Raw genomic sequence first — 56,302 nt, forward strand, 5'->3', positions numbered from 1 at the left:
TCGGGCCCGAAGCCGAAGGTGCGGTAGCACCAGTTGAGCAGGTTGTGCACGGGCCGGTGGGTGACCTCGACGCCCTTGGGCTTTCCGGTGCTGCCGGAGGTGAAGATGATGTACGCCGTGTCGTCCGGCCCGGCGACCGGCTCCGGGTTTCCCTCGGCGACGGGGTGTGGTGGCTCCTGCTCACCGGCCACCTCGACGAGTTCGACACCGGCCGGGAGAGCCAGGGGTTCGGTGTCCGATGTGGTCAACACGAGGTGCGCCCCGGTGTCGGCGAGCATGCCGGCGACGCGTTCGGCGGGTGACGGGTGTTCGAGCGGCAGGTAGGCCCCGCCCGCCTTGAGCACACCGAAGACCGCGGCGATCATGATCGGGCCACGGCGGATGCCGATGCCGACCACGGTCTGCGGGCCGACGCCGCGCTCCTTGAGGTCCCAGGCGATCCGGTTCGCCCGCTCGTTCAGCTCACCGTAGGTCATGGTTCCGCCGGCCCAGCGCAACGCGACCGCGTCCGGCCGCCGCTCGGCCTGCTCCTCGAACAGCAGGTGCAGCGGCCCGGGACACGGGAAGTCGCGAGCCGTGTCGTTCCACTCGACCAGAATCTTGTGGCGCTCGTCCGCGTCGAGCGGGCGGCCCGCGGCCGCGGGCGGTGTGGCCGTGCCGCCGTGCTCCCGCTCGCCGACGGCCGGCACGTCGACGGCGCCTACGGCGATCCCCGGATCGGCGACCGCCTGTTCCACCACCCGCACAAACCGCTCCGCGATCCCCTCCACCGTCGAGCGGTCCAAGAGGTCGGTCGCGTACTCGATCTCCCCCATCACCGACCCGTCTGACTCGTCCGGCGCCAGGTTGAAGAACAGGTCGAACTTCGCGGTGCCGGTCGGGATGGGCTCCATCGACACCGTCACACCGGGCATGTCCAGTTCCGGCGGCAGGTTGTTCTGCCACGCGAGCACCACCTGGAACAGCGGGTGGTGCGCGGCAGACCGCTCCGGGCGCAGCAACTCGAGCAGCCGCTCGAACGGAACGTCCTGGTTCTCGTACGCCGCGAGCGCCTTCTGACGAACCTGGTCCAGCACCGACTCGAACGACGACTCCGAGGACAACCGGACCCGCAGCACCCACGAGTTGACGAAGAAACCCACCAGATCGTTCAGCGCCTCATCCGTGCGCCCCGCGATCGGTGATCCGACCGTCACGTCGTCGCCGCTGCCCAACCGGTGCAGCAACACCACCAGCGCGGCCTGGAACACCATCGACACCGTCGCACCGTGAGCACGAGCCATCGCCTCGACCCGCGTCCGCATCTCGGTCGGGAGGCCGATCTCCACCGACCCGCCCCGGTGGCTCGCCACCGGGGGCCGTGGCCGGTCCAGCGGCAACGGCAACGGCTTCGACACCCCGGCGAGCTCCTCTCGCCAGTACGCCGCCTGGATCGACAGGAGGCTTTCCGGGTTCGCCAGGTCCCCCAGCTCCTCCCGCTGCCACAACGCGTAGTCCGCGTACTGCACCGGCAGTTCGGTCCAGTCCGGCTCACGACCGGCCGTCCGCGCCCGGTACGCCACGGACACGTCCCGCGCCAACGGCGCCAACGACCCGCCGTCACCGGCGATGTGGTGGATCACCAGCACCAGCAGGAACTCTTCGTCGCCGCTCTGGACGAGGCTTCCCCGCAGCGGTACGTCGTCCGACAGGTCGAACCAGCTGCTCGTGACCGAGGAGATCACACCGGGCACCCGATCAGGGGCCACCCGGCCCCAGTCCTTCCAGGGCAGCTCGACCTCGGCCGGGTCGAGGATGCGCTGGAACGGCTCGCCGTCCACCTCGCCGAACACCGTTCGCAGGACCTCGTGGCGCACCATCACGTCATGGAACGCGGTGCGCAGCGCGGCGGTGTCGAGCACTCCGGTGAACCGCAGGAGCAGCGGGATGTTGTACGTCGAGGACGGACCCGCGAACCGGTTGATGAACCAGATGCGACGCTGCGCGTACGACAGGGGAATCATTTTCTCGTTCACCTTTCGATCATTCTGCGCAACTGCTTTCGAGCAGGGGTCGACATTTCACTGCGGCGAAGGGCCGGCTCGGCGTGGGTCGGGGAGGTGGACGAGGTCCGGATCGGGATCTCCATGCCCGGCTCCGACCGAGACGTCGAAGGAGACCGAGGTCTTGTGCGGGCTGTCCCACCGGCCCAGACGTGCAGATCGTGTACGCCGGGCGTTCGACCTTGTTCGGTTGGTCCGGTGCGAATTCCCGCGCGAACTCCACAGCCTCTTGCGCGGTCGTAACGCCGCTCGCCCCATGCAGGCATCCCCCTTCCCCGCGAACGTGGTATCCAGATCACCGGGGCACTCGTCGCACCCAATCGTTGAGGCGACTTGAGGGATTGGCCACCTGGGTGAAAGAAGTTGGTCAGAGATAAGGGATCAAGAGATCACGAAGGAATTTGCGTGAAGCCTCGGCGCGCGGCAGCTTGGATCGGTTGGGCCGGACAACGACAGCACGCCGCCGGCACCATTGCATCCGCCCTGGCTGCCCGTACCCGAACGATGAACCAGCCCGGGTCCAGCGGGAGTTCCATCGCGGTCGTGGTGCCATGGGGCCACGTCGAGGGCGTCGAGGAGAGGCGGACCCGGCCGGCCCGGTGACCCGGGATCTGCTCGCCGGCCCGCACCAGTACAAGGCCCGTGGCGTTCCTGGTCGGTGACCGGCCGGGCCGCATGGCCGTGCGCGTCGGCACCTGGCTTCCCAGTGGCGGCCAGGTGGCCTCCGCACGGGCGAACTACGGCTCCGCCCGATCAACGAGATGCGGTCCGTGCAGGCCGCTGTCAGGTTCGGCGGCGCTCCCAGCCACATTGCACGCCCCCTGCCCTTTGTCAAGCCCCGAGAAGTAGTGGCATTACGCGCAATAGGGCGCCATGGCCCAATGAAGGAGTGAGGTCATACGGGAAGTGACCCGCCCGCACCGTCGGCATAGCCCGCCGGATCAGTGGACGCCTTTCCCCGCTCACACAGGAGGAGACTATGTTGGATCGAATCGATCTGGAGCGCATCGCGAAGCCGGCCGCCGCCGTCCGTCGGATGGTTGTTGTTCGCGCGCCTCCCCCGGGAACCGGGCGAGGAGAGTGGTTCGCCATCAGCCCCGAGGTCCGCGCAGACGGAACTTCCTCGGTGGCCGTTTGACACCGTCATGGCCACCTCGCACGCTGATGGGAGGTGGCCTATCCGCCCAAAGGGAGATCATCATGGCGATAAGCGACCGGAACCGCACTCGGTACCTCGTCGGCACATGTTGCGCCGTTGCGCTGCTCGCCGGAACGGTGGGCGTGGCGACCGCCGAGGCGGTGCCTCAGACCACGAAGGCCACGACGGAGTGGTCCCGCTCCGCACCGCTCGGGCCCTGCTCGGGCTACCACTACGACGACAGCCACAACCGCATCTGGGATCCGCCGGGCTGCACCCCGCCATGAGGTCGTCCATCAGAACGTGATCACCGACACGGAACTCGAGCCCCCATTGGCCACATAGACCTCACGCCCGTCCGGGGACACCGCCACTCCCGCCGGGCGGAACCCGATGGAGACGGGGCGGCCGACCGTGCGGTTCCTCGCGGTGTCGATCATCGACACGGAGCTCGAGTTGGAGTTGGCCACGTATGCGCGCTGTCCCTGCCGGGACGTCGCCACCCCCGCCGGCCGGGAGCCGACGGGAATGGGGCCGGCCACCGTGCGGGCCGTGGTGGTGTCGATCACCGACACCGAGTCGGAGCCCAGACTGGTCACGTAGACCCGGCGCCCGTCCGGCGACACCGCCACCCCCTCCGGAGTGCTGCCGACGCGGATGGGGCTGCCGACCGTGCGATCCGTGGCGCTGTCGATCACCGACACCGAGGCCGGCGCCGAGGCGGAGCCCAAGCTGGTCACGTAGACCCGGCGCCCGTCCGGGGACACCGCCACGCCCTGCGGGAAGCGGCCGACGGGGATGGGCCTGCCGACCGCGCGGTTCGTCGCGGTGTCGATCACCGACACCGAGCTCGAGCTGCCGTTGGTCACATAGACCCGGCGTCCGTCCGGCGACACCGCCACCCCCTCCGGAGTGTCACCGACGCGGATCGGGCTGCCGACCGTGCGGTTCCTCGTGGCATCGATCACCGACACCGAGCCCGCGGAGCTGTTGGTCACATAGACCCGGCGTCCATCCGGCGACACCGCCACCCCCTCCGGAGTGTCACCGACGGGGACGGGGCCGCCGACCGTGCGGTTCGTCGCGACGTCGATCACCGACACCGAGCGTGAGGCGAAGTTGGCCACGTAGGCCCGGCGCCCGTCCGGGGACACCGCCATGCCCTGCGGGGAGTCGCCGACCCGGATCGACAGCACGGATGTCGGTGCGGGTGGTCCCGCACTCGGGGAGCGGCATTGTGTCAGGTAGAGGCCACTGCCCCCGGCGGTCAGCGTCACCAGCACGGCCGCCACGAGGAGCCCGGTCCGCCGGCGTCCGGGCCTGGGCGGGCGGGGCCGCGGCCGGGCCTCGTCACCTTTGCGTGGCAACGGCCCCGGAGGCGGGCCGGTCGGTTCCTCCGGCTCGGCCGGCGGGGCGTACTCGGTCGTCGGGACGGCTTCCTGGGGACGCGACGAGTTGGAGACGGCAGGCCGCGCGGGCGGAATCAGCCGTGGGAGCGCCGACTGCCGCGAAAGGGCGGAGTGGGACCGCGTGGCGATGGAGGTGAGCTGCTGGGCGGCCTCGTCACCGTCCATCCTCTCCGCTGGGTCCTTGGACAGCAGGCCGAGGAGGACGGGGGTCAGCTCCGCTGCCCGGTGCGGAGGGGTGGGCGGCTGGAAGAGCAGGGCGCTCAGCGTTCCGAGAGAGGAATCGCGGTCGAAGGGTCCGGTTCCCTCGACCGCGAAATACAGGGTGGCGCCGAGTGAGAACAGGTCGGCGGCCGGGGTCGACTCCTCGCTGCGGGTTCGTTCCGGGGCCATGAAGCGCGGGGTTCCGAGAATCTCCGAGGAGGTGGTCAGCCGGGCCTCCCCGGAGTTCGGCTGCAGCGCGATGCCGTAGTCGGTCAGCAGCACCTGGCCGGCCTCAGTGGTGCAGGAGCGCTGCGGCCCGGGGTGGGTCAGCAGGATGTTGGCCGGTTTGACGTCCCGGTGCACGATGCCGAGCCGATGGCCCTCCAGCAGGGCGTCGAGTACTGCCAGCCCGATTCGGGCGACCTCGGCGGGCGGCAGTGGCCCCCACTCGTGCACCACCGCCTCCAGGTCCATGGCGCCGGGGACGAAGTCCATGACGATCCAGGGCAGACCGCCGTCCTCCACGATGTCGTGCACGCTGACGACGTGGGGGTGGTTGCGCAGCCGGGCGGCGTGCCGGGCTTCACAGCGGGCCCGCGCGATCCGGGTGCTCACCTCGCGTTCTGGGACGTCCGGCGGCAGGGCTATCTCCTTGAGCGCCACCTCGCACGCAAGTTCCTGGTCGTAGGCCAGCCACACCCGTCCCATGCCGCCGGCGCCCAGCCGGCGCAGGAGCCGGTAGCGCCCGGTGATCACGCGCCCGGCGGCCTCGTTCGCTCCGGTCATGGCTCCCCCTTCCTGGACGGGCCAGCAGGGGTCCTTGGCGAGCGGTGAAAAGGCCTCCCTCCACGTATCGCACATCCCGCAAGGGGCGGCAACTCGCCCATGGATCCGCACCCGTGACTCGATCAAGTCGCGTCGCCCGCTTTCCGCGGTCAGCCGGGGAAGGAGTCGTACGCGGCGCCGGGCCGGTTCCGTCCGAGGTGATCGATCAGGGCTGGGGCGAGCTTCGGGGAGAGGCCGCGGTCAGGCGGGCGCGTACTGCTCGGTGAGCAGCAGGGCGATGTCGTCGGCCCGGTAGGCGGAGCCGCGGGCGTTGTGCAGGAGCCGGTCGGCGAGTTCGTCCAGTGAGTCCGCGCGGGCGTGGGCCAGTGATGCTCGCAGGCGGTCGATCCCTACGTCGATGTCGGTTCCGGGTTCCTCGACCAGGCCGTCGGTGTAGAGGGCGAGGACGGATCGTGACGGGACGGCGATACGGGTCTGGGGGTAGGCGCTGGCAGGGTCCACGCCGAGGACTGGGCCGACGTCGAGGTCGAGGACGTCGGTCCTGCCGTCGGGGCGGCGGAGCAGGGGTGGGGGGTGGCCGGCGGTGACGGCGTGGGCCTGCCGGCTGTGCGGCTCGAGGTGGATGAAACAGCAGCTGGCCAGCAGGGGGGAGTCGAGGTCGATGAGGCTACGGTTGACGCCCGCCATCACGTCGCCGGGCGAGTGACCAGCGGCTGCGAAGGCCCTTACCGCGCAGCGCAGTTGGGCCATGGTGGCCGCGGCGGCGATGCTGTGCCCCTCCACGTCGCCGATGACGAGACAGACCCCGCTGTCGGTGGGGATGACGTCGTACCAGTCACCGCCGATGTCCATCTCGCTGGTGGCGGGAAGGTAGCGTGCGACGGTGCGTATGCCCGGGGCTGCCGGCAGGCGGTGCGGCAGGAGGGCCTGCTGCAGTCCATGCGCGACGGCGAACTCCGAGTCGTACAGCCGTGCTCGTTCCAGGGCCTGGGCGATCAGCCCCGCGAGTGCGGTCAGCACGCCGCGGTCCTTCTCGGTGAAGTGATGGATCTCGTCGAAGCCGAGGACGCAGGTGCCGACAGGGCGGCCGGAGGCGATCAGCGGCAGATACGCCCAGGAGCTCACCTGGCCCGTGGGGGTGCCCGGGTAGCCTCGTGCGAGGTCCTGCCGGGACTCGATGAAGAGCGGGGCACCGGACGTCAGGGCTTCTGTTCCGGGCAGGTGGGCGTTCAGCGGGACGCCCTGCAGCCAGTCGAGGAACTCTTCGTGGTGGCCGGTGTGGTGGAGCAGGTGCATCCTTCCCCGGCGGACCGTATAGATCGCCATCTGCTGGCCTGCGAAGGCCGGCAGGAGCTGGTCGGAGACGACTTCGCAGACGTGCCGTGTGGTGACTGCCTCGGTCAGCGCACTGCCGAGTTGCAGTACGTGATACATGACGCCCAGGCGCGCCGGGGCGGTCGCGGACGGCGAAGTGGCCGGGACGGGGGCGCCAGGGTCCGATGGCGGATGGGTGGTGGGGACCACTCGGCCGGTCACCCCGTCCGCCCGGGGGTGGAGGGAGAAGTCGAGCCACTGGCCGGGCGGTCGGCTCGCCAGGAAGGAGGACGGCGTCTGCGAGATCATCGCGGACCGGTGCCGGTACTCGACGCCGGGGTCGGACAGCCACGGCAGGACGTCCCACAGGCACCGGCCCAGTACCTCGTCGGCGGAGACGTCCAGCAGGTGCAGGGCGCTGTGGTTGGCGTAGGTGACCCGTCCGTCGGGGGCGAGGGAGAACAGCCCGTCCCGCAGCCGTTCGAGCGCGGCGACGGCCGCAGTACCGGCCCAGGCATCCACGACCGCACCGACCACGTGCATACGTGCGCGCGCGTCGTCGGCTTCGGGTACGCGGCCCCACAGCTCAACCGTGCGATACCCCTCGCCGCCGCCGCTGTGATCTCGTACGCGCACGCGTTGCGCGGTGATCCGGCCCCTGTCGGCCGCCTTCCCGGCACAGGCACGAAAGGCGGCACGATCACCGGGGTGGAGGCGCGAGGCAAGCGTTTCGGCGCGCCCGTCGAAGGCATCAGGGGCGAGACCGAAGATCCCGCAGAGCGTCTCGTCCACGGTCAGGGTGCCGGAGCCGAGGTCCCAGTCGAACAAGCCCACCCGCACGGCCGCCGCCGCCGAGGGAGCCGGGACCTCGACGGGAACCGTCCCCGGGGCGCATTCCACGGGATCACCGGTACGGGCACGGAGTGCGACCAGGCAGTCACCAAGCCGGCCGGCGACGCTCCGCAGATGGCGACGCTGGGCTTTGGACAGCCCTTCGCTGCCCGGAGACGCCGGCCATACGATCGCCAGTGATCCGAAGGGCTCCCCACCTGCGCGCACCGGCACCGAGCAGGAGCCGAAGGCATACGGCAGAGCCACCGCGAGCTGCGGATAGCGCCGCATCGTCTCCTCGGCGTTTGCCAGGTGGACCGTGCGCCCCGAGCTGTAGGCCACGGCAACCGGGATGAGACTGCTCACCGCGATGAAGCGCCAGCCACCCAGCAGGGAGGGCGGCACCCCGCACGCCGCGGCGAGCACGATCGACCGGCGGTCGCGGGAACGCAGGAAAACACTGGCCGCGTACGCGCTCGTTCCCCGGAGGGCATCCACGACGGCCGCAGCGAGCAGGTCCTCACGCTCCGCCGCCTCGCCGACGGTCATCCCGCACATGCATCCAGTATGCGCAGGTCAGCCCGCCGGCGCCCAAGCTGTGACCCAGCGGGGCGCATCGATCACAGGCGGCAGGGCGGCGGCCAAAGCCAGGGCGCGGGGTCAGAAGGCCACCGGGACCCGGCCGGCCCTGCCACACCGCGAGGCACTACCTTGGCCGGAACGCCGTAGCCGGCGGCGGCCGAGCGGGGCGTGAGCAGGAAGCGGGCCCCGACGAGCAGCGGCCAGCAGGTCGAGGACGACGCAAGGCCGTGTGGCGAGGGGCGACCCTGACGCGCTCCCGGCCTTGAGAGGCTGTGCCGATCAGCGACTCCTGCACGACCCGGCAGGCGGACCCGTCCGGCGTCGTCCGGTGCGGGAGCGGTTCCCCGGACGCACCCACCGGCGGCTCCCAGAGCCCCCGTGTGTGCCGCTGATACGGCATGCAGTGGGGCTCAGGTGGCGGGGGCTGAGTCGGGTTCAGCCGCCTGTGCCGGTCCCGGGGACGGCTCCGGCTCCGGCTCGGTCCTCCGGCGGCCGGGCGTGTGGTTGAAGAGCAGGTTGAGCAGGAAGGCGGCCACGGTCGAGCTGGTGATCGCGCTGCCGCCGATGATCTGCATCCAGGCCGGGAAGGCGTGGTAGATCGCCGGGGCCATCACGGGCAGCATGCCCACGCCGATGGAGACGGCGACGATCAGCAGGTTGCTGGTGCCCTCGAACTCCACCTTGCGCAGGGTGTTGATGCCGACGGCAGTGACGGTGGCGAACATGACCAGCCCGGCCGCGCCGACCACCGGACCCGGCAGCAGGGCGATGACCTCGCCGAGCTTTGGTACGAGTCCGAGCAGCACGAGGACGCCTCCGGCGACGGCAGCGACGTACCGGCTGCGGACCTTGGTCAGGCCGACCAGGCCGACGTTCTGGGCGAAGACGGTGTCCAGGAAGCCGTTCATGATGCCGCCGAAGATGCCGGAGACTCCGTCGGCGGCCAGGCCGCGGGCCAGTTCACGGCGGGACAGCGGCCGGCCGGTCATCTCGCCCACCGCGAGCATGTCGGCCGTGGACTCGGTGAACGTCACCAGCATCACCACGCACATGGAGACGACGGCGGCGACGGGGAACTCCGGGGCGCCGAAGTGGAAGGGCGAGGCGATACCGAGCCAGTCGGCGTCGCCGACCGCGGAGAAGTCCGTCAGTCCCATGGGAACGGCGACCAGCGTGCCGCCGATCAGGCCCAGCAGCACGCCGAGTTGGGAGAGGAATCCGCTGGTGAAGCGACTCACGAGCACGATGAACGCCACGATCCCGCCGGCCAGGGCGAGGTGCGAGGGCGCGGCGTAGTCCTTGGCGGTGGAGTCGAGGCCGGCGATCAGCCCGGCCGCCACACCGATCAGGGAGAGCCCGATGACGGTGATGACGGTGCCGCTGACCAGCGGCGGGAAGAAGCGCACCGCCCGGGCGAAGGGCACGGCGACGAGCAGCCCGAAGACACCGGCGGCGATCATCGACCCGTACACCGCCTGCATGCCGTATTCGCCGGCGATGAGGATCATCGGGGTCACGGCGGTGAAGGTGGCACCCGCGACGACCGGCAGCCGCACGCCCAGCAGCTTGCCGATGCCGAGTGCCTGAAGCAGCGTCACCAGGCCGGCCACCAGGAGGTCGGCGTTGATCAGCAGGCCGACGGTGGACGCGTCCAGCTTGGCAGCCGCCCCGAAGACCAGTGGGACGGTGACGCAGCCGGTGTACATGACCAGCACATGCTGCAAGCCGAGCAGACCCAGCCGGGCGGGCGGCAGGAACTCGTCGACGGGATGCCGGACGGTTCCTCCGGCGGCGGATTCGGGCGCGGGTGAAGCAGGGGCGTGTGACACGGGGGGCCTCCGGGACCGAGCGGGAATGGGGAAGGGAGAAGGAGAGCACGAATGGGGAAGCGAGAAGGAAGGAGACGGCGACGCTCAGAACGGCACCACGGAGACGGACAGCCGGTGGGGGGTTTCGAAGCCGTGCTGTCCCCTCGTCCACGTGGCCGAGTGCGATGCGACAGCACGCGAAACGGACGGCGTATACCGGGGATCAGATACGGTCAGGCAGCCGGAGGGGGAACGTCGAGGTCACGAGCGGCACACGGCACTCAGAACCCAGAGCCCTCACGGGCACGCGGCACGCCGTGCGCCACGCGACCGCGCGTCCACGCCGACTGGTGGACACGGCACCGGAGATCGGCGAGACGCCTGCGTACGAGCCTCATCACGCCACCTCCCTGATGTCCGGATTCCTGAGTGCCGGGGAGCGACAGTGACGCATGCCGTGACGCCGGCAGTCCGCTGTTGTCAACAGCCCGTTGCTCCGCATGGTGCCGAAGTGTCTCCGAATTCGGCAACCCCCCGGCGACCGCCGTTCTTCTCCGATCATCCGGATGAGGTTCGGCCACGGCGCCCGGTGGGGCCGGGCTGGGCCCGCGCCGGCCCGCGGCGCAACGGAGAGGACAGGAGGGCGTCCAGTTCGGGGTCCCCGGCGGGAAGGGCCGTTCCGTCGGGCAGTTCGACCTGGACGGTGCCGTCATCGGTCAACCGGCTGCGGCAGTCCAGTAGTTGTTGCCACTTTCTCGGGTGCTTGGTGCTCCCGACCGCTCCGGCGTCGTCGAGTACGGCGTGTGTCCGGTCTCCCGAGAGCCCTCGGTGAGTGACGGCCACGGACAGCAATGTCTCGCCGAGCATGGACTTCACCGGATACCGCGATATCGCAGCCACAGTCCCCATGGAGATCGATTATGCCGCTCCCACTCCCCCAGAGTCAGGACGATCACCGCCGCAATTCGCCTGGACCCCATGGTGAATGCCGGCAATGCAGTGGTCGCGGTCACCGAGTGGTGGCGCGGGCCCGCCGGCCGCACACACCGCTGTTGCGCCGTGTGCGCCGGGCGTGATCTCGGGTGCACGCGGCCGCCCATGGCCGGAATCCTCTTCCGGGCATCAGGCGGCCAGTCTTGTGGGGCCGGTCACCGACTCGCCTGGTGGGGCGGGTAGGAGGCCTGTCACAAGTCGGCAACGACCCGCGTCCGTCGCAACTGTGCCTGGCGGGAAATCGTCCGTCCCTGCGACAGAGATCGGCCCCGCACGGGCTGCAACCGCCAGAAGGGATCCACCGTGGCAACAACCAGGAAGACCTCCCGTCACAGACCCACCGCCGCTCTCCGTGCGGCCGTGGCGAGCGTGTCCGCCATCGCCGCCCTGGCGTTGACGCTCACGGCGTGCAACGGAGACGGCGACACCTCGGCACCCCCGGCCGGCGGCCATACGGCGACGGCCAAGCCGGATGCCGGCGGTTCGGGAGCCGGCTCCACCGAGGCCGCGACAAAGCCCACCGGCAAGCCGACGACCGCTGCGAGCGGCACCAAGCCGCCATCCTCCTCAGTCACTTCGGCCGCCACCGCCACCCCGGCGCCCGCCAAGCCGGCCGCCTCGAGTCCCACCGCCACGGCCGGCGGCTGCGATCACAAGATGCCCATCTCTCCCGACGAGATCGCGGTCTACCGCTACACCCCCGAGGGCGGTTCCCTGAACCTGATCGTGAAGTACGGCAACTGGGGTTGCGCTTCCGAGGATTCGGACGGCGCGCCGTTCGTGACCGTGGGCAAGGAGACATACATGCCCATGGACCAGGCCGCATACGTCACCGCCACCAACCCCGTCGTGGAAAGCGCGGAAAACCAGCACATCGGGGTGCAGGAATTCCTCGACTGGCTCGAAGCGCACCCCGACAGCGGGCTGGTCTTCAAGTACCACCTCGGGGGCGACGGGGCCATCGACCGCCTGGACGAGGTGTTCACCCCCTGAGCGGCATGCGGTGGCCTGCCGGTCACTGGTCGTCATGTCAGCGTGACTCGCAGGCACGGGTGGCGCCTGCTGGTGGTACGTGTTGACGACCAGTGCTGCGCGGCGGGCGCACTCCGGGACGGTCTGGAACCTCAACCCGGGATCGGCGTGCCCAGGAAGGTCCCGGAGGATTCGCAAGGACCTTGTTCACGAGTCGTGATCCTGGTTCGTCTTCCGCCTTGCGCGGACGACGGCTTGGTCGCCCCGCGGTCCGAACAGGTGCAGGATCTCCACAGCGCTCGCGTTCGCCGGACCGAACCAGTGCGGTTCTCTGGTGTCGAACTCGGCCACTTCGCCGGGGTGGAGGGTGCATTCCTGTTCTCCGAGGATGAGACGCAGCTCTCCGGCGAGGACGTAGAGCCACTCGTAGCCGTCGTGGGTCACCAGCTTCGGCTCGCGGGGAGCCAGTACGTGCTTGAACACCTGCACCCGGCCCGGGTACTGCGTCAGGGGCACGAGGATGCTGCCGTTGCCCTTGCGCAGGGGCGTGAGATGCACCCGGGGGTCACCGGTGGCCGGTGCGGCCACCAGCTGGTCGAGTGCGACGCGGTGTGCACGTGCAAGCGGGATGAGCAGGTCCAGGGTCGGGCGCCGCCTGCCTGACTCGAGTCGGGACAGCGTGCTCAACGAGATCCCGGTCGTGGCCGACAGCGCCTCCAGCGTGAGTCCTCGCTCCTGGCGCAGGGTGCGCAGCCGTGGCCCGATGCCGTCGAGTATCTGCTCGAGTTCTGTGTCCACGTGGTGCAGTGTGCGATCTTTTGCGGTCTTCGCAAATATGCTGGCCGGTGGCCGCCGGCCTGCCCGAGCCTTGCCGTCCAGGTACTCCCGGATGTGAGAGGCAGACCGTGACCGCGACGACGACTCACCCTGTTCGGCCCGTTCTGAGCGCGCGCAGGCGCTGGACGGTGCTGGCCGTCTGCTGCCTGAGCATGTTCCTGGTGGGTCTGGACACCACCATCGTCAACGTGGGCCTGCCCGCCATCGGGCACGGCCTGGGGGTCGGGACGCGCAGTCTCGAGTGGACCGTGGACGCGTACACCGTCGTCCTGGCCGGTCTGCTGATCTCCTCCGGTGCGCTGGCGGACCGCTTCGGACGCAGGCGGGTGTTCCAGTCCGGGTTGATCGTCTTCGGTGCGGCCTCGCTGGTCTGTGCGATGGCACCTTCGGCGGGCGCCCTGGTGGCGGCCCGTGCCGTTCAGGGCATCGGCGCGTCGATGCTCAGTCCTGTGGCTCTCGCGATCGTGGTGAACGCGATGCCCGATCCGAGGGAACGAGCGCAGGCGATCGGCGTCTGGGCGTCGGTGTTCGGGCTCAGCATGGCGGTGGGCCCGGTCACGGGCGGCGCTCTCGTCGCGGTGTTCGGCTGGCGGTCGCTGTTCTGGATCAACGCTCCGGTCATCGTGACGGCCCTGGTGCTCAGCGCGGTGTTCGTGCCCGAGTCCCGGGGGCCGCGGGCGCGGCGGCTCGATCTTCCGGGACAGGTCCTGCTGACCGGGGTCATCGGGGCCTGGGTCGGGGTCCTCATCGAGGGGCCGCACATCGGCTGGACGTCGCCTGCGGCGCTGGCCGCCTATGGGTTCGCCGCCGTGGCAACGGTCGGATTCGTGTGGACCGAGTCCCGCCGGCATGAGCCGCTGATGGATCTGCGACTGTTCCGGGCTCCGGTGTTCACCAGCGCGGTCCTGGGTGCGGTGGCGGTCTTCGCCGCCCTGAACGTGACGCTGTTGCTCAACACCCTCTACCTGCAGCACACCCGGGGTTTCACACCTCTGGCCGCCGGGGTGGCGACCCTGCCCATGGCTGTGGGAGCGACCGTCTGCGCACCCTGGTCCGGCCGTCTGGTCGGTCGCGTCGGACCGCGGCCGCCGCTGCTCCTGGCCGGCGGCTTCATCATGGCAGGCGGCCTCTGCCTGGTACGGCTCGACCGGCACACGAGCGTGCCTCTGCTCCTGCTCGCCTACCTGCTCATCGGCATCGGGTTCGGCTTCGCCAACGCGCCGATCACCAACACCGCGGTCAGCGGTCTGCCTCCCGCCCGGGCCGGTGTGGCCGGAGCGATCACGTCCACCGCACGACAGCTCGGCTCTGCACTCGGTATCGCCCTCGCCGGCGGCCTGGTCACGCATGCCGGCCCGGCGGAGCTCGCACACGCGTCCCGCCCGGGCTGGATCCTGGTCGCCGCCTGCGGACTCCTCCTGATCCTCACGGCCCATGCATCGCGGCCGAAGAAGTGACGTCGGACCTCGTGCAGCGTTCGACCGGGATCGGCGGTCGCCTGCCGGGCAGGTGGCGTGGTCGGAACACTGGCTCGATACGGCCGCTTTGACTCATCTTTGCGCCGGCGGACGCAACCCCGCCGTCCCGCAGACCTTCACAGAAGGTGACGTAACGTTCCTTCAACTCCGTACGGGGACAACCAGTGATCCATCACCACCGCAACTCCCTGCGCCTGACCGCCGTCGCCTTCATCGGGGCGAGTGCCGTCGCGCTCTCCACCACCTCGGCGTTCGCCAAGAGCGACGCCGAACTCACGGTCAGCGGTCACCACGCCCACGTGGGCGACACCGTGGCCGTGAAGGCAGCCGGCGGCAACGATGACGGACAGCCCACATCACTGTGCGCGCAGGAGCGTCAGGGCACGACGGGAGCCTGGCACACCCTGGCGTGCACGCCGGTGACGGTCGACCCGACCCCGCACCTGCGGCTGCGCGTGCGAGCCGTTCACCCGGGGACGATGCAGTTCCGGGCACTGCTGTCCGAGACCGACGCCAAGACGCACCGGCCTCGGCTGCTGTCCCGCAGCAGCACGGAAGGCGTCAGCGTCACCCGCTGAAACGGTGGCGTCCCGGGGCCCGGTGTGCGAAGGCGCAGCGGGCCCTGACCGTCCTGGCCACGTTCCAGGCAAAGTTTTTGGCATGTCCACTTCCGAGGTAAGCGGTCGCTTGCTATCAACTGATGGCCGGCTTTCCTGCCTCGGGAGGTTCCGTGAGACGCAGTCCCCTGCGCAGCGGAGCACCTCAACCCGACGAAGTCACGGACGCTCCCGGCGCCGCCGCCCGCATGTCGCGGTCCACCGGCAATCCACCTGAGCGAGGACTTCCAGACGTAAGGAGCTCCGATGCCCTCCGCTGTCCCCGAAACCCGTTCATGGAGCCGCAAGGCCTGCGCTCTCGCGGCCACCGCACTGCTGGGCCTGGCCTTGCCGTGGGCCTCGGCCACGCCCGGCCACGCCTCCACGGCCGAACCGGCGGCAGACACATCCGCGTTCAACCGTGTTCCCTTGAACCAGATCTCGGTGTCCGGACTGCACAACGCCTACGACAAGAGCAAGTCCAAGTCGATCACCAAGGGCCTCGACCTCGGCGCCCACCTGCTGGAAATCGACGCCTACAGCACGTTCGGCAACCCCGGCGGATGGATCGTCAGCCATTCTGATCCCTTGGCCAACGACAACAACTGCACCTACACCACCGGATCCGGAGTCTTCAAAACCACATGGGAGAACGGCAGCCTGAGAACCTGCCTGGACGACCTCAAAGCCTGGAGTGATGCGCACCCCGATCACGACCCCATCTACATCAAACTCGAGCTGAAATGGGGCTTCCGCTCCCGCGCGGCAATGGGGCCGGCCCAGCTGGACCAGCTGGTGGCAAAGCACCTCGGTTCCAACAACCTCTTCACACCCGCAGACATGCTCGGGACCACCTACCCCACCCTCGACGCCGCGGCGAAGGCCGGAGCCTGGCCCACCTGGAACCAGCTCCGTGGAAAATTCATCGTCTTCCCGATCACCGGCACCATAGAGAACAGGCTCGCCGGTTACGACCTCGACAACCTCTCCACCGAACAGGAATACGCCCAGCACCTGGCCGGTCTCGCGGCGGACGGCCGGCTCGACGAGGCCTCGATGTGGCCCGCCATGACCAAACCGAGCCCGAACGGCGACCCCCGCCTGATCTACGATGCCGCCCTGCGTCCATGGTTCGTCATCTTCGACACCCAAGCCACCCACTGGCTGAACGTCGGTTACGACATGTCGTGGTATTGCGGCAGCCACTACCTCACCGTCGAAGGCTCGGCCGAAAGCGTCACCCCCGCACTCGACGACACCAGCCCCGACCCCACCGCCGCCGCCCAACGTGTCCGGTATCTCGCCCAGCAGGGCCACTCCAGCGCCACCACCTTCGACTGGATGAACACACCCGGAGCATTCACTCTCTGGCCCCGTAACTGCTGACAGGCCATCCCGCACAGGCGCCGACCCGCCCCCGGGGAGAGGGCCCGCCGGCGGCGCAGGCCCGACAGGAAATGACGGCCACCCCGAGACCCGGCGGGTGACCCCACCGGCCGTGGCGAAGCGAGCGAGAAGAGGTGGACATCGATGGTGTCCGAACGGTGGCATGACCAGGTAGCAGACGATCACTGGCGGGAGACGAGCCGTCGCAACGCGCGCTCCGTACAGACCACCGTCGGATGGATCTTCTGGGACCCTGGGGCCGTGTCGCGGTTCGAGGCCCGTGGGCTCCCGGGGCCGCTCGGCTACATCGCTTCCCGTGGCGCGCCACTCGCGCCCGCCGGGGCCGAGGCTCTGACTGCCGCATTCGGCACCATCAGCTCGGTCGGAATCGCCATCACCTTCGACCTCTTGAAGGGGGACGCTGCCGCATTCCGCGAATTCTGGAACCTCCGGGACGAGGCAGTCGACGAGGGGCTGCACCGCTATGCGCCCGGCATCGTCGACCCGCTGGTCGAGATGGGCCCGGCGCTGTGGTCTGTGGTCGACCGCCTCCCCAGGCTGGGCCGGGTGCTGTTCGGTGCGACCGTGTCCATGCCTCGCCCCCGGAACCCCCTGCTTTCGGGCTGGCACGCGGTGAACGCGATCCGCGAATGGCGGGGGGACTCGCATTGGGCCCTGGTGGCCTCGGCCGGTCTGACGTCCTCGGAAGCATCGGTCCTCCACAACGAATGGCTGGGCTACGGAGGTGACTGGCTGAGCAAGTCCCGGGGGCAGACCGAGAAGGAGATCAACGACGGCTGGGAACTGCTGTCGCGGAAGAAACTCGCCGCAGGACACAGGCTCCTTCCTTCCGGTCTACGGCTGCGTCAGCATCTGGAGGATCTCACTGACGAGCTGACGGCCCTGCCCTGGCAGCTGCTCGGCGCGGATCTCTCAACGGAGTTCGCGGAGCGCCTCGAACCTCCTTGCGAACTGCTGCTCGCACGTGTGGACGAAACCGCCGGGCCGAACTACCAGCCTGCATCGCGGCTGCGGGAGCGATACCGGGGCCCCGAGGAGGGCGCGGGAACTGACGCTCCCTGACGGACATCACATATCCGCAGCAGGCCGTGATCGATACCGCGGAGCGTGTCCGGGCGGTGCGCCGAGCGAGCGGTGCCCGGTGCGTCAGGGCAACCCTCGGGCAGGTGAACACGAGGGTCGGACGGGCCCCGGGCAGCCAAGAGGCGTTTGACGGTTCTTCATCTCCCGTCAGCTGAAGGCCGCGAGAGCACGTCCTAATCTCCTAACGCCAGAACAGACGCGCCTGATCAGTAGACAACCTCCCACGCCGTGTCCGCCGCTCACACAGGAGGTCTACCGTGTCCTTGCTCTCCCGCATCAAGCGCTCCCACCGGACGCTCTCCCTGGCCGCTGCCCTCCCCGCCGCGCTGGTCGGGATGTGGGCCGCTGCCCCGGCTGCCCAGGCCGCCACGCTTCCCAGCCCCGACCACGTGGTCGTGGTGGTCTTCGAGAACCACGCCTATGAGCAGGTCATCGGCAGCACGAGTGCCCCGTACCTCAACAACACGCTGAAGGCCGGCGGCGCCAACCTCACCAACTCGTACGCCATCACCCACCCCAGCCAGCCGAACTACCTGGACCTGTTCTCCGGGAACAACCAGGGCATCACCAACGACAACTGCTACACCCCACAGTTCAGCAGCGCCGCGAACCTCGGCTCCGAGCTCATCGCCGCCGGCCAGACCTGGGGCAGCTACAACGAGGGCCTGCCCTCCCAGGGCTCCACGGTGTGCACCAACTCCGCCACCAAGTACGCCCGGAAGCACAACCCGTGGTTCGCCTTCAACAACGTCCCGCTCGACACGGCCCGCACCTTCACCCAGTTCCCGACCGACTACACCACCCTTCCCAAGGTCTCGTTCGTCATCCCGAACCTGTGCAACGACATGCACGACTGCTCCATCACCACGGGCGACAACTGGCTGCAGAACAACCTCGGCGCCTACGCCACCTGGGCCCAGACGCACAACAGCGTCCTGGCCGTCACCTTCGACGAGGACGACAGCTCGCACAGCAACCACATCGCCACCGTGTTCTACGGTGCGCACGTGGCGCCGGGCAGCTCGACCTCGACGCGGTACAACCACTACGACACGCTGCGCACCCTCGAGGACCTGGCCGGGCTGACCGGCCACGCGGGGGCCGCGGCCAGCGCCTCCGACATCACCGGCATCTGGAACTGACCCGGCGTCGGGCTTCACGCGGGGCCGACCCGCAACGGTTCACGGGGGTCAGGACCGCTGCCTCACAGGGGGCAGCGGTCCTGACCCACCGGCTGCGGGCCGCGGTCCGCGCATCGGGCGGGTCCGGTCGGCTCGCGGGAGCTACCGTGCGCTCCAGTCGCGCAGCAGGAGAGCGGAGAACGCCAGCGCCGTGCCGCGAGGCGCGGCCAGGTCCAGGCCGGTCAGTTCGGCGATGCGGGCGAGCCGGTTGTCGACGGTGTTGGGATGCAGCCCGAGCCGGTGCGCGGTGCCGCGCCGGTCCTGGCTGCAGTCCAGGTACGTCCGCAATGTGTCCATCAGTTCCGGCCGGCTCGCCAGTGGGTCGAGTACGGCAGCGATGAGGGGGCCGGCCTCGCTGCTGCGGGCGAGGTGGAATTCGAGTGGGACGTCCTCGATGCGGTGCAGGCCGGGCGGATGCCGGCAGGCCGTGGCCACGCGGACGATGCCGGCGGCGGTGCGGGCGGCACCCGGGACGTCGGCAGCGGTGGCCACGGCCACGGCGGCCACCCGCACGTCGGCGTCCCAGGCGCGGCGTATCCGCCCGGCCAGGCCCGGAGGTGGTTCCGGCGGCCCTTCACCGGTGCGCGTCGGCACGACGGCATATCCGCCGCCGTCCTCGAACAGGGTGAGGACTTCGGTGCCGAAGGCGCGGTTCAGCACGGTCTGCAGCCGGCCTTCGCGGCGGCGTTCGGCGACGGTGGAGCCCGTTGAGGCAGCGGTGGGCTCGGCGCGTGGACCGCGCAGGCAGAGCACCAGCCCGCCGTGTTCGAGTCCGAGCCTCCGCACGGAGGCCGGGTCCGGTGGCAGCGAGTCGTCCAGCAGCGCGCGGACGTCGGACCGGCGCTCCTCGCGCCGTTCGGCGTCCAGGGCTGCCCGTTGCTGGAGGTAGGTCTCGGTCACCGCGCCCACGACGCCTTCCTGGGCGCGCAGCAGGAGGCCGGAGAGTTCGGTGAGGGCGGTCTCCTCCCCCGGGCCGGCCGCCGTCCGCAGTGTCTCCCACAGCACGTACGCCCCGAGGGCGTGACTGCGCAGCAGGACCGGCAGCGGCATGCCCTCCTCGGCACGCTGGGCGGCCCGTTCGCGGAACAGCGCATAGTCGTCGTCGGCTTCGCAGGGTGCCTGGATCCGCTGAACGAACAGGCGCAGGCCGTATCGCGCGGTGGCGGCGATCTCCAGGTCCTTCACATCGGCCGGGAGGTCGGTGTAGCCGGGGATGCGCTCGAAGGAGTCACGGGACATCCGCCGGGCGATCTCGTTGATCAGGGGCTCGCAGCGTGCAGCGAGAGCCCGGGCCTCGGGGCTGATCCCCTCCGGCGGGGTCGCAAACGGGTCCGACGACGGGGTGTGCGGTGGATCAGCCGTCATGGCGCTCCTCCAGCGCTCGGCGCCGTCCCTGCTGTGACCCGTCACAGTATTCCGCCCCGTGCACTGTGACGGGAGATGCTGTCCAGGGCTCCGCGGCCGTCGCACGATCGTCGGCGGACGGGACGTGCCGGGGACGCGGGGTCCACTCACGGAATTCGCGGCGGCATCACGGCAAATCGAGGAGTCACACGCCATGACCGAGGACAAGACCGACACCTACCTGCGGTACGCCGACCGCGTCTGGAACGGTGCGGAGACGTTGCTGGCCCACCTGCGCGGTGACTTCACCGGCCCCGAACTGGTGCGGGTCGGGGAGCGCGCCGGCTTCTTCCCCGCGTTCGCGAACGTCGCCGTCTTCGACACGGGGGACGGTGTGGTGCTTGTCGACTCCGGCGACTTCCGGACCGTCGAGATGCTCCCTGCAGCGGTCCGGGGTTTCTCCCAGGCGCCGGTACGCACGATCGTCTACACACACGGGCACGTGGACCACGTCTTCGGCGTCACCCCGTTCGACGCGGAGGCCGACGCATGCGGAACGGACCGGCCGGAGGTGATCGCGCACGAGGCGGTGGCCGCGCGCTTCGACCGTTACCGGGCGACACCCGGCTACAACGCCTGGATCAACCGGCGGCAGTTCGGCGTGCCGTGGCTGGAGTGGCCCGTCGACTACCGCTACCCGGACACCACGTACGACGACCGGCTGACCGTACGGCGCGGTGAACTGACCTTCGAGTTGACGCATGCGCGCGGCGAGACCGACGACCACACCTACGTGTGGATCCCCGACCTCAGGATCCTGTGCACCGGCGACCTGTTCATCTGGAACTCCCCGAACGCGGGCAACCCGCAGAAGGTGCAGCGCTATCCCGAGGAGTGGGCACGGGCGCTGCGCGCCATGCAGGAGCTGGGCGCCGAGGTCCTGCTGCCGGGCCACGGCGTGCCGATCACCGGCGCCGACCGGGTCCGGCAGGCCCTGGGTGACACCGCCGAGCTGCTGGAGACGCTGTGCTGCCAGACCCGCGAGCTGATGAACGCCGGCCTGCGTCTCGACGACGTGATCCACCGGGTGAGGGTCCCCGAGGAGCTGCTCGCCAGACCGTACCTGCACCCGGCCTACGACGAGCCGGAGTTCGTGGTGCGCAATCTGTGGCGCCTGTGGGGTGGCTGGTACGACCAGAACCCGGCCAACCTCAAGCCGGCCCCGGAAGCCGCTGTCGCAGCCGAGTTCGCGGCGGCCGCCGGCGGAGCCGCCGTGCTCGCCGACCGGGCCGCGAAGCTGCTGGCCGCCGGCGAGCTGCGACTGGCGGCCCATCTGGCGGAGGCCGCCGCCCTGGCCGCGCCCGGGGACCGCGCCGTCGCACGCGTACGGGCCGAGGTCTACGGCCGGCGCGCGAGGACCGAGCCTTCGACGATGGCTCGCGGCGTGTTCGCCTGGGCGGCGGCCGAGTCGGCGGCCGTGGCGGAGGGAACCGACGTGGAGACGGAGTTGACCCGCACCGAGGACGGCCGACGGCGCGCCGCGGGGGACATCGCCGTCGGCGTGGTCGACGACGGGCGCTGACCGGTGGCGGCACCGTGCGTCGACGAGGAGGCCGCGACACCGCGCGGTGCGTGGGGCACCACCTTGCTGCTCCTCGTGTTCATGCTGGTCAACTTCTCCGACAAGGCGGTGATGGGACTCAGCGCCCCGGCCATCATCAACGATCTGGGGCTCACCCACGGGCAGTTCGGCACGGCCCAGTCGGCGTTCTTCGCGCTGTTCAGTCTCTCCGCGCTGGGTGTCTCCTTCCTGACCCGCCGCGTCGGTACCGGCGTCCTGCTGCTGGCGATGGCGCTGGCCTGGTAGGCAGCCCAGCTGCCGATGGTGTTGCAGGGATCGGGCTTCGGCGTGCTGCTCGCGACCAGGGTGCTGCTGGGTGCCGCGGAGGGTCCCGCGCTGCCGGTGGCAACTCACCATGTGTACGGCTGGTTCGGGCAGCGGGAGCGCACGCTGCCGACCGCCGTGCTGCTGATGGGCGCGGCGGCCGGGGTGGCGGTCTCGGCACCTGTCCTGACCTGCGTGATCGACCACTGGGGCTGGCGCTGGGCATTCGCAGTGGTGGGTCTGGTGGGTCTGGCCTGGGCCGCTTCGTGGACCAGGTACGGCCGCGAAGGGCCCCTGGCCCGGACCATCCGTCGGGAGGCGTCCGGGGATGCGGCGGCGCCGTTGCCGACCGGAGCAGGCCGGGCATGCCCCGCTCCTCGTGCACTGACCGCGGCGGACCGACGGCCACCCCGCGGATGCCGGACGTCGGCTCCGGGGAGCCGTTCCCACCCAGGACCGCACGGCTCGCCTCGCCGTTCCCGGCAAGGCCCGGCAGCGCGGAAACCGGTGCCCATGCCCATGCCCATGGAAAGAGCAACCACACGTCACATGGCCTCTGCCACCGCCGTACGGTCCTCCGGAAAGATCAGTGGCCCATCGGATGCGCCGTTAGGGTGGCCTGTTGTGGATGTGGGTGCAGGAGACGAGATGGTGGCCGTCCCGGCGGGACGGGTGACGCTGTCGGACAGGCGGACGCAGCGTAGTTGGCCGGTCGAGGTTGCGCCGTTCCAGATGTCGGCGTTCGCCGTCACGCAGTCGCTGTACGCACAGGTCACCGATCAGCGGCCGAGTACCGCCCAAGGCGAGCGGCTGCCCGTTGAGACTGTTTCGTGGTGGGACGCGGTCCGGTTCTGCAATGCCTTGTCCCGGCGCGAGGGGCTGATGCCCGCATATCACCTGCGGGCCGACGCCGAGACGGCCGTGTGGGACGACTCCGCCGACGGGTACCGGCTGCCGACCGAGGCCGAGTGGGAACACGCCTGTCGTGCCGGGACCACCGGGCCGCGTTACGGCCGACTCGACGATGTCGCCTGGTACAGGGGCAACTCGGACGAGCGGATCCACGCCGTGGGCGGCAAGCGGCCCAATGCGTGGGGCCTGTACGACATGTTGGGCAACTCGTGGGACTGGTGCTGGGACCTCTATGACGCCGAGGTGTATGGCACCTACCGGGTGCTCCGTGGCGGTGGATGGTCTGACGAGCGCTGGAGCTGCCGGGCTTCGGTGCGGCGCCGCAGTCACCCGACCTTCCGGATCGACGACGTGGGCTTCCGCATCGCGCGCTCCACATCGTCGTGACCGCCGTGGCGGCCTCATTCTGCATCGATCAGTAGGAAGCTGTGTCACGGCCTCTTTGCGCGGGGCGTCAGTGGTGCGGGAGGCGAGATGCCCGGGGTTCCGTTCGGCTTGGCGTCGACGGCCGGTGGAGCAGACCGCCGAATGTTGACGGGGAACGTGTCCCTGAGCGCCGTACTTGGTCAGGCGTCATGCCGGAACAGGACGGTCCACAGGAAGGGTTCGCCGAAGTACGCGGACTCGGGCGGCTCGTCGCGCATGAGTCGCCGCAGGGCGTCACGACAGCTTCCGGGGTGACGCTCAAGCCGGTTTCTGACCTTCCTCTCCAGGGCGTTGATGACGATGATTCCGGCGGGACGAAGTCAGTGGTCCCAGTCCGGTGCACTGCGGCGCATCAACTCCCGCTGGGGGCAACGAGCCATGGCCGCATCCGAAGATCCAACGAGCTTGTGCATGGTCGGCGGTGGGGCATCGAGGACGTCGGTGGGGCTTGCCGACGGCATGCAATTCGCCGGCTTGAGCGGGTTGAACATCACGTGAGTGCCCATCGACTGCCCGCCCCCGCAATCACGGACCTCCATGGGGCGTACGGATCCGTGGTGTGCACGCCTGGGCCTCGGCCTGCCTTACGATGATCCGATGCGCCGGCCTGCCCCCGAGCCGTACTGGAACACCAACGTTGCCCGGCACCCGGGAATCCTCCGCGCGGTTCCCCAGGGGTGCGGCGATGCCCTGGACGTCGGCTGCGGGGACGGACTGCTGGCACGGAAGCTCGCCGGGCGGGCGAAACGCGTCACCGGAATCGACAAGTCACCGGAAATGATCGCTTGCGCACGCGAGTTCGCTGCCGACCACCCACACCTCACCTTCGTCGAGGGCGACTTCCTCACCACCGACCTCCCCGTCGTCACATACGACCTCATCTGCTCGGTGACCACGATCCACCACATGGACTTCGAGGCAGCCCTCATCCGCATGCGTGAGCTGCTAAGGCCTGGCGGCACGCTGGTGGTGGTCGGAATGGCCCGCGAGGCGAGCCTGGCGGAGTGGGCAGCACTGATCGCGGCGGCCCCACTCGTGCGGATCACGAAGGTGCTGCGCCGCGCGCGCGGCCCACAGGGCATGCCGGTCGCCGACCCACAGATGAGCTATGGGCAGGTGCGGGCCGCGGCACGGCGGCTGCTGCCCGGCGTGCGCTACCGCCGGCATGTACTGCGCCGGTACTCGCTCACCTGGCAGAAACCCACCCGCTGACCTGATGTCGATCGCCGGCCCGCCGGTGGTCCTGGTGCGTACGCCATGGGCGACCGGGCCGGCCACGCCCCCCTCGCCAACGAGGTACGCGTACTCGACCACTCGGCGATGGGCACGGCGGAGGTGCCGGCGCCCGGATCGCGGCCGCGATCGGCCAGGCCACACCACGAAGGAACCCACCACGGCCCTGGTCGCAGTCGTCCGATGGCGGCGTAATGGGTCCCAGTCCAGCGATCTGCTTGACAGGTGAAATGTCCAGGCTCATAGTTATGACACATAGACGTTATGATTCATAAGTAAGGTGGAAAGATGCTCACCAAGACCCTGCTGATCACCGGCACCTCCTCCGGCATCGGCCTCGCCACCGCCGTCGCCGCCGCCCGCGCCGGCTGGCACGTCATCGCCACCATGCGCGACACCACCAGGGCGGGCGCCCTGCTCACGGCGGCGGAGGAGGCCGGAGTGAGCGTCGATGTCCGCGCACTGGACGTGACCGACCCGGCCTCCGTCGCCGCCTGCCTGGCCGACCTCGACCGGCTGGACGCACTGGTCAACAACGCCGGCGCGGGCCACCTCGGCACACTCGAGCAGGAGAGCGTCGAGGACGTGCGCGCGGTGATGGAGGTCAACTTCTTCGGGGTCCTGCACGTCACCAAGGCGGCCCTGCCGCTGTTGCGCGCGAACAGGGGCCGCCTGATCACCGTGACCAGCGTCGGCGGGGTCGTGGGCCAGCCGTTCAACGAGGCGTACTGCGCGGCCAAGTTCGCCGCCGAAGGTTTCATGGAGTCACTCGCGCCGGTCGCAGCGAAGGTCGGCGTGGCCGTCAGCGTGGTCGAGCCCGGCGCGGTGGCCAGCGAGTTCGTCAGCAATGTGGAAGGCCGCGACACCGTGGTCCAGCAGGCCGGCCCGTATGCGCCCGCGCTGTCGGCCTACCTGGCCCGCACCCAAGACGCCTTCGCCGCCGCGCAGACACCCCAAGGAGTGGCTGCACAGATCGTCGATCTCCTGCAGGCCGAGCAGCCCCCCTTCCGCATCATCACCTCCGACACCGCACACAGGTTCACCGCCGTGAAGCTCGCCGACGCCGACGGCTCGGCCGTGCAGGCGCTGACCAGCTCATGGATCGCGTGAAGGCGATTCGCACGCGCTTCACCGCCAAGGGCGGCGAGCACTCGGCCCGGGCCGACGGGATACCGGGACCTTGTACGGGCCACAGGGGCCGCTGATCAGCAACGACGAGGTGGCCGAGTTCGTCGGCCAGTCAGATGGGCGGCTGCGCGGACTGGCCGGCGCAGCCCGGCCCAAGGCCCACCTACTGGCCCAGCGCACCAGCCCACTCCAGTAGTTCGGGTTCGGCCAGGCTGGTGCCCAGCCAATCGTGATCGATGCCGGTTCCAGGAAGGGACGGTACGACGGCCACATAGAGCCCGGCAGCACGCGCGGAGGCGATGCCCGTGGCCGAGTCCTCGAAGGCGACGGACCGCTTCGGGGCGACGCCGAGTACTTCGCACGCCGTGAGGTAGAGGTCCGGTGCGGGCTTGGGAGAGCACACCTCGTCGGCCGCGAACGAGTAGGAGACGTATTCGATGAGGCCGGCCGACTCCAATGCCGCGTCCAGGAGTTCTCGCGGGCTGTTGCTGGCGACGGCGATGGGGACCCTCGCCCGGCAGGCGCGCACCAGTTCCACCGCCCCGGGGAGGGCCGTGGCGCCCCGGGCCAGCTCCTTGCGGACTCTTTCGAGGAGTTCGGCGGCGAGTTCTGCACCCGCTCCGGGCCGTCCGAAGTGATTGGCCATGGCCTGCCCTGCGGCTTCCAGGGTTCGGCCGATGACCAGGGCCTTCTGTGCAGCGCCGAAGGGCCGGCCGTGTGCCGCGAAGATGGCCGTTTCCGCCACGCTCCAGCAGTCTTCGGTGCCGACCAGCAGACCGTCGCAGTCGAAGACCACGGCCTCCGTACCGGTGGGAAGCGAGCGCATGAGTGTCCCCTTTCACCCGGGATGATGCACAGGTGGCCCGCTCGACGGGTGCCGGAGCAGGGTGATCACGAATGATCACCCTAGGGCGGAGGACATGGGACTTCCATATTCCTGCCCGAAATCGGGCAGGAATATGGAAGTTTATGGATGTTGGGGTCCTCTGCCGGCTGTCAGGTGTTCACCCTTGTGCGTACTTGCGGCCGTTGGTGATCCGCATGCGGAGGTCCTCAACCTGGGCGAGAGCGGCAGCCAGTTCACCCGCCAGCGCGCACCGCGAGCGGCGGCAGCGGCCCGTGCGCGACGACCCAGCCGGCACTGCGCAGACCGTGCGGGCGGCGAGCAGAATACGCGGCCGCCGTGCCACCAGGCACGCCACCCGCCTGCGGGCAACTGAAGTGAAGCGTGCACTGATGCGGTGGTCTCCCCCGGTCGGCGAGCCGGACGACCACACCGTCGGTCCCTCCCGGGGTATCCGCGCGGTGATCCCCGTCCCCACGGATCTGCGGCGCCACCGATTTCGTCCAGGCAGCCGTGGTGGGGAACGTCCGGTGACGCGAGGGCAGGGCGAGCGCGGGAGCATCGTCAGCGCAGGACGTCGAAAACGTTCTTCTGCAAGCCGTTGGCGTACACCGCGTGCTCCACCAACCTCAGCTTCTGGGTGTCCTTGTCCGTGTCACTGAACAGACCCTTGCCCGCACCGAGCAGGAGCGGGAAGACGAGCAGGTGGTAACGGTCGATCAGGCCGGCATCGGAAAGACTCCGGTTCAGGGCGGCGCTGCCGTGGACGATGATCGGGCCGCCCTCGGTCTCCTTCAGCGCGGCGACCTCGTCGAGCGAGCGCAGGATCGTGGTCTCGCCCCAGTTCGGCACCAGGTCGTCCTCGGTGAGAGTGGTGGAGACGACGTACTTCGGCATCACCTTGTAGTCGGCGAAGTCCTCCATGTCCGGCCACACCGGGCTGAACGCCTCGTAGCTGATCCGGCCCATCAGCATCGCGGTGGCTTCCTTCTGCTCCCGGCCCTTGATCTCGAACGCCTCGGGGAGGAACTCGACGTCCTTGAAGGTCCACCCGGAGTTCCGGTAACCGGGCTCGCCGCCCGGGGCCTCCACGACGCCGTCGAGCGAGATGAAGGCGGTACTGATCAGGGTACGCATGTAAGGCTCCTCGGTGTCTTGTGCCCGTTGTCCTGCGGGTTCGGTCGTGAACGCTTCGACCACACTCGTGGCTGCAACGCGCCGACCATCACTTCTGACTGTGGATCGCGGAGAAACTCATCGTCCCAGGCATCCGCCAGGACCGTGAGGCCGAAGTCCAGGTCGTTGGCGTGGCACGGGTCCTGGGGGGAACAACGACCGAGCTGCGGTCGGGATGTCGCAGGACCCCGGCAGTCCGGCGGCGACGCCGTCGCCCACCGGCGACATGCGAAGCCGGACGACTCGGTGACAGCGTTCCCCGAAGATGTCAGAGCGCCGCGCACCTGCCCGCCGCTTCTGCGTGGGCGGCGGTGGCGGAGGCGGTGGTGCCGGCGGTGGCGGAGGGCAGGGCGAGGTGGACGGTCAGGCCCGAGGCGCCGGCGCGCGCGACGGTGGGCCGAACGCCGGAGGGCAGGGCGGGGAGGGCAAAGGAGCGTGGTTTCAGGCGCTGGGCGAGTGCGGTGTCTGCGGTACTGCCGGGCAGAGCGTTCAGGGCGACGGTGCGGCCGAGGATGGTGACTTCGGTAGGGGTGACGACGAGTGCGCGGGCACGCAGCGCCATGTCGGTGTGCACCGTGACCGGTACGCCCAGGGGTCCGGCGACGCCGGTGAGGGTCAGTCCCCGGCCGTCGGTGCCGAGGGTCCATGCGTTGCCGCTCTTGCGGTCGAGACGCTTGGCCAGTTGGCTGTACGGAACGGTCACGGTGGCGCTTCCGCCGTGAGTGGCGCCGTCGGTCCTGACCCCTCGCAGATGCGCGTCCAGGGCCATGGACATCCCACCGCGCCGGAGGTGCTCCGCGTGGACGTCGACGTCGCCGACAGCGCCGCGCAGCATGGTCACGGCCGCGAGCGGGTTGTCGAGGGTCGCGCTGACGTCACCGACGGGAGCCAGGCGGCACGCGGCTGCGTCGGCGATGCGCTGTTCGGCTCGATGGGTGAGCGCGACGCTGCCGGTCAGGGAGGTGGCGGCCACCAGGACGGCTGCCGAGACGGCGATCACGAGATGTCGGCGGTTCACCGGGCCGTGTCCCCGATCCGGCGCAGGATCCGGAAGGCCTCAGGGAGCATGGCGGCCGGCCGGTGGGTGCCGGCGGCTCTGCGGCTGCGCTGGGTGCGCAGGATGGCGCGGACGGTTCCCAGGGCGGCACCGGCTACCACGGCGGCGTGCAGGTCGGCGTCCGGCGTCCCGGTGGGCAGGCGGTCCAGGACGAGGCGGGTGAGGCGGTCCTCGAACTCGGCGAACGCCTGGATCAGGCGGGCGGCGATCAGCTGCTCGGTTCCGTCCAGGGGATGGGTGAGGGCGGTCAGGCTGGTGTTCTGGAACGGTGCGGTCGCGGCCAGCAGCGCGTGGTAGACGGCGTCGAGCGGTGCCTCGTCGGCGGGGCGCTGCGCCAGTGCGTCCTCGACCGCGGCGAAGAGCTCGACACCATCGGGCAGGAGGAGGTCCTCCTTGCTGTCGAAGTAGCGGAAGAACGTGCGGGTGGAGACGTTCGCGCAGGCAGCGATGTCGGCGACGGTCGTGGCGGCGAAGCCCTGCTCGGCGAAGAGCCGGGCGGCGCAGTCGCGCAACTGCCGACGGGTCTGGTCCTTCTTGCGTTCCCGTAGTCCCGGGGAAGTGCCGGGCTGCGGGTCAGGTGGAGTGGCCATGGCGCCAGCATATATTGTCACCAATGACAAATGACAGTCGTGACACTTTCGGTCTACTGTCGGATGCAGCAGCCCCTCACCTTCCGCCGGAGGCCTCCCATGCCCGAACCGTTGTCCGCGCCCGCCCACGCGGACACGCCCCCGTCCGTCAGGTCCGCCTCTCCCGCCACAGGCCTCGCCCGGCTCGGCGGATGGTGCGCCCGTCATCCCGCGCTGGTCATCGCTGCCTGGTCACTGGCTCTGATAGCCGCACTGGCCGGACGGCACGCCGTGGCACCCACGTTCAGCGACCAGGTGAGCCTGTCGGGCGCGCAGTCCACCACCGGTGCCGACCTGCTCGCCGCTCACTCACCGGGCGCCGGCGGTTCCAGCGGCCGCGTCGTCTTCCACAGCGACACCACCTCCCTGGCCTCCGACCCCTCGGTGACCCGCTCGGTGTCGGCCCTGGCGCACCTGCCCCACGTCACCTCCGCCTCCGAGCCGGTGGTGAGCACGGACGGACATACCGCCTGCACCACCGTGCGCTTCAACGTGCAGGCCAAGACCCTCGGGCACGACTACACCGAACAGCTGGACGGAGCGACGCGGTCCGCCCGCGACGCACACCTCCAGGTCGCCTACGGCGGTGATCTCGACCAGGTCACCAGGCAGCCCGCCAACGACCGGGCCAGTGAGCTCGCCGGCGTCGCCGTCGCGCTGCTCGTCCTGCTCCTCGCCTTCGGCAGCGTCCTGGCCGCGCTGCTGCCCCTGGCCTCCGCGCTGATCGCGGTGGGCACCGGGCTGGGAGTCGTCGGCATCGTCGCCGGCACCGTGTCCTTCGCCACCTCCGCCCCCACCCTGGCCACCATGATCGGCCTCGGCGTGGGCATCGACTACGCCCTCTTTCTCACCACCCGCTTCCGGCAGGACCTGATCGACGGCAAGGACCCGGTCACCGCCGCCGCCCGCACCACCGCGGCCAGCGGCCGTGCCGTCCTGGTCGCCGGGATCACCGTCATCGTGGCGATGCTCAGCCTCTACGCGTGCGGGCTCAGCTTCATCGGCAAACTCGGCTTCGCCGCATCCCTCGCCGTCGCGGTCACGGCGACCGCCGCCGTCACCCTGGTACCCGCTGCCCTGAGCCTGACCGGCCGCCGCATCGACCGCCTCACCGTTCGCCGGCCGGTCGCCGAGACCTCCGGCGACCGCGACGGCTGGCACCGCTACGCAACCCGTGTCGCCCGGCACCCCTGGCGGTACCTCGCCGCCGGCACAGCCGTTCTGGCCCTGCTCGCCGTACCCGCCCTGTCCATGCGCCTGGGCCACGTCGACGCGAGCGCCGACCCCGCCGGAACCACCAGCCGCACCGCATACGACCTCGTCGCCGACGCGAGCGGCCCCGGCTTCGGCCCCGGCGCCAACGCGCCCCTGACGGTCGTGGTCGACCTCGGCACCGACCACTCCCAGGCCGCCGCCCTGTCCCCGGCCCTGCAACAGGCCCTCCAGAGCGCCCCCGGCGTCGCCCAGGTCACCACGCCCCGGCCCAGCCCGGACGGCAGGCTGCTGACCAGTACCGTCACCCCCGGCCACGGCCCGCAGGACGCGGCCACCACGGCCCTGGTGACCACGCTGGTCCACGACACCCTCCCGAGCGCCCTGCGCGGCACGAACGCCCACGGATACGTCACCGGCACCACCGCCGCGCAGGCCGACTTCCGCGACACCGTCCAGCAGCGGCTGCCCGTCATCATCGCCACCGTCCTCGCCGCCGCCTTCCTGCTGCTTACCACCGTCTTCCGCAGCCTCGTCATCCCCCTCAAGGCGGTCCTGCTCAACCTGGCCACCACCGCGGCCAGTTACGGCGTACTCACCGCCGTCTTCCAGTGGGGCTGGGGCAGCGGCCTGCTGGGCCTGCACGAGCCGGTGCCGATCGAGTCGTACGTGCCGATGATGATGTTCGCCATCGTCTTCGGGCTCTCCATGGACTACGAGATCTTCCTGCTCTCCCGCATCGCCGACGTCTGGCGCACCAGCGGCGACAACACCCGCTCCGTCGGGACCGGACTGGCCACCACCGGCCGCGTCATCTCCAGTGCCGCCCTCATCATGACCGCCGTGTTCCTGTCCTTCAGCACCTCACCGACGGTCGTCGTCAAGATGCTCGCCCTCGGCCTCGCCGTCAGTGTCGTCCTCGATGCCACCCTCGTCCGACTCGTCCTGGTGCCCTCGAGCATGTTCCTCCTCGGCCGGGCCAACTGGTGGCTCCCGAAATGGCTCGACCGGCGCCTTCCCCATCTGCACGCCTGACCCGGCATCGGTGGCTTGCCCTCGTGGACATCGTCGCCTCATTGCGGCACACCGCCGGGCACATCGGCTGTCGCGGTACGCGGAAAACCGTCCGGGTGTCTGGCCCTGAGTTTCTCCAGGTTGGCCGCGGCCACGTCGTCGAGCGACATTCCCAGCAGGCGTAGAGGTGGACCAGTTCCTCGGCCCGTTCGCCGATCAGCTGGGCGAGCACGGCGCGCTCGCTGGTGTCGAGCAGGGCCTGGTCGAACCCGGCGGTTCCGTACGCCGCGTGGCACAGCCCCGCGACCTGCACCTCCGGGTCGGCGTCCCACTCAACTAGCAGCCGCGCCACGCGGATCAGGTGCTCCAGGAGCGTTCCTCCGGGGTGGGGCATCCGGTCGGCGCCTCGGGCCCCCAGGAAGCCTTCGATCTCCGGCCGTTCCGTCACGCGGCCGGGACCGCCCACCTCCACCCGGGAACTTCCCCTGGCAGGGAAGGGGCCCGCATCATGCTTCCTGATTCGCCGCGCGGGCCACCTGCGCCACAAGCCGTGCGGTGGCCGGGGTGGCGACGCCGTGAGCGGCCGCGGCCCGCAGGACGGCCCCGCCGATGGCGTCGAGTTCGAGCGGGCGTCCGGCCTCGGCGTCGCGCTGCATCGAGGACCTCATCGTCTGCGGGGCACGGTCGAAGAAGGAGAGCACGGCGTCGCTGGTCACGGACGCGCCTGCGGCCTGCGCCACGGCGGCGATCTCGTCGAGGACGGCCAGCAGTTCCGGCCGAAGCTCAGTGCGGACGGTGCCGACATCGGTCCGGTGACAGGTGGTCAGCAGGGCGAAGGGGGCGAGGAAGGCGAGCTTGTCCCAGAGCATCGCGGTCTCGTCGTCGCGCAGGGCGACCCCGAGGCCGGCGTGCCGCAGCCGGTCCGCCAACTCCACCAGCGGGGCGGCCAGTTCGATGTCGGTGAACGGGCTTGTGTGGGCGATGCGCCCAGGTGCGGTGCGGGTGGCCTCGACCCTGATCGTCCCGGCGACGACCTTGCCCAGCGGATGGCGCCGCCGCAGCACGGCAAGGTGGTCGAGGCCGTTGAGCAGCGGAATCACGACGGCGTCACCGACGACGTGTGGCGGCACACGGTCGAGTGCCTCGGCGAGAGCGGTCTGCTTGACCGTCACGAACAGCGCGTCCACCGGCTCGCGCAGCCGGGTGTCGGCCTCCACCGCCGCGGTGAACTCACCGTACTGCGCGCTCTCGACGCGCAGACCGTCCCGCCGCAGCACGGCTGCGGTCTCCTCCCCGGCCAGGCACACGACGCGGTGCCCGTCACGGGCGAGCAGCGCGCCGATCAGGCCGCCGACGCCACCCGGGCCGAGGACGGCCACCGTCAGATCGGTTGTGGTCACGTGGGCTCCTGTCCTTGGAAGAACGATGCGTTGCGGGTCGGCACCCGCCGTGCCTCCACGCGTCCGGACCGCTCCGGAAGCAGAGGGCGGGTTGCCGCCTGGGCCCCGGATCGATGATCAAGCACCCCCGAAACCCAAGTCAATCCAGGGGTTTGCTGGGGAGGCTCCAAGCAATACCTTCGAGGTCGTGACACTCGACGATCTCCGCGTCTTCGCCGCGGTCTGCCGGGCCGGCTCACTGAGCGCCGCCGCCCGCGACCTGACCTGCACGCAGTCGGCGGTCAGCCAGCACGTGAAGCGACTTGAGCGTGAGCTCGGCCTCAGCCTGCTGGAGCGGCACCCACGGGGTGTCGTACCGACCCCCGCCGGAAGACGACTGCACACGGCCGTCGCCGAGGGCCTCGGGTGCATCGACCACGCCCTGCGCCAGTTGGACGAACTCGCGCACTCGGAAGGCGGGTCGGTACGGGTCACAACCGGGGCGACCACCGTGCGGCACTTCATGGCTGCCGCCGTCGCCGACTTCCGCCGACGCTTTCCCCAGGCCAGTTTGGAGTTCCAGACCGAAACCTCCAGCCGCGGCTGCTTCGACGCCCTCGCTGCCGGCAGCGTCGACCTCGCCTGGATCACCCTCGGGCCGTCGATCCGCTCCGCCGAGCAGCACCCCGTCGTCGAGCTCCCCTGGGCGCTCGCCGTCGCAGCCAGTGATCCGCTGGCGCGCAGAGCCTGCGTCGAGCCCGCCGACCTGCAGGACGCCCGGCTCATCGGGCTTCCGGAGAATTCCACCTCCCGCTCCCAGCTCAGCTCCTGGCTTGCCGAATCCGGGATCCGGCCGGTGTTCGACACCAGCGTGACCGACTGGGACACGGCGATCCTCCTGGCCGAGCTCGGACTCGGCCACGCCGTCGTCCCGACCCTGCCCGAGTGGAGCGGCACCGGACATCCGGATCTGCGGCTGATCCCCATCCCCGCGCTCCCGCCTCTCGCGGCCGGATGGGCGGTGCGCCGCTGGGATGCCCTCTCCCCGCTGGCCCGCGCCTTCGCGGCAGGCGTCGCGCACCACTGCCGGCAGCGGGCCGCCACAGCCTGAAGGGGCGCGCGTCAGGACCAGCCGGGGGCCGGCGGGAGCGGCCAGGCCGGTGTTACCGGCAGCGGCATGTCCGACCGAAGGCCCGCCGCCCCGGCACGGCCGGAGAGCCAGCCGAGGAGCGCATGGCCCGCAAGGTGACGGTCTGGCCGGTCGGGGCGAGGGACCAGGAACGGTCCAGGTCGGGGGCCTCGATCCGAGAGAGGGGGAAGTCACGTGCGGTCAGCGCGGCGACGGTGCCGTCGAGGGTGCGGCGGAGGCGCGGACGGAGTCGAGGAGGGGCGGTGAGATCCGCTCGGGTGAGGTCGGTGGTCTCGGTCACGGGCCGGTACTCCACGGCCGGCCGGTGAGCAGGTCACTGATGGCGGCGATGCCCCCGGTGACGGCTTGCTCGTCGACGTTGCCGAAGCCGAGCCCGGGTTGAGGGGGTGCGGACGTGTCCGAGGCACGGCACGTGCTCATGCCGCAGGGGCCGGCCCGCCCCTCGACGGCACATTGGAAAGGAGTCGTGCGGGCGCCGACGGGGTTGGCAGGAAGTGCACGAACATCCCGGTCACCCTCGACTCGCCGGATACCGCCGCGGCGACGACCTGCTTGGCCACCCACCGAGTCGACGGTCGTACCAACAGTGCGCTGATTCCGCCCCGGTCGCCGGCGAACGCCGGGCACTACGAGGACACCCTTCGCCGTGACCCGGGTGGCGGCCTGGAGCCGGGGCAGCGCTGTCCCGGCTCCTTGGAGCGGTCAGGCGACCGGTCCGAGAGTGGTGCCGGTGTGTGCCCGCCCGGCCTGACTGGTGTCGCCGTGAGCGCTCCAAGCGCGCCCCCACATGTCGTGGGCCGGCCGCCGGACGTCTCGCGGAGTGCCGTAGCCGAACCGGACGGTCCAGCTGCCGTCGCGCAAGATGAGAGTGATTGCGGACGGCTGCGGCACGTCGAGGTGCCAGAAGGCCCTCACGGGTGTGGCAAGGGCATGGACGAGTACCGCCCGGATCACGGTCGGTTCCACGATGGCCAGTGCACGAGTGGTGTCGGTCGGCACGTGGCGCAACCAGTGGGCGGTTCGCAGGCAGAACCGGCGCACCGACTCGCCGCCGTGCGGCGCGGCGTCGGGGTCGGTGAACCAGGCCGAGTACCCGTGGGGGTCGTCGGCGGCGACGTCGGCCACCGCGCGGCCGTACCACCGGCCGTAGTCGAGGTCGCGCAGGGCGGGCTCGGGCGTCGCCTCCAGGCCGAGGGCAGCGGCGGTCCGCGCGCAGCGGGCCGAAGGGGTCCGGACGGCGAGCGAGTACGGAGCAAACCCCACGCCGGGGGAGCTTCTCCGGCGCCGCAGGCCGGGCTCACGGGCGGAGGGGACACCGAAGACCCTGGTGGTCTCCTCGGCGCTCGCACTCAGAAACGTCAGACACGTCGTCATCGCCTGACCTCCTTAACTGCTCTGCCGCGCGGCACGGTGGGGCACCGCACGGTCGGCTAGTGGATGAGACGGGCGGGTGCGGTGGCGGCGTACATGGCGTACTCCAGCGGGCCTCGCCTGAAGATGTGGGTCCAGGCCAGGGCCAGCAGCATGGCCACCGCAGCGAAGCCGAGGAAGACCGGAAGTGCGCCGGAATCGGGAATGTCGTCGGTGCCGAAGACCTTGATGGCGATGATGTGGCCGGTGTAGACGGTCAGCGAGACGGAACCGACCGCGATCACCGGGGCGCCCAGCCACCGCACCCGCGCGGAGCGGGTGGTGGCGATCAGGCAGACGGCCAGGACCACCAGGGCGACACCTGTGTTGCCCACGATGGACCAGGTCGTCTGGCTGTGCGGGGCGGCCACCAGCAGCCAGGCAGGCCTGCCGGGCAGGGGTTCGTCGCCGACGGCGTCGGACCACCAGGCCGATGCGGCCGGGCCGCCGTGCGTGGCCGCGCTCACGGCGGCCTGCGCGCCCGGCACCAGGTGCAGGGCCAGACAGGACCCGCCGTACCCGATCACCGCAAGGGCGGCACCACAGGCGGCGATCCCGGCCAGGAGGCGGGGCCGGGTGAGGTCGAGCCTGGCCACCGCCATTCCGGCGATGATGAACGGAAGCCAGGTCAGTACCGGGTACGCCCCCGTGATGAACAGTTCGACGAAGCCGTCCGTGCCGGTGGCCCGGGCCAGCGGATCGTGGGCGATGACGGCGTCGGACCAGCCGCCGTCCGCGACGGCGGCTCGCAGCAGATACAGCACCGGGGGCATGAGGAGCGCGGTTGCCGCGGCGATGACGGCCAGGGTGCCCGCCCGCAACCGGTACAGGGGAAGGGCGAGGACGAACAGCACTCCGTAGTAGGCCAGGATCACGTCGACCGAGGTGTCCAGGGCGGTCAGCGCGTATCCGAGAACGATCAGGACGAGTGCGCGCAGAAGCACACGGCCCACGGCCTGCCGCCCCGCACGCCCGGTCCGCGGCCGCGGCCGCCCCGTCAGAAGGATCAGGGTGAACCCGGCCAGCAGCGCGAACAGCGCAGCGGACCGGCCGCGGGCGACCTCCAGGAACCAGCCGGCCAGGCCGCCCGAGGGCTCGGGGCCCACATGCACCGCGAACATGCCCAGGACGGCCAGACCGCGGGCCAGGTCCAATCCGACCAGACGCCCGGTCGGCGCCTTGTGGAAACAGGCGTCGTCCGCCGGTTTCGCGGCGGGCGGCACGGTCGACACTACGGCGTGCGTCATGTGCTCCAGCATCGGTGCGCCCTGTCGGTGACAACCATCCGCCAGGTGTCCAGAACAACCCCGCCGACTGGCTGGCACCGCCGCGCCCGCGGGCCGGATACGGCCCGGATGCCCTGCGGCGCTGCCCCCGGCATGGTACGAATCGGACAGTGGTCCGTGGTCCGATGGCGAGTGGAGCACGCGTGATCCGGGTACTGGTGGTCGACGACGAAGCTCTGATCCGCATGGGCTTCCAGCGCATCCTCGAGGCAGCCGATGACATCGAGGTCGTCGCTGCGGTCCCCGGCAGCCAGGCACTCCGGATGGCGCAGGAGCGATCCCCGGACGTCGTACTGGTGGACATCCGGATGCCGGACGTCGACGGACTCACCGTCCTGAGCGAACTCCGCCGGCTCCCGCACCCCCCGGTGGTGGCCATGCTCACGACCTTCGACATGGACGAGTACGTGGCGACGGCGCTCCGCTCGGGCGCCGCGGGATTCCTGCTCAAGGACACCGACCCCGAGGAGCTGCCGTTCCTGGTGCGTTCCCTGGCCGACGGCGGCACCGTACTGTCGTCCAAGGTGACCCGGACCGTGGTGGACGGGTATCTGGACGCCGGCTCACAGGACCGCGCCGCCGGCAGCCTCGAACGGCTCACCGACCGCGAGCGCGCCGTACTGGTGCTCATCGCCGAGGGACTGTCCAACACCGACATCGCCAGGCGTCTGCACCTGAGCACCGGCACGATCAAGGACCATGTCAGCGCCATCCTCACCAAGCTGGAGGTGGGCGGCCGGGTCCAGGCCGCCCTGCTCGCCCAGCGGGCCGGCCTCCTCAAGGAGGAGACTCCCGGATGACTCCCCGCCGACTGCCCGGGCCACTGTTGGACGCCGTGCCGGTCGGAGTGTCGCTGCTCGACGTCTGGGCACACTGGGACCCCCGCGAGCCGGCACGCATGGCCTGCGCCCTGGGCGCCGCCTTCGCCCTGCTGCTGCGCAGCCGCCTGCCGCTACTCGTGTTCCTGCTCACCCTTCCTGCCGCGCTGTTCTCCGACGCGGTCATCGCCCCGCTGGTCGCGCTCTACACGCTCGCCTCGCACACCCGCCACCGCTCGCTCCTGGCCGTCTGTGCCCTGACGTTCACGCTGAGCGACATGACGTCGTGGCCGTCACCGATCTTCGACCTGACGAAGACCTCCACGTTGATCACGCTCGGCTACACCTTGGCCACGGCTGCCGCGCCCGTGTTCCTCGGCCAGCTCGTCCAGACGCGGCGTGACCTCTCGCTGCGGCTCGTCGAGGTCTCCGAGGCCCGGGACCACGAACAGCTGCTGACCGCCCAGGCCGCCCTGGCCAGGGAGCGCGCCCAGCTCGCCCGGGAGATGCACGACGTGGTCTCCCACCAGGTCAGTCTGATCGCCGTACGGGCCGGAGCACTCCAGGTCGGCACCCGGGACCCGGAAGCCAAGGAAGCGGCCGGCACCATCCGGCGGCTCAGCGTCCAGACCCTCGACGAGCTGCGCCACATGGTCACCGTCCTGCGCGCCTCCAGCGGGCACCCCGCGGAACTGACCCCGCAGCCGTCCCTGGCAGACCTCCGGCATCTGGTCGACAGCAGCGGCATCGAGGTCAAGCTGACGGCGGACGTGCCCGACGGCCTGTCGCCAGCCGTCCAGCGCGCCGTCTACCGCACCGTCCAGGAAGCACTCACCAACACACGCAAACACGCCCCCGGCGCCGCCGCGACGGTACGCATCCACCTCGAGGGCAGCGCCGTCCACGTCACCGTCACCAACACCGCGCCCACCCGGCCCGCCCTCCCCCTGCCCAGCGCGCACTACGGCCTGGTCGGCCTGCGGCAGCGCGCCGCACTGCTCGGTGGCACCGTCACCTCCGGTCCCACGCTCGAGGGCGGCTACGAACTGCGCCTGGAACTTCCGGCAGCCGGCACGGCCACTGGGTAGTACCCACGGTCACGCCATTTCCGCTTCCACCCGCGCTTCGAGGTCGCTGCCGCCTTGCGCCTCCACCCCGCATGCTCACCGGCGGCCCTGTCCGGGTAACGTCCAGCGAAGCGAGCACACCGAATACGGACGCGAGGCCGAGGGGGCTGGGGGTGGTCCTCCGGCCTTCGCCCGGCCCCGTCGCCGAAGCCGCCGCACGGGCGCTTCGGCCCAGCCGCCAGTGACCGGCCGAGGAGCCCGTCGTTGCACGTCACCGTCACCCGCGACATCCGCTGCGCCGATGATGCCTCGACCTCACAGTCACTCGACATCTACCGGCCGGGCAGCTCGAGTTGTGCGCCGACGGTACTGCTGTGGCACGGCAGCGGCAGCGGCAGCGGCAGCGGCAGCGGCAGCGGCAGCGATGAAAAGCATGTCCTGGCCCCGCTCGCGCGCACCGCAGCCGGTCTCGGGCTCGTCGTCGTGGTGCCGGACCGGCGTCCCGACGCACCTGACGGCGGTCGCACCGACCTTCTGGCCTCCGTCCGGTACGTCCGCGCGCACGCTCCCGAATTCGCCGGCAGCGGTGGTCCCATCGTGCTGGCCGGATGGTCGGCCGGAGCCGGAGCCGCCGTCGGTCTGGCACTCGACCGGCAGGTCTGCGACAGCTGGACGCCCGCAGCCGCCGTCGGCATCGCCGGCCGCTACGACGTCCCCGCACGCAGCACCGGTACCGCGCCGCTGAGCGTTATCACCGAGGTATCGACGGGCAACCCGGTGCCCGTCCATCTCGTCCACGGCAACGCCGACACGATCGTGCCCGCCCGGCATTCAAGAGAGCTCCTCCAGGCGCTGCGCCGGGCCGGCCACCCGGCCGGCCTCGTCGAACTGCCCGCTGATCACGCCGGTGTGGTGATGACCGAGTACGACCCCGCCATGGGTGAATGCGTTGTGGCCCGCACTCCCGAAACACGGGAAACGGGTCACCGAACAGCCGATCTACTGGCCAGGGCCGCCGGCATCGGTAGCCCCGGCGATTGAGAGCCGTCCTCGGTTCACCGGGGCGGTCTCCGCAGCTCGCGGGCAGCCAGGGCCCAGCTGAGTTCCACCGCGGTGTCCGGAGCTTCCAGGCTGGTGCCGGTGAGCTCCTCGAAACGGCGCAGCCGGTAGCGGACGGTGTTGACGTGGACGTGTGCGCGGAGCGCCACATCACGCACGCGCCGTCCCACCCTCAGGTATTCCCGCACCGATTCCTCGACGAGTGCGCCGAACTCCCCCTCCGCCTCCAGCGGGCGCAGATAGCGGTCGAGCAGCATCTCGGCGAGTTCCGGTTCGGCGACGACCGCGATCCGCCAGGACAGGTCGCCCAGGTCGTACACACCGTGCAGACCGTACGCCCGGGCGGCTTCCAGCAGCCTGCCGGCGGCACGGAAGGAGCGGTGCGTCGCGCCGAGTTCCGTGGGCGGGCCAAGCCCCGCCGTCACCTGCAGTCCGGCCGGCTCCGGCCTGGCCTCGGCGACTCCGGCGACAGACCCGTCCAGCACGGCGAGCAGCGCGCCGCGGCCGCGCCTGCGGCAGTGCGCGGCCAGGGGACCTTCCAGCTCCTCCGGACTGACGTCGCCGCTCGGTACGGCCCTGATGGCGCGGTACGGGCGTGACGGGTCCAGTCCGTAGATCGCCGCACCGCTGTGGACCTCCGCCGCGCTCAGCGTCCCGTAGAGCAGTCCGCGCAGGAAGTCGGCGCGGCGGCGGGCGTCGAAGAGGGCGCCGGCCACCTCGGCCTCCCGGTGAACGGCGGCGATCCGCAGACTCGCGACGTCCGCCAGCTCCCACAGGTCCTTGGTGCGGTCGACGATGAGGCCGGGATCCAGCCCGTGTGCGGTCGCCTCGGCGATGAACAGGTCCCGTATCGCGCTCAGCGCGCGGCGGAAGGCGCGCAGCCCGTCGCTGAGCGACACTCCGCGGGAGGCCCTGTCCGGGGCCACATCGGCCTCCTCGAAGTCCTCCGGCGCGGGCACCGTCCCCTCTCGCAACACGGTGAGCGCCCTGTGCACGTGCCGATGCCAGATCTCGTCGAGAAGGTGCCGCGGGACGACGCGGTAGGAGGGGATCTCCTCCGCGAGATCCGCGTGCAACCGCCCGCCCACCTGGTGCTGCTTCGCGGCCATGGCGACGATGACCCGTTCCAGAGCCGCCGTCGTGTCCGGCTGTGCGGGCATGGACCTCACCTCCGCAGCCTCCGGCACCCGCCCTTGTGCAACTGAACAATAGGCCGCCCTTCCACCTTGGCCCGGGAGCCGTCGACAACCGCACTCCGCCGAAAGCACAGTGGCACCCGGTGGGAAGGCACCCGCCGCGGCGCCGATCGACCGTGCGGAACGCCGCCGGTCGTGCGACCGCCCTTGCAGGACGAACGATCAACGGTGACCAACAGTGACCAACAGTGCGGAGAATGACATGGCCGAGGGACATCGCCATCCAGCCCACCGTGCCGCCGTGGACGGCGGCCCGCGGCTGGCACCACAGCCCGAAGAGGGCTGGGACCCGGCCACCCGTGAGCTGCTCGCCCCGCTCCCCCGGGACGCCGACGGCCAAGTCCCCCACATCTTCACCACCTTGGTGCGGCACCCGGCCCTCTTCCGGCGCTTCCTGCCGTTCGGCGGCCATCTGCTGCGCGAGGGCCGGCTGCCGGACCGGAGCCGGGAACTGCTGATCCTGCGCACCGCGTACAACACCCGCGCCCCTTACGAATGGGGGCGGCACGTGCCGCTCGCCAGGTCCGCAGGGGTCACCGACCAGGAGATCCGGCGGGTCGGCGCCAGTCCGGAGGCCGAGGGGTGGCCGCCGGCCGACGTCCACCTCCTGCGCGCCGCCGACGAACTGCACCGGGACGCACGTCTGTCCGCGACGACCTGGGCCTCGCTCACCGCCGACCACGACGAGGCGCAGCTGATCGAAATCACCATGCTCGTCGGCCAGTACCACATGGTGGCGTTCTTCCTGAACTCCGCCGGTACCCCGCTCGACCCCGGCTACGAAACGGAAACACTGCCCACCGCGGCAGGCGCCGACGCGGTCACGACGGAAGGAGCACAGGGCCATGTCTGAGCCCCGACACGCCGCGACCAGCGCGGCCGGCCTTCTGTCCGGTCGCAGCGTACTGGTCATCGGTGCGGGCACCCGCCCCAGCGACGACCCGAAGGCGCCGGTGGGCAACGGACGGGCCGTGGCCGTGCTCGCCGCCCGCGAGGGAGCCTCCGTGGCCTGCGCCGACGTCTCGCCCTCCGCCGCGGCCGCCACCACCGCCCTGGTCGGCGCCGAAGGTGCCCGTGGCGTCACCGTGGTCGGTGACGCCACCGATCCGGGTCAGGTGGCGGCCATGGTCGCCCGGGCCCACCGCGAACTCGGCGCGCTCGACGCGCTCGTGGTCAACGTCGGTATCGGCCTCGGCACGGGCCTGGCGGACACCTCGCCGCAGGAGTGGGAGCGCGTGCTGTCGCTCAATCTGAGCGCTCCGTTCCTCGCGGCCAGGTACGGTCTGCCCACTGTCACCGACGGGGGCTCGATCGTCTTCGTCGGGTCGGTGGCCGGACTGCGCGCGGCCACCAACTCACCCGCCTACGACAGTTCCAAGGCAGGCTTGTTCGGCCTCACCCGTCATGTCGCCAAGGAGGGCGCGCCGCGCAGGATCCGTGCCAACCTCGTCGTCCCCGGTCTCATCGACACCCCCATGGGACGCGAGGCCTCGTCCCGGCGGGCGTCGCGCACCGCCTCCTTCGCCCGCATACCGCTCGGCCGCCAGGGCACCGCCTGGGAGGTGGCCGAGGCCGTCGCCTTCCTGCTCTCCGACCGCGCCTCCTACATCACCGGGCAGAGCCTGGTGGTGGACGGGGGGATGAGCGCCGTCTGAGCAGGTGCGCGCCCCCTCGCAGCCCTGCGACTGCGGCTCCGTGCACGGAGCCGCACCCGGCCGCGCACTCCAGGTCACGGACACCACCGCAGCGGCGGCACAGGAAGTCGTGGTTGCCGCGTGCTCGTATGTAAATACGGCGCAAAATCCATACGATCGGGCATTCTCGGGCATATTCAGACACGAAACGGTGCATAATGGGCATTGACCAGCAAGGGCGCACCGCCCCGTGCACTTTCGGCCCAGGAGAGTCACATGACCTACGGAGCGACCGCCGCTCCCCGCCCGAACCCTCGCGCCAACGCCGCTCTGGCCGCCGGCTGCGAGAAATGCAACGGCTGGGGAAGCGTCATCACCTCACGTGGGCGTCACGTGCTGTGCCCGTCCTGTCAGCCCGAACCGGCCGACAGAACCACGGCTGCCGGGCCCCCCGTGCCGTGACGGCGGCCCCGGCGACCTGATGGGCTTCACCGGGACGAACGGAGGGCGGAAGCCGGCGCCGCACCCTTCGACGGGCACGGCGCCAAGATCCAGGCCCCTTCCCCCTCCCGGTTCCCGGTCAGGTCCGCGGGACCAGGTCTCCGGCCCCCGGGCCGGCGGGGTCGGGTGACGGGGGCCTACAGCGCGGCGACGACTTCGGCCGAGGTCATCGGCAGCGAGAACATCGGGAAGTCGTAGGTGATGGCGTTGTCGTGCTCCTCCTGCGAGGTGGCGGCGACGCAGTCGGTCAGCGTGATCACCCGGAAGCCGTGCTCGTAACCGGTGCGCATGGTCGACTCCACGCAGCAGTTGGTGAGGAAGCCGCCGAGGACGATCGTGTCGATGCCCTTGCTGCGCAGGATGAAGTCGAGGTTCGTGCTGGCGAAGGTGTCGAGCCCCCGCTTGCCCTCGATGACGATGTCGCCGTTCGCGGGGACCAGTTCGTCGACGATGGCGGCGCCCCACGTGCCCTTCACGAACGCCTTTCCGTCCACGACGCCCTTGAGGATGCCGTAGGGGTGCCGGGTCAGCTCGGCGTAGCCCTCGGCGAAGGTGATGGGCGCATGCATCACGGTCACGCCGGCCCGCCGGGCGGCTTCGACCACGGCGACGGTGTTCTCGAGCATGCCGGTGCGCTGCATGACGTCGGCGACCGCGCCGTGCAGCACGCCACCGTCGCTGGTGAACTCGTTCTGGTACTCGATGAGCACGATCGCAGTCCTGGCCGGGTCGAGCTCGAGCTTGTCGGTCATGGCGACACCTGATTTCCGCGTCGTTGAGGTAGGGCCGGGTGCCCTCAGGCAGCGAGGAGCAGTACGGTAACAGCTTGTCCGACAAGCGGACAAGAGATTACGGTGAGCCCATGACCCTCTCGCCGGTATCGCGTATCCCCTTGAGCCTTGAGGTGGCCCAGCGCCTGCGCGCGGCCATCCTGGACGGCACTTTCCCCGCCGGCACCGAGCTGCCCACGGAAACCGAACTCGCCCAGTCCTTCGGCGTCGGGCGGTCCACTGTCCGCGAGGCCCTCCGGGTGCTGCAGGCGCACGGTCTCATCAGCGGCGCCGACACCGTTTCCACGGCGCGTCCACGAGTCACCCACGAGCGCGCGGCGGGGGCGGCGGGCCTGGCGCTGAGTACCGCCTTGCAGGTCGGCGCGATCCCGCTGGGCGACCTTGTGGCGCTGCGCGTGCTGCTGGAGGCCGAGGCGATACGGCAGATCACCGCCGTGCCCGACGCGGCCCGGTCCTGCCTGGCGACCATGGCGGCGGCCGTGGAGTGTACCGACATCCGTGCGTTCCACGCCGCCGACGTGGAATTCCATGTGCAACTCGCCTACGCCGGCGGCAATCAGGCACTGGGCTTCGTCATCGGCGTACTGCGCGACTGCATAGCCGGCTACCTGCTCGACGCGCTCACCGCGCAGCCCGACCGGGGCACGGTGCTCGCGCGTCTGCTGGCCGAACACAGAGCGATCGTCGACGCGCTGGACGCGGGCGAGACCGACCGCGCCGCCGAGCTGATCGTTGGTCACATCCGCGGTTTCTACGAGCCGGAGACGCCATGACCGTCACGGTCGCACAGGTCGCCGCCGCCCTCGCCGCCGCGCTGCCCGGCCGGGTGATCACCGAACAGGGCGCGATGGAGGCCTACCGTCGTGACCAGTGTCTGCTTGCGCCCGCGGGGCGCCCGGCCGCGGTGGTGCGGGCCCGCTCCACCGAGGACGTGATCACCACGCTGCGCACCGCCGGCGCCCACCACACGCCGGTGGTGACCCGGGGTGCCGGCACCGGGCTGGCCGGCGCGGCCAACGCGATCGACGGTTGCGTCGTACTCTCGCTCGCCGCGATGGACCGCATCCTCGCCCTCGACGTGCCCGGCCGCACGGCAACCGTCGAACCGGGCGTGCTCACCGGTGACCTCGACACCCGCGCCCGCAAGCACGGCCTGTGGTACCCGCCGGACCCGGGCAGCAAGGCGATCTCCACCATCGGCGGCAACCTGGCGACCAACGCGGGCGGCATGTGCTGCGCCAAGTACGGCGTCACCGCAGACCATGTCGCCGCGCTGACGGCCGTGCTCGCCGACGGCCGCGTGATCCGCACCGGGTCGCCGACCCGCAAGAACGTCGCCGGCCTGGACCTCACCCGGCTCCTCGTCGGCTCCGAAGGCACCCTCGCGGTGATCGTGGACGCCACCGTACGGCTACGACCGCTCCCCGCGGCCACCGCGACCGCAGTGGCCGCGTTCCCGACGCCCCAGCACGCCGTCGACACCGTGCTGCGGATCGCGGCCGTCGCCGAACCGGCGGCGGTGGAACTCATGGACCGCACCTGCATCCGCGCCGTCAATCGGCTTACGCGCATGGGGCTGGACGAGTCCGCCGGAGCACTCGTGCTCGTCCAGTGCGACGGACCGTCCGCCGGCCGCGAAGCCGAGATCTGCGCCGGGCTCGCCGAAGCCGGTGGCGCCACCGAGGTGCTGCACACCGCCGACCCGGCGGAGGGCGAGATGTTCATGCAGGCCAGACGAATGGTGTACCCGGCACTGGAGAAGCTGGGCACCACGCTGCTCGACGACGTCGGCGTCAGGGTCCGGGACCTTCCCCACCTGCTCGCCGCGATCGAGCGAACCGCCGCCGACCGCGGCGTGCTCATCGGCACCTTCGGCCACGCCGCCGACGGCAACCTGCACCCGACCGTCGTCTACGACGCCACCGACGACGACGCGGCCGCCCGCGCGCGGGCCGCCTTCGACGACATCGTGGCCGCCACCCTCTCACTGGGCGGCACGATCACCGGCGAGCACGGCGTCGGAACCCTCAAGACGCCCTACCTCGACGCACAGCTCGGCCCGGCCGAGCGAGAGCTGATGACCGGTGTCAAAGCCGTCTTCGACCCCAAGGGCATCCTCAACCCGGGTCGCGCGTACTGAGGGTGCCCGTCTTCAAAAGGAGCCGCGACGGCGGCACGACACCCGGCAACGGAAGCAGGTCAGTCATCCAAGCGGGGCAGGTGGTCCTCCTGCGGCCGCGGCGACGCCCCCGCGCGCAGTGCCGGGGCGGGGGCGGTCACCAGGTGTCAGGGCATCGAGTCGGGTCGTCCCGCCGGCTCAGTTCGCCAGGGGACCGAACTCCTTTCGGGTGTCCACCGGCTTGCCGAACAGCTGCCACCGTTCACCCTTGAACCGCATCAGCTGCATCGTCTCGATCGGGAAGGCGTCGCCACTGCCCGTGGACAGGGTGACCCCGGGCAGCAGCAGGCCCACCTTCACGTCCTTCAGATTGCGCACCGCGTCCCGCAGCCCTTCCCTGGTCGGGCACTTCATCGCGTCCAGGGCCTGGTGGAGGCTCGAGGCGACGGCCCAGCCATAGGCATTGAACTGGTTGGCCGGGTCGGCGTCGGGCGCGTACCTGTGCAGCGCGTCCTTGTACGCCTTCATCTCCGGGTCGGCGGACCAGCGCGGGTCGGCCGGATCCTTGAAGTAGGTTGCCGAGACCACACCCTGGACGTTCCGGAACCCGACCGGCTTGAGCACCGCGGCCGACGCGGCCACGTTGTTCACGATGTGCAGCGGGTTCCACGCGGTGTTCCTGGCGTCGGCGGCGAGGGCCTGGCTGGCGAACTTGGGCGTGGAGACGTCCAGCAGCACATCCGCCCGGGAGCGGGCGAGGGCGGCCATCTGCGCCGAGTCGGAGGGGTCGGTGACCTCATAGCTCTCCTGGGCGACCACCTTGATACCGCTGCCGGCGACGGCCTTCCTGAACCCGCCCAGCATGTCCTTGCCGAAGTCGTCGTTCTGGTACAGGACGGCGACCTTGGCCTTCGGCCTCTCGTCCTTGAGGTACTTGGCGTACACCCGTGCCTCGGCCACGTAGTTGGGCTGCCAGCCGATGGTCCAGGGGTGCTTGTCGTCCGTGCCCCAGACGGAGGCACCCGTGGCGACGAAGGGCTGCGGCACCTTCTGCTGGTTGAGGTAGTCCCACACGGCTGCCGTGGACGGGGTGCCCAGAGTCTGGAAGACGGCGAAGACCTTCTCCTGCTCGACAAGTCTGCGGGCCTCCTCGACCGCCTTGGGCGGCTGGTAGCCGTCGTCGCGGACGATGAACTGCACCTTGCGGCCGTCTATGCCGCCCTTGTCGTTGACGTACTTGAAGTAGGCGGCCACGCCCTTGCTGATCGTGCCGTACGCGGAGGCCGGTCCCGACAGCGGGTAGATCCCGCCCAGCTTGATGGTCTTGTCGGTGATGCCGGTGGTCTGCTGGCCCTTGCAGGCACCGCCGGCGGCGGTGCCCTGGTCGTCCTGTCCTCGCTGGCTGCCGCAGGCGGTCGCGGTGAGCAGGGCGGCTGTAGCGGCCGCGGCCGCCCGCAGAGCGGTGGTCTTGCGCATGTGATTCATTCCTTTTCCGTGCGGGGCGGTGCGCCCACGGGTTCGGGGTCGGCGGGTGCGGAATCCGCGGGCGTGGGGGGCGCGGAGGGTTCGGGTGTGGACTTTGGCGTGGAGGCCGAATCGGCTTCGGACTTGGGCTCCGTGCCGGGCGCGGGTTCCGGCGCGGACTCGGACGTGGACTCCGGCATGGATTCCGGCGTGGATTCGGAAGGGGAAGGCGCCTCCGCCCCGGCATGAGGATCGGACCCGGCCTGCGGATCGGACCCGGACGGGCGGTGGGGGCCGCCCGCGGTGCGGACGGGGCGGCGACCGGCGGCCTCGCGGACGCGGCCGGGCAGTCCCGCCAGTCCCGTCGGAGCCACGAACATCACCGCGATGATCAGCAGGCCGAACACCACACCGGGTGCCGCCTCGTTGAGGTCCTGGGACACGCTCGGCACGTACATCACGAACGCCGCGCCCAGCAGCGGTCCGTACAGCGAGGCCAGTCCCCCGACCACCAGGCCGGCCAGCAGCGTGATGGACAGCACGAAGCTGAAGGAGTCGGGCGAGACGAAGCCGATCACCCAGGTGTACAGGCACCCGGCGACACCCGCGAACATCGCGCTCCAGGCGAAGGCGAGGGTCTTGTGCAGCGACAACCGCACGCCCATGACCTCCGCGGCGCTCTCGTTGTCCCGCAGGGCGCGCAGCGCCCTGCCGACCCGGGACCGCAGCAGGTTGCGGGCGAGCAGCAGGGCCGCCGCGGTGACGGCCAGGACGACGAAGTACATCCACTGGTCCTCGGCCAGCCCGCTCCACGCGGGTGGCTCCAGCTTGTCCACGGTCAGGCCCATGGCGCCGCCCGTCACCCACTCGAGCCGCTTGAGCAGCGGCGGCAGGAACACCGCGAACGAGAGAGTGACCAGGGCCAGGTACAGCCCGCGCAGCCGTAGGGCGGGCACCCCGAAACCGAGGCCGAGGAGGAAGCATCCGGCGGCCGCGACCGGCAGCGTGGCCAGGTGGCCGGTGCCGTACCGGTCGAGCATGACCGCCGTCGTGTAGGCCCCCGCCGCGAAGAACGCGCCGTGTCCGAGCGAGATCTGCCCGCCGAACCCGACCAGCAGGTTCAGCCCGGCCAGTGCCACGGCGTACAGCAGCACCATCGTCAGCTGGAAGACCTGGAAGGGGGCGAAGTAGAAGGGTGCGTAGGCGGCGACCGCCACCGCGAGGAGCGCGGTGAGCGCGGCCCGCAGGCGCCGGGTTCCGATGGCGCCGGGTGTTGTGGTGACGGTGCTCATGCGCGCTCCACCGCCGCCCGTCCGAACAGGCCCTGAGGCCTGACCAGCAGCACGCCCAGAATGATCACCAGGGGTACGCCCACCTTCAGATCCGGACCGATCACATCCACGTACGCCCCGGTCAGCGTCTCGGCGACGCCCACGAACAGGCCGCCGACGACCGCGCCGACCGGGCTGTCGAAGCCGCCCAGGGTGGCCGCGGCGAACGCGTAGATCAGCACCCCGCCCATCATGTTGGGCTCCAGGAACAGCACCGGGGCGACGAGCACGCCCGACACCGCACCGACCGTCGCGGCCAGTCCCCAGCCGAGCATCAGCACCCGGCCGACCCGGATGCCCGACAGCCGGGCGGAGGCGGGGTTGCAGGCCGCCGCCCGCATCACCAGGCCGGTGGAGGTGTGCTGGAACAGGAGATACAGCAGGCCCATCACGACGGCCACGACGCCGATGATCCCGAGCGTCGACCAGTCCACGCGCACCCCGGCCAGGTCGATCCCGCCGTCGGGGAACGGCTGCGGGAAGTCCTTCACGGTGAACGACCAGATCAGGCCGGCCATCGCGTTGACGAAGATGAACAGGCCGACCGTGACGATGACCACCGTCAGCTCGGGTGCACCCTGCACGGGGCGGATGACGATCCGCTCGACCAGCATGCCGCCGGCGAAGGACACCGCGAGAGTGACCGGCAGCGCCAGCCAGAACGGCATCCCGGACGCCACCAGTTGCCAGGCGACGTACGTCGAGAGCATGGCCAGCTCGCCCTGCGCGAAGTTGACGATCCCCGTGAACCGGTGGATCAGTACCAGGGCCAGCGCCAGGCTGGCGTACACCGCGCCGGAGCCCAGTCCTTCCACCACTTGCTGCAGAAGATCGGTCACGTCGTTCACCCGGCCTTCCCGGAGCGGACGGAGATGCCGAGGTAGACCTCGGCGACCTGCCCGTCCTCCCGGATCTGCGCGGCCGGTCCGGACAGCACCAGGCGGCCGGCCTCCAGTACGTGCGCCCGGTGCGCGATGTCCAGCGCCAGTTGGGCGTTCTGCTCGACGACGACCACGGTGGTGCGTTCCTCCTCGTTGACGGCACGGACGATCTCGAACAGCTCACGGGTGACCAGCGGCGCGAGCCCCAGGGACGGCTCGTCCAGGAGCAGCAGCGAGGGCCGCAGCATCAGCGCCCTGCCGATGGCGAGCATCTGCTGCTCCCCGCCGCTGAGGCTGCCGGCGGCCTGACGCGACCGCTGGCGCAGTTTGGGGAAGTAGTCGTAGATCCGCTCCAGGTCGGCCGTGACGGCCGCACGTCCGGCGCGGCCCCGCCGCCGCCAGTGACCGGTACGCGCATGGGCGCCGATGCGAAGGTTCTCCTCGACGGTCAGGTCGTTGAAGGTGCCCCGGCCCTCGGGCACGTGCGCCACGCCCAGCCTGGCGGCCTGCTCGGGCGAGCGGCCCAGCAGTTCCGTGCCGTTCAAGGTGACCGAGCCGCGGCCGCGGAGCATGCCGCACAGCGCCCTCAGCGTCGTGGTCTTGCCCGCGCCGTTGGGTCCGAGGATCGCGCACACCTCGCCCCGGGCGACACGGAAGTCGAGTCCCTGGAGCACGCGGGCCTGGCCGTAACCGGCGTGCAGCCCGGAGACCTTCAGGAACTCCGGCTCTGCGCTCGCCCCGGTCGCGGTGCGTTCGGTGGTGGGTGCGCTCACGCCGGCACCCCCAGGTACGCCTCGACGACCGCCGGGTCGCGCTGGATCTCCTCCGGCGAGCCCTCGGCGATCTTGCGGCCGAAGTCGAGGCAGACCACCTTGTCGCACAGGCCCATCACGAACCCCATGTGGTGTTCGACCACCACGAGGGTGAGGTCGAACTCCCGGCGCACCGAGCGGACCAGATCCGCGAATTGGCCGACCTCGCCGTGGCTGAGCCCGTTGACGGGTTCGTCGAGCAGCAGCAGCCGGGGCCGTACAGCGAGCGCCCGGGCGAGTTCGACGCGTTTGAGCGTGCCGAACGGCAGCCCGGAGGCGGGGTGGCCGGCGACGTCCGCCAGGCCGAGCCGCCGTAGCAGGTCGTCCGCCTGGTCACCTAGTTCCCTCTCCTCCCTCCTCACGCGGGGCAGCCGTAGCGCCGCGGCGAGGTGTCCGGTGTGCCCCCGGCTGTGGGCGCCGACCATGACGTTCTCCCGGACCGTGAGCCGCGGGAACAGGCCCAGGTTCTGGAAGGTGCGGGCGATACCGCGCCCGGCCACGGCGTGCGGCGGGAGGGCGAGCAGGTCCTCACCCTCGAACCGCACCTCTCCCCCGTCGGGGGTGCAGCGCCTGGTGAGGCAGTTGAACAAGGTGGTCTTGCCGGCTCCGTTCGGCCCGATGAGCCCCACGGCGGTGCCCGGCTCGACGGTGAACGCGACACCGTCGAGTGCCGTGATCCCGCCGAAGCGCACGGTGATACCGTCGACCGCGAGCATGAGTGACGCCCCTTCCGAGGTGCTGGGGGGTGGGCGAGCGTCACAGTAGGTGGGGGCCTTCCGGCCGCACATTGGGTGCGAGCACCCAACTTCCCGGCCACCGGCCTGTGCGCCGCGCACAAGCCGCCGGGAATGTCCCCCCGCCGAGCCTGTTGACGGAGCACGACTACTGCGGCGACGATCGGCGCCATGCCTCGCGGTCCCGCCCTGGGCACTGCCCAGCTCTCCGAACCCCTGCGCCGGGAGCGGCGGCGGATTCTGCATGCCGTCCACGACCGGGTCGAGGAGGTGGCGGAGACCGCCATGGCGGTGATGCGCGCGGAGATCCCCTCGTACGCGCTGCAGGACGAGCGGTTCTTCGCCGACGTACGGGGCCAGGTCCTGGAGCACTACCGGATACAACTGGCGGCGCTGGCCGGTGGCCGGGACATCGCCCCGGAAGACCTGGTCTTCAGCCGCGCAGCGGCCATGCGCAGAGCACGCGCCGGGTTCGCCCTCGAGGACTGGATCAGTGCCTTCCGGATCGGCCGGCAGGTGTTGTGGGACACGTTGCTGGACTGCGCGGGCACGTCCGCCGAGGCCCAGCAGGCCGCGCTGTCGCTCGTCACACCGCTGATGCGGTACGTCGACTTCTCCAGCACCCATGCCGCACAGGCCTACGTGGAGTACCAGCAGCACGTGGTGGCGGACGCGGACCGGGAGCGCCGGGACCTCCTGGACCAGCTCCTGGCCGGGGTGGCACCGACACGTGCCCCGCTGCTCGCGGCGGCGCAGGCGTACGGCATCGGGCCGCGCTCGCCCATGATGGCGGTGGTGGCGGTGTGCGTCGGCGAAAGCCGCACCGGGGACCTCACCTCCGCCGAGTACGGCTACGCCACCAGCGCGTCGATCAGTGTCGCCGGTCCTTGGGCCGGCCGAACCCTGGTCGTGGTGCGCCACGGAGAGGTGGTGGCCGTGCCCGTCGTCCGTGCCGGTATGGACGCCGACGACATCTGCACCCACTTCGAAGCCCTGCAGCGGCGGCTGGCACGGGAGGGGACCATGCTCTCCATGGGCATCAGCACGGTCGCTCACGGCGCGTCCGAACTGCCGCGCGCCTACCAGGAGGCGCGGGCCGCCCTCGACCTCGTGCCGCCCGGGGGCGGGGTGGCGGCGCTGCCGCGGCTGTCCCCGTTCGACTACCTGGCGCTGCGCGCCGACGACCTCGCCCGCCAACTGGTCGATCCCCGCGTGCGTGCGCTGCTGGAGGAGGACCGAAGACGCGGCGACACGCTGGCGGCCACCATACGGGCCTTCGCGGAGGCCGACCTCAACCTGCGGCTGGCCGCCGAGCGGCTGCGGGTGCACCACAACACGGCGCACTACCGGTTGCGCCGGATCGAGGAACGCACCGGACGCAACCCGCGCCGGATCGCCGACCTCCTGGAACTGCTGGTCGCCCTCGCCATCCGCGACGGGGCCGGGGAAGGTGGAGATTGCCAGTGAGCGGCATCGTGGAGCCCGCCGGGCCGGGGACGGCGCGTCAGCCGGCGGACGGGATGGGGGACCTGGGCGTGCCGGAGGGGCACGCCGTGCCGGACCACTCGGTCCGGCACACGCTCCTGGACGCGGCGCTGGAGGTGTTCACCGAGCGCGGCTACACCGATGCCGGCCTCACCGAGATCGCCGCGCGCTCCGGTGTCCCGGTGGGCAGCCTCTTCCAGCACTACGGCGGAAAACGAGGGCTGTACCTCGCCCTCTGGGAGGAGTTCCGGGAGGAGCAGGAGCGCCGGACCGCGGCCACGCTGGCAGCCGCGCGCAGCCGAGGGGTGGCCGACCCCATCGCCCTCTTCGTGGCGGGAGCCAGGGCGTACCTGGAGGGTTCCTGGGACAACCGCCGGCTCGCCAGGCTCCTCGCAAGGAACGACGGTCCGGCCGGCTTCGACGCACTGCGCCGCCAGTGGGACCGCGCGTGGGTACGGCGCAACGCCCGGCTCCTGGAGGTGGACGAGCAGCGACGCGCCGGCCGGGTCCGGGTGATCGTGCTGACCACCGTCATCGGCGGGGCGGCGCGCGAGCTGGACGACTGCGTGGACGAGAGGGAGGCCCGGGAGATCGTGGACGAGGTGTGCGGCATCCTGATCCATCTGTCGGCTCCGCCCGGCGGCGACGCCCGGCAGGCCGCCCGCCGGCGGAGCCTGCCCTGCGAGTGAGGAGGACTGCCGGACGGAACGCCGTCAGCGGCAGTCGTAGGCGAGGGTCGTGCCGACGGTGCGGTGGGTGGCCGACAGCAGGTGCAGCTCCGCCCGGGCCGCGTAGCGACCCTTGCCCTGGAAGGTCCACAACAGGTGCAGTCGTGCCTGCTTCTGCCCCCGGGTCACCGTTTCGCGCAGGACGCCCGATGTGGAGCCGTCACTGCGGACCCAGCGGTACGGGAAGGTGCCGGGCCGTCCGTCCGTGGTGACGACGCCGACGATGTCGGCGGTCTCGTCACATGCCAGGACCGGATGCCGGACACTGACCGCCACGTCGCGCACGCCGACGGACGTCCCAGGGCGCTGCCAGGCGAGGAACGCCAGAACGGCGATCACCACCAGCGCGGGCAGAGCATGCCGGCGCAGACGTCCGCGCCGGTGTGGTGGCGTGGGGGCCGTCGGCGCGAGGGACAGCGTCAGGTGCGTCCGGTGCGCGACGGCAGCGGCCACTCCGGGACCAAAGCGAAGCACCGTGTCCTCGACACGATCGGACCGTGGGTTCGGCGCGGGTGAGGGCCGTGTGGGCAGCGTCGTGAGCGCCTTGGTGTCGGACTCGGGTCTCTGGATCCAGTGGCTGGCGAGGACGGTGGCGCTGTACTGGTCGTCCGCGGAGCCGTGTTCGTGGGTGGCCGGGCCCGGCAGGGCATCGGAGGGGAGCTCCACGACGGTCGTGGCCTGCGCCCCGTCCGGCTGACTCGGCTTCGCCGTGCCGGAAGCCCCCGGCTCGGCCTCGGCCGGCAGGTCCGGCCTTGCGGCCACCGAGGCATCGGCTGCGGACGGCGGCCGGAGTCGTACGGTGGCCGCGGCGGTCTCGTCGGCGGCCGGGGCGGGGTGCGGTGTGGCGGGACCGGGGCCGGTGCCGGCCGTGGCGGAGCGCTGTTCGTCCGCGGGCGGGGAGGCCGCGTCGGGGGCGGGGGCGCGGTCGTTCGTCGCGGTCATCGGATCTCACACTGCCTGGTCAGAAGCTGCTGTGAGGCGCCGCCGTCGGCGGACGCCGGGGTGGTCGTGGCCTGCACCGCCCAGTAGCAGCCGGCGCCCTGGAAGGTGTGGTCGACCGTGAAGGTGTACTGGGTGGCGCCGCTGCGCGAAAAGCTCTGGGAGGCACCGTCCGGGGTGCCGAGCGGTCCGTAGATGTTGCTGGTGTACCAGGCCACCATGATGGAGATCGGCCCGGTGCCGTCCGTGGTGACAGTGATCGTCGCCGTGGCTGACGAGGGACCCGTCTGCTGAAAGGCCGACACCGCGACGTCCTTGACGGCGGGGGCGGCCGGTGCGCTGGGCGGAGTGGTCGTCGGGGCGGCCTCCGTCGTACCGCCGGTGGTGGGCTCCTGGGAAGGGGCGGACGCGGAGGCGGAGGCGGACGCGGGGACGGACGGAAGGCCGGACCCGGTGCTCGGCCGGCCGGAGGGCGAGAGGCTCGGCGATCCGGTGGCGGTCGGACTCTTGGACGGGTGCCCCGATGCCGTCGGTGCCGTTACGTCCTGCGTGACACCGGGCGGCACAAGGGTGGTGGCGACGGCCTGCGCGGCCTGCTGGGCGGAGTCCGCCCGGTGGTCGACGCCGTAGGCCAGAACGAGGGCGAGCAGCAGGGCCCCACCGGAGACCAGCATCCCGGAAAGAGTGGGCCGCCACTGGGTCCAGCTGAAGCCCGGGTTCTGGCGCAGCACGGTGCGGGCCGTGTCCGTGGTGGTCCGGGGGGAGCTGCGGGCCGAGGGAAGCAGCAGCGGCAGCAGCGCCACGAGGGCGGCCAGTCTGCCGCGTCCCCGCTCCTCCCACTCGGGCCCGTACGCGGCGCCGGCCGCCGCCTCCAGCTCGGTGACGAACTCCTCCGCGTGTGCGGGACGTTCCTCGGGGGACTTGGCCAGGCCACGAAGGACCAGCGACCGCACCTGCTCGGGAGCCTCCTCGGCCGGAACGGGCGAATCGACGTGCTGCAGCGCCAGTTCCGCCAGGTTCTGCCCGGAGTACGGTTTGTGGCCGGTCAGGCACTCGAAGAAGGTGGCGGTGGCCGCATACACGTCGGCGGCGGGTGATGCAGGCGCTCCGGTCCACTGTTCCGGGGCCATGTAGGAGGGAGTTCCGGCCACACCGGCGCCCGTGCCGGCGTCGACCGCGATGCCGAAGTCGACGAGCTTGGACGCGCCGTCCGGCGTGACCAGGACGTTCTCGGGCTTGTAGTCGCGGTGGACCACGCCCACCCGGTGAGCGTCGGCCAGCCCCAGCAGCGAGCCCTTGAGGACCACGAGAGCAGCCTCGGGCTCCAGCGGGCCCTGCCTGGCCAGCAGCGTCCGCAGGGAGACGCCGTCCACCAGCTCCATCACGATGGCGGCACCGCCGGGACTCTCGACGTACTCGTAGAGCCCTGCCACGTACGGGCTGTCCAGATCGCCGAGCAGCCGCGCCTCCGTCCGGAAATCGCGTACGAAACCCGCCCGCGTACGCAGTGCCTCACTGAGGTACTTCACCGCGACCGGAACGCCGGTCTCCTGGTGGACGGCCAGCACGACACGCCCGCTCGCCCCCGAACCGAGCTCCAGTGACTCGGTATATCCGGGCACTGCCCATGTGCTCATCCGTTCCCCTCCCCCGTACCGGGCCGCAGTGCTCCACGGGTTTCCCGGACCGGGGGAGCTTCAGGCCACGCCATGAGAGACATATTTTCGGCCACTCCGGTTGCGGCCGGGTCCCGCCTTCCGCATCAGGCTGGTCTCAATTCCGCGGCCGGGCCGCAGTGGCCGTGTCTCGGATCCGGCGCAGTTCGCGTCTGGCGATGGCCCGCTTGTGGACCTCGTCGGGACCGTCCGCCAGCCGCAGCGTCCGCAGGTGCGCGTACATCATGGCCAACGGGAAGTCCTCGGTCAGGCCCGCCCCTCCGTGTACCTGGATCGCGCGGTCGACGATCTTCAAGGCGATGTTCGGCGCGGCCACCTTGATGG

50 protein-coding genes and 2 pseudogenes (1 of these 52 cut by a window edge) are annotated in these 56,302 nt (G+C 70.8%); 25 read left to right on the top strand and 27 right to left on the bottom strand.

Going from position 1 to position 56,302, the window contains the following annotated elements; translation table 11 throughout:
• Window positions 1-2,015: condensation domain-containing protein (locus tag ACH4UM_RS36250; RefSeq protein ID WP_398189118.1), on the bottom strand; the 2,015-nt coding region annotated here is incomplete at its 3' end.
• A gap of 1,227 nt (window positions 2,016-3,242) precedes the next feature.
• Between ACH4UM_RS36250 and ACH4UM_RS36255 the strand changes: the two genes are divergently transcribed.
• Window positions 3,243-3,467: a hypothetical protein gene (locus ACH4UM_RS36255; protein WP_398189121.1), complete on the top strand. Its 225-nt coding sequence runs from the start codon at window positions 3,243-3,245 to the stop codon at window positions 3,465-3,467.
• A 9-nt stretch (window positions 3,468-3,476) separates the two neighbouring features.
• Here the strand turns inward: ACH4UM_RS36255 and ACH4UM_RS36260 are convergent, their stop codons facing one another.
• The 4 genes from ACH4UM_RS36260 to ACH4UM_RS36275 form a co-directional block, all read right to left on the bottom strand.
• Window positions 3,477-5,576 carry a serine/threonine-protein kinase gene (locus ACH4UM_RS36260; protein WP_398189123.1) on the bottom strand — a complete coding sequence of 700 codons (2,100 nt, stop codon included), beginning with the start codon at window positions 5,574-5,576 and terminating at the stop codon, window positions 3,477-3,479.
• 240 nt (window positions 5,577-5,816) lie between these two features.
• Window positions 5,817-8,279, bottom strand: a complete 2,463-nt coding sequence (locus ACH4UM_RS36265; protein ID WP_398189126.1) for a SpoIIE family protein phosphatase — start codon at window positions 8,277-8,279, stop codon at window positions 5,817-5,819.
• Window positions 8,280-8,713: 434 nt separating this feature from the next.
• Entirely contained in the window at window positions 8,714-10,132 is a 1,419-nt protein-coding gene (locus tag ACH4UM_RS36270; RefSeq protein ID WP_398189129.1) for a nucleobase:cation symporter-2 family protein, read from the bottom strand.
• A 537-nt stretch (window positions 10,133-10,669) separates the two neighbouring features.
• On the bottom strand, window positions 10,670-11,020 hold the full coding sequence (locus ACH4UM_RS36275) for an MOSC N-terminal beta barrel domain-containing protein (RefSeq protein WP_398189132.1): 351 nt from the start codon (window positions 11,018-11,020) through the stop codon (window positions 10,670-10,672).
• Window positions 11,021-11,407: 387 nt separating this feature from the next.
• Between ACH4UM_RS36275 and ACH4UM_RS36280 the strand changes: the two genes are divergently transcribed.
• A complete protein-coding gene (locus ACH4UM_RS36280) occupies window positions 11,408-12,097 on the top strand; it encodes a hypothetical protein (RefSeq protein WP_398189135.1) in 690 nt (229 codons plus the stop codon).
• Between the two features lie 186 nt (window positions 12,098-12,283).
• Here ACH4UM_RS36280 and ACH4UM_RS36285 read toward each other — a convergent pair whose 3' ends face one another.
• Window positions 12,284-12,874, bottom strand: coding sequence for a helix-turn-helix domain-containing protein (locus ACH4UM_RS36285; RefSeq protein ID WP_398189137.1), 591 nt, complete (start codon window positions 12,872-12,874; stop codon window positions 12,284-12,286).
• Between the two features lie 107 nt (window positions 12,875-12,981).
• Between ACH4UM_RS36285 and ACH4UM_RS36290 the strand changes: the two genes are divergently transcribed.
• The 5 genes from ACH4UM_RS36290 to ACH4UM_RS36310 all read left to right on the top strand — a co-directional run bounded on the left by ACH4UM_RS36290 (window position 12,982) and on the right by ACH4UM_RS36310 (window position 18,619).
• Complete coding sequence (locus ACH4UM_RS36290) at window positions 12,982-14,370, top strand: MFS transporter (protein WP_398189140.1); 1,389 nt, start codon at window positions 12,982-12,984, stop codon at window positions 14,368-14,370.
• 185 nt (window positions 14,371-14,555) lie between these two features.
• The gene (locus ACH4UM_RS36295; protein WP_398189143.1) at window positions 14,556-14,969 is read left to right on the top strand and encodes a hypothetical protein; all 414 of its coding nucleotides are present in this window, start codon (window positions 14,556-14,558) and stop codon (window positions 14,967-14,969) included.
• A gap of 285 nt (window positions 14,970-15,254) precedes the next feature.
• Entirely contained in the window at window positions 15,255-16,373 is a 1,119-nt protein-coding gene (locus ACH4UM_RS36300; protein ID WP_398189145.1) for a Ca2+-dependent phosphoinositide-specific phospholipase C, read from the top strand.
• A gap of 144 nt (window positions 16,374-16,517) precedes the next feature.
• Window positions 16,518-17,456, top strand: a complete 939-nt coding sequence (locus ACH4UM_RS36305; RefSeq protein WP_398189148.1) for a hypothetical protein — start codon at window positions 16,518-16,520, stop codon at window positions 17,454-17,456.
• Window positions 17,457-17,812: 356 nt separating this feature from the next.
• Complete coding sequence (locus tag ACH4UM_RS36310) at window positions 17,813-18,619, top strand: alkaline phosphatase family protein (protein WP_398189307.1); 807 nt, start codon at window positions 17,813-17,815, stop codon at window positions 18,617-18,619.
• Window positions 18,620-18,760: 141 nt separating this feature from the next.
• On the opposite strand, the gene ACH4UM_RS36315 is transcribed toward ACH4UM_RS36310, so the two are convergent.
• Window positions 18,761-20,023 (bottom strand): PucR family transcriptional regulator, encoded by a 1,263-nt coding sequence (locus tag ACH4UM_RS36315; RefSeq protein WP_398189150.1) that lies wholly within the window; start codon window positions 20,021-20,023, stop codon window positions 18,761-18,763.
• A gap of 193 nt (window positions 20,024-20,216) precedes the next feature.
• Here ACH4UM_RS36315 and ACH4UM_RS36320 point away from each other — a divergent pair, with 193 nt between their 5' ends.
• The 7 genes and pseudogenes from ACH4UM_RS36320 (at window position 20,217) to ACH4UM_RS36350 (ending at window position 25,782) form a co-directional block, all read left to right on the top strand.
• Window positions 20,217-21,584, top strand: a complete 1,368-nt coding sequence (locus tag ACH4UM_RS36320; RefSeq protein WP_398189152.1) for an alkyl sulfatase dimerization domain-containing protein — start codon at window positions 20,217-20,219, stop codon at window positions 21,582-21,584.
• Window positions 21,585-21,587: 3 nt separating this feature from the next.
• Window positions 21,588-21,869: a hypothetical protein gene (locus tag ACH4UM_RS36325; RefSeq protein WP_398189155.1), complete on the top strand. Its 282-nt coding sequence runs from the start codon at window positions 21,588-21,590 to the stop codon at window positions 21,867-21,869.
• 15 nt (window positions 21,870-21,884) lie between these two features.
• Window positions 21,885-22,196, top strand: a pseudogene (locus ACH4UM_RS36330) (MFS transporter); the annotation flags it as partial.
• 339 nt (window positions 22,197-22,535) lie between these two features.
• On the top strand, window positions 22,536-23,186 hold the full coding sequence (locus tag ACH4UM_RS36335; RefSeq protein ID WP_398189309.1) for a formylglycine-generating enzyme family protein: 651 nt from the start codon (window positions 22,536-22,538) through the stop codon (window positions 23,184-23,186).
• Window positions 23,187-23,822: 636 nt separating this feature from the next.
• Window positions 23,823-24,437 (top strand): class I SAM-dependent methyltransferase, encoded by a 615-nt coding sequence (locus tag ACH4UM_RS36340; protein WP_398189158.1) that lies wholly within the window; start codon window positions 23,823-23,825, stop codon window positions 24,435-24,437.
• Window positions 24,438-24,746: 309 nt separating this feature from the next.
• On the top strand, window positions 24,747-25,568 hold the full coding sequence (locus tag ACH4UM_RS36345; protein ID WP_398189161.1) for an SDR family oxidoreductase: 822 nt from the start codon (window positions 24,747-24,749) through the stop codon (window positions 25,566-25,568).
• A 70-nt stretch (window positions 25,569-25,638) separates the two neighbouring features.
• Window positions 25,639-25,782, top strand: a complete 144-nt coding sequence (locus ACH4UM_RS36350) for a hypothetical protein (protein WP_398189164.1) — start codon at window positions 25,639-25,641, stop codon at window positions 25,780-25,782.
• Here the strand turns inward: ACH4UM_RS36350 and ACH4UM_RS36355 are convergent.
• The 4 genes from ACH4UM_RS36355 to ACH4UM_RS36370 all read right to left on the bottom strand — a co-directional run bounded on the left by ACH4UM_RS36355 (window position 25,750) and on the right by ACH4UM_RS36370 (window position 29,253).
• Window positions 25,750-26,412 carry an HAD family hydrolase gene (locus ACH4UM_RS36355; protein WP_398189167.1) on the bottom strand — a complete coding sequence of 221 codons (663 nt, stop codon included), beginning with the start codon at window positions 26,410-26,412 and terminating at the stop codon, window positions 25,750-25,752. The genes ACH4UM_RS36350 and ACH4UM_RS36355 overlap by 33 nt on opposite strands.
• Before the next feature lie 582 nt (window positions 26,413-26,994).
• Window positions 26,995-27,567, bottom strand: a complete 573-nt coding sequence (locus ACH4UM_RS36360; RefSeq protein WP_398189170.1) for a dihydrofolate reductase family protein — start codon at window positions 27,565-27,567, stop codon at window positions 26,995-26,997.
• Between the two features lie 307 nt (window positions 27,568-27,874).
• Window positions 27,875-28,624, bottom strand: a complete 750-nt coding sequence (locus ACH4UM_RS36365) for an LmeA family phospholipid-binding protein (protein ID WP_398189172.1) — start codon at window positions 28,622-28,624, stop codon at window positions 27,875-27,877.
• Window positions 28,621-29,253 carry a TetR/AcrR family transcriptional regulator gene (locus tag ACH4UM_RS36370; RefSeq protein WP_398189175.1) on the bottom strand — a complete coding sequence of 211 codons (633 nt, stop codon included), beginning with the start codon at window positions 29,251-29,253 and terminating at the stop codon, window positions 28,621-28,623. Before ACH4UM_RS36370 ends, ACH4UM_RS36365 begins: the two co-directional genes overlap by 4 nt.
• Window positions 29,254-29,352: 99 nt before the next feature.
• Between ACH4UM_RS36370 and ACH4UM_RS36375 the strand changes: the two genes are divergently transcribed.
• The gene (locus ACH4UM_RS36375; protein ID WP_398189178.1) at window positions 29,353-31,539 is read left to right on the top strand and encodes an MMPL family transporter; all 2,187 of its coding nucleotides are present in this window, start codon (window positions 29,353-29,355) and stop codon (window positions 31,537-31,539) included.
• Window positions 31,540-31,753: 214 nt separating this feature from the next.
• Here ACH4UM_RS36375 and ACH4UM_RS36380 read toward each other — a convergent pair.
• A pseudogene (locus ACH4UM_RS36380) lies at window positions 31,754-31,912 on the bottom strand (DUF6817 domain-containing protein); the annotation flags it as partial.
• A gap of 112 nt (window positions 31,913-32,024) precedes the next feature.
• A complete protein-coding gene (locus ACH4UM_RS36385; RefSeq protein ID WP_398189181.1) occupies window positions 32,025-32,918 on the bottom strand; it encodes a ketopantoate reductase family protein in 894 nt (297 codons plus the stop codon).
• A gap of 187 nt (window positions 32,919-33,105) precedes the next feature.
• On the opposite strand from ACH4UM_RS36385, the gene ACH4UM_RS36390 reads away from it, so the two are divergent.
• Entirely contained in the window at window positions 33,106-34,008 is a 903-nt protein-coding gene (locus ACH4UM_RS36390; RefSeq protein WP_398189184.1) for a LysR family transcriptional regulator, read from the top strand.
• A gap of 52 nt (window positions 34,009-34,060) precedes the next feature.
• On the opposite strand, the gene ACH4UM_RS36395 is transcribed toward ACH4UM_RS36390, so the two are convergent.
• From ACH4UM_RS36395 to ACH4UM_RS36410, 4 genes are all read right to left on the bottom strand, one after another.
• Entirely contained in the window at window positions 34,061-34,327 is a 267-nt protein-coding gene (locus ACH4UM_RS36395; RefSeq protein WP_398189187.1) for a hypothetical protein, read from the bottom strand.
• Window positions 34,324-34,467, bottom strand: a complete 144-nt coding sequence (locus ACH4UM_RS36400) for a hypothetical protein (RefSeq protein WP_398189190.1) — start codon at window positions 34,465-34,467, stop codon at window positions 34,324-34,326. The genes ACH4UM_RS36395 and ACH4UM_RS36400 overlap by 4 nt, the downstream gene beginning before the upstream one ends.
• Window positions 34,468-34,749: 282 nt before the next feature.
• Entirely contained in the window at window positions 34,750-35,421 is a 672-nt protein-coding gene (locus tag ACH4UM_RS36405) for a histidine phosphatase family protein (RefSeq protein WP_398189193.1), read from the bottom strand.
• Window positions 35,422-35,477: 56 nt separating this feature from the next.
• A complete protein-coding gene (locus ACH4UM_RS36410; protein ID WP_398189196.1) occupies window positions 35,478-36,704 on the bottom strand; it encodes a DUF418 domain-containing protein in 1,227 nt (408 codons plus the stop codon).
• A 182-nt stretch (window positions 36,705-36,886) separates the two neighbouring features.
• On the opposite strand from ACH4UM_RS36410, the gene ACH4UM_RS36415 reads away from it, so the two are divergent.
• From ACH4UM_RS36415 to ACH4UM_RS36425, 3 genes are all read left to right on the top strand, one after another.
• Window positions 36,887-37,543 (top strand): response regulator, encoded by a 657-nt coding sequence (locus tag ACH4UM_RS36415; RefSeq protein WP_398189199.1) that lies wholly within the window; start codon window positions 36,887-36,889, stop codon window positions 37,541-37,543.
• Window positions 37,540-38,649 (top strand): sensor histidine kinase, encoded by a 1,110-nt coding sequence (locus tag ACH4UM_RS36420; RefSeq protein WP_398189202.1) that lies wholly within the window; start codon window positions 37,540-37,542, stop codon window positions 38,647-38,649. The genes ACH4UM_RS36415 and ACH4UM_RS36420 overlap by 4 nt, the downstream gene beginning before the upstream one ends.
• A 243-nt stretch (window positions 38,650-38,892) precedes the next feature.
• Complete coding sequence (locus ACH4UM_RS36425) at window positions 38,893-39,669, top strand: alpha/beta hydrolase (RefSeq protein ID WP_398189205.1); 777 nt, start codon at window positions 38,893-38,895, stop codon at window positions 39,667-39,669.
• A gap of 14 nt (window positions 39,670-39,683) precedes the next feature.
• Here ACH4UM_RS36425 and ACH4UM_RS36430 read toward each other — a convergent pair whose 3' ends face one another.
• Window positions 39,684-40,847, bottom strand: coding sequence for a PucR family transcriptional regulator (locus tag ACH4UM_RS36430; RefSeq protein WP_398189208.1), 1,164 nt, complete (start codon window positions 40,845-40,847; stop codon window positions 39,684-39,686).
• A 238-nt stretch (window positions 40,848-41,085) separates the two neighbouring features.
• On the opposite strand from ACH4UM_RS36430, the gene ACH4UM_RS36435 reads away from it, so the two are divergent.
• Both ACH4UM_RS36435 and ACH4UM_RS36440 read left to right on the top strand, forming a co-directional pair.
• On the top strand, window positions 41,086-41,736 hold the full coding sequence (locus ACH4UM_RS36435) for a carboxymuconolactone decarboxylase family protein (protein WP_398189211.1): 651 nt from the start codon (window positions 41,086-41,088) through the stop codon (window positions 41,734-41,736).
• A complete protein-coding gene (locus ACH4UM_RS36440; RefSeq protein ID WP_398189214.1) occupies window positions 41,729-42,538 on the top strand; it encodes an SDR family NAD(P)-dependent oxidoreductase in 810 nt (269 codons plus the stop codon). The genes ACH4UM_RS36435 and ACH4UM_RS36440 overlap by 8 nt, the downstream gene beginning before the upstream one ends.
• A gap of 617 nt (window positions 42,539-43,155) precedes the next feature.
• Here the strand turns inward: ACH4UM_RS36440 and ACH4UM_RS36445 are convergent.
• Complete coding sequence (locus tag ACH4UM_RS36445) at window positions 43,156-43,770, bottom strand: cysteine hydrolase (RefSeq protein WP_398189217.1); 615 nt, start codon at window positions 43,768-43,770, stop codon at window positions 43,156-43,158.
• 110 nt (window positions 43,771-43,880) lie between these two features.
• Here ACH4UM_RS36445 and ACH4UM_RS36450 point away from each other — a divergent pair, with 110 nt between their 5' ends.
• Complete coding sequence (locus tag ACH4UM_RS36450) at window positions 43,881-44,582, top strand: FadR/GntR family transcriptional regulator (protein ID WP_398189220.1); 702 nt, start codon at window positions 43,881-43,883, stop codon at window positions 44,580-44,582.
• The gene (locus ACH4UM_RS36455) at window positions 44,579-45,949 is read left to right on the top strand and encodes an FAD-binding oxidoreductase (protein ID WP_398189222.1); all 1,371 of its coding nucleotides are present in this window, start codon (window positions 44,579-44,581) and stop codon (window positions 45,947-45,949) included. The genes ACH4UM_RS36450 and ACH4UM_RS36455 overlap by 4 nt, the downstream gene beginning before the upstream one ends.
• Window positions 45,950-46,126: 177 nt before the next feature.
• Here the strand turns inward: ACH4UM_RS36455 and ACH4UM_RS36460 are convergent, their stop codons facing one another.
• The 5 genes from ACH4UM_RS36460 to ACH4UM_RS36480 are packed head-to-tail and all read right to left on the bottom strand — an operon-like array spanning window position 46,127 to window position 51,132.
• Window positions 46,127-47,404: an ABC transporter substrate-binding protein gene (locus tag ACH4UM_RS36460; protein WP_398189225.1), complete on the bottom strand. Its 1,278-nt coding sequence runs from the start codon at window positions 47,402-47,404 to the stop codon at window positions 46,127-46,129.
• 5 nt (window positions 47,405-47,409) lie between these two features.
• Window positions 47,410-48,684: a branched-chain amino acid ABC transporter permease gene (locus tag ACH4UM_RS36465; RefSeq protein ID WP_398189228.1), complete on the bottom strand. Its 1,275-nt coding sequence runs from the start codon at window positions 48,682-48,684 to the stop codon at window positions 47,410-47,412.
• Entirely contained in the window at window positions 48,681-49,562 is an 882-nt protein-coding gene (locus ACH4UM_RS36470; protein ID WP_398189231.1) for a branched-chain amino acid ABC transporter permease, read from the bottom strand. The genes ACH4UM_RS36465 and ACH4UM_RS36470 overlap by 4 nt, the downstream gene beginning before the upstream one ends.
• Before the next feature lie 5 nt (window positions 49,563-49,567).
• Window positions 49,568-50,377 (bottom strand): ABC transporter ATP-binding protein, encoded by an 810-nt coding sequence (locus ACH4UM_RS36475; RefSeq protein WP_398189233.1) that lies wholly within the window; start codon window positions 50,375-50,377, stop codon window positions 49,568-49,570.
• Entirely contained in the window at window positions 50,374-51,132 is a 759-nt protein-coding gene (locus ACH4UM_RS36480) for an ABC transporter ATP-binding protein (protein WP_398189236.1), read from the bottom strand. The genes ACH4UM_RS36475 and ACH4UM_RS36480 overlap by 4 nt, the downstream gene beginning before the upstream one ends.
• A 189-nt stretch (window positions 51,133-51,321) precedes the next feature.
• Between ACH4UM_RS36480 and ACH4UM_RS36485 the strand changes: the two genes are divergently transcribed.
• Together ACH4UM_RS36485 and ACH4UM_RS36490 are read left to right on the top strand one after the other, a co-directional pair.
• Window positions 51,322-52,617 carry a PucR family transcriptional regulator gene (locus ACH4UM_RS36485; protein WP_398189238.1) on the top strand — a complete coding sequence of 432 codons (1,296 nt, stop codon included), beginning with the start codon at window positions 51,322-51,324 and terminating at the stop codon, window positions 52,615-52,617.
• On the top strand, window positions 52,614-53,324 hold the full coding sequence (locus tag ACH4UM_RS36490; RefSeq protein WP_398189241.1) for a TetR/AcrR family transcriptional regulator: 711 nt from the start codon (window positions 52,614-52,616) through the stop codon (window positions 53,322-53,324). The genes ACH4UM_RS36485 and ACH4UM_RS36490 overlap by 4 nt, the downstream gene beginning before the upstream one ends.
• Window positions 53,325-53,348: 24 nt before the next feature.
• Here ACH4UM_RS36490 and ACH4UM_RS36495 read toward each other — a convergent pair whose 3' ends face one another.
• From ACH4UM_RS36495 to ACH4UM_RS36505, 3 genes are all read right to left on the bottom strand, one after another.
• Window positions 53,349-54,305, bottom strand: a complete 957-nt coding sequence (locus tag ACH4UM_RS36495) for a hypothetical protein (RefSeq protein WP_398189244.1) — start codon at window positions 54,303-54,305, stop codon at window positions 53,349-53,351.
• Complete coding sequence (locus tag ACH4UM_RS36500; RefSeq protein ID WP_398189247.1) at window positions 54,302-55,939, bottom strand: serine/threonine-protein kinase; 1,638 nt, start codon at window positions 55,937-55,939, stop codon at window positions 54,302-54,304. Before ACH4UM_RS36500 ends, ACH4UM_RS36495 begins: the two co-directional genes overlap by 4 nt.
• Window positions 55,940-56,075: 136 nt before the next feature.
• Window positions 56,076-56,302 carry the 3' portion of an acyl-CoA dehydrogenase family protein gene (locus ACH4UM_RS36505; RefSeq protein WP_398189250.1) on the bottom strand. Its footprint extends 1,009 nt past the window's final position, so 227 of the gene's 1,236 nt are visible here — the last part of the coding sequence; its start codon lies off the right edge, out of view; it ends in the stop codon at window positions 56,076-56,078.

This window comes from Streptomyces sp. NPDC020801 (assembly GCF_044334385.1).
Taxonomy (GTDB): Bacteria; Actinomycetota; Actinomycetes; order Streptomycetales; family Streptomycetaceae; genus Streptomyces.

What these genes read in the sequence shown, in the direction of transcription:
- ACH4UM_RS36255 (WP_398189121.1), top strand. Translation starts at nt 3,243, where the DNA reads ATGGCGATAAGCGACCGGAACCGCACTCGGTACCTCGTCGGCACATGT.
- ACH4UM_RS36260 (WP_398189123.1), bottom strand. Translation starts at nt 5,576, where the DNA reads ATGACCGGAGCGAACGAGGCCGCCGGGCGCGTGATCACCGGGCGCTAC.
- ACH4UM_RS36265 (WP_398189126.1), bottom strand. Translation starts at nt 8,279, where the DNA reads ATGTGCGGGATGACCGTCGGCGAGGCGGCGGAGCGTGAGGACCTGCTC.
- ACH4UM_RS36275 (WP_398189132.1), bottom strand. Translation starts at nt 11,020, where the DNA reads ATGGGGACTGTGGCTGCGATATCGCGGTATCCGGTGAAGTCCATGCTC.
- ACH4UM_RS36300 (WP_398189145.1), top strand. Translation starts at nt 15,255, where the DNA reads ATGCCCTCCGCTGTCCCCGAAACCCGTTCATGGAGCCGCAAGGCCTGC.
- ACH4UM_RS36305 (WP_398189148.1), top strand. Translation starts at nt 16,518, where the DNA reads ATGGTGTCCGAACGGTGGCATGACCAGGTAGCAGACGATCACTGGCGG.
- ACH4UM_RS36310 (WP_398189307.1), top strand. Translation starts at nt 17,813, where the DNA reads ATGTGGGCCGCTGCCCCGGCTGCCCAGGCCGCCACGCTTCCCAGCCCC.
- ACH4UM_RS36315 (WP_398189150.1), bottom strand. Translation starts at nt 20,023, where the DNA reads ATGACGGCTGATCCACCGCACACCCCGTCGTCGGACCCGTTTGCGACC.
- ACH4UM_RS36320 (WP_398189152.1), top strand. Translation starts at nt 20,217, where the DNA reads ATGACCGAGGACAAGACCGACACCTACCTGCGGTACGCCGACCGCGTC.
- ACH4UM_RS36335 (WP_398189309.1), top strand. Translation starts at nt 22,536, where the DNA reads ATGGTGGCCGTCCCGGCGGGACGGGTGACGCTGTCGGACAGGCGGACG.
- ACH4UM_RS36340 (WP_398189158.1), top strand. Translation starts at nt 23,823, where the DNA reads ATGCGCCGGCCTGCCCCCGAGCCGTACTGGAACACCAACGTTGCCCGG.
- ACH4UM_RS36345 (WP_398189161.1), top strand. Translation starts at nt 24,747, where the DNA reads ATGCTCACCAAGACCCTGCTGATCACCGGCACCTCCTCCGGCATCGGC.
- ACH4UM_RS36355 (WP_398189167.1), bottom strand. Translation starts at nt 26,412, where the DNA reads ATGCGCTCGCTTCCCACCGGTACGGAGGCCGTGGTCTTCGACTGCGAC.
- ACH4UM_RS36360 (WP_398189170.1), bottom strand. Translation starts at nt 27,567, where the DNA reads ATGCGTACCCTGATCAGTACCGCCTTCATCTCGCTCGACGGCGTCGTG.
- ACH4UM_RS36370 (WP_398189175.1), bottom strand. Translation starts at nt 29,253, where the DNA reads ATGGCCACTCCACCTGACCCGCAGCCCGGCACTTCCCCGGGACTACGG.
- ACH4UM_RS36375 (WP_398189178.1), top strand. Translation starts at nt 29,353, where the DNA reads ATGCCCGAACCGTTGTCCGCGCCCGCCCACGCGGACACGCCCCCGTCC.
- ACH4UM_RS36400 (WP_398189190.1), bottom strand. Translation starts at nt 34,467, where the DNA reads ATGAGCACGTGCCGTGCCTCGGACACGTCCGCACCCCCTCAACCCGGG.
- ACH4UM_RS36405 (WP_398189193.1), bottom strand. Translation starts at nt 35,421, where the DNA reads ATGACGACGTGTCTGACGTTTCTGAGTGCGAGCGCCGAGGAGACCACC.
- ACH4UM_RS36410 (WP_398189196.1), bottom strand. Translation starts at nt 36,704, where the DNA reads ATGACGCACGCCGTAGTGTCGACCGTGCCGCCCGCCGCGAAACCGGCG.
- ACH4UM_RS36420 (WP_398189202.1), top strand. Translation starts at nt 37,540, where the DNA reads ATGACTCCCCGCCGACTGCCCGGGCCACTGTTGGACGCCGTGCCGGTC.
- ACH4UM_RS36430 (WP_398189208.1), bottom strand. Translation starts at nt 40,847, where the DNA reads ATGCCCGCACAGCCGGACACGACGGCGGCTCTGGAACGGGTCATCGTC.
- ACH4UM_RS36435 (WP_398189211.1), top strand. Translation starts at nt 41,086, where the DNA reads ATGGCCGAGGGACATCGCCATCCAGCCCACCGTGCCGCCGTGGACGGC.
- ACH4UM_RS36440 (WP_398189214.1), top strand. Translation starts at nt 41,729, where the DNA reads ATGTCTGAGCCCCGACACGCCGCGACCAGCGCGGCCGGCCTTCTGTCC.
- ACH4UM_RS36445 (WP_398189217.1), bottom strand. Translation starts at nt 43,770, where the DNA reads ATGACCGACAAGCTCGAGCTCGACCCGGCCAGGACTGCGATCGTGCTC.
- ACH4UM_RS36450 (WP_398189220.1), top strand. Translation starts at nt 43,881, where the DNA reads ATGACCCTCTCGCCGGTATCGCGTATCCCCTTGAGCCTTGAGGTGGCC.
- ACH4UM_RS36455 (WP_398189222.1), top strand. Translation starts at nt 44,579, where the DNA reads ATGACCGTCACGGTCGCACAGGTCGCCGCCGCCCTCGCCGCCGCGCTG.
- ACH4UM_RS36460 (WP_398189225.1), bottom strand. Translation starts at nt 47,404, where the DNA reads ATGCGCAAGACCACCGCTCTGCGGGCGGCCGCGGCCGCTACAGCCGCC.
- ACH4UM_RS36465 (WP_398189228.1), bottom strand. Translation starts at nt 48,684, where the DNA reads ATGAGCACCGTCACCACAACACCCGGCGCCATCGGAACCCGGCGCCTG.
- ACH4UM_RS36480 (WP_398189236.1), bottom strand. Translation starts at nt 51,132, where the DNA reads ATGCTCGCGGTCGACGGTATCACCGTGCGCTTCGGCGGGATCACGGCA.
- ACH4UM_RS36485 (WP_398189238.1), top strand. Translation starts at nt 51,322, where the DNA reads ATGCCTCGCGGTCCCGCCCTGGGCACTGCCCAGCTCTCCGAACCCCTG.
- ACH4UM_RS36495 (WP_398189244.1), bottom strand. Translation starts at nt 54,305, where the DNA reads ATGACCGCGACGAACGACCGCGCCCCCGCCCCCGACGCGGCCTCCCCG.
- ACH4UM_RS36500 (WP_398189247.1), bottom strand. Translation starts at nt 55,939, where the DNA reads ATGAGCACATGGGCAGTGCCCGGATATACCGAGTCACTGGAGCTCGGT.